Source organism: Streptomyces sp. NPDC040432, from assembly GCF_055595445.1.
In genome coordinates this window covers 55,586-108,796 of record NZ_JBVIVP010000026.1, presented here as the reverse complement: position 1 = coordinate 108,796, position 53,211 = coordinate 55,586, and the positions used below count along the sequence as shown (strand labels likewise).

The following is a 53,211-nucleotide window of genomic DNA, read 5'->3' as shown; positions in this document are numbered from 1 at the left end:
GAGCGCCCTTGAGGGACCGGCCCGACACGGGGAGACGATGAGACCGGCGGGAACCCCCCAAACCAGCCCTGACACGGACCGGCCGCACCCCGCCCCCCTCACCCCCGCCCCAGGATCACCGTTCCCGAGGAGCAGAACCAGCCTCCCGTGCCCGAGGCGAGGGCAACTTCCGGGAGGTGGCCGTCCCTTCTGCGGACCTGCCCGGGGCCGGATTCGCCCCGTAGTTGGCGTACGGCTTCGACCAGGAGGAACAGGCCGCGCATGCCCGGGTGGCAGGCCGACAGGCCGCCGCCGTCCGTGTTGACCGGGAGGTCCCCCTCCCGCAGCAGGCGGCCCTTCTCGACGAACGAGCCGCCTTCGCCCTTGGCGCAGAAGCCGAGGTCCTCCAGGGTCACCAGGGTCATGTACGTGAAGGCGTCGTAGATCTCGGCGAGGTCCACGTCGGCCGGTGTGAGGCCGGCGCGTTCGAAGGCGAGGCGGCCCGAGACGGCGGCGGGGGAGACGGTGAAGTCCTCCCACTCCGACATGGTCGTGTGCGAGACGGAGGTGCCGGCGCCCAGCACCCAGACCGGGGTCTTCGCCGTGTCCGGTACGTAGTCCTCCGCGGCCAGGAGCACCGCGCAGCCGCCGTCCGAGCGGATGCAGCAGTTCAGCTTCGTGAAGGGGTCGGCGATCATGTCGGACGACAGGACCTCGTCCACCGTCAGCGGCGTGCGGAACATCGCGTCGGGGTTGGTCGCGGCGTTCGCGCGGGCCTGGACCGCGACGGAGGCGAGCTGCTCCAGGGTGGTCCCGTACTCGTGCATGTGCCGGCGGGCGGCCATCGCGTACTTGGAGATGAGGGTGTGCCCGTACGGCACCTCGAACTGGAGGGGGCCGCGGGCCCCGAAGGACAGGTTCGAGGTGCGGCGGCGGGCCTTGATGTCGGCGCGGGCGGTGGATCCGTACACGAGGAGCACGGCGTTGGCGTGCCCGGCGGCGATGGCGTCGGCCGCGTGCGCGGCCATGACCTCCCAGGTCGAGCCGCCGACCGAGGTGGAGTCGACCCAGGTGGGGCGCAGGCCGAGGTATTCGGCGACCTCGACCGGCGCGAGGGTGCCCAGGCCGGCGGAGGCGAAGCCGTCGATGACGGAGCGGTCCAGGCCCGAGTCGGCCAGGGCCCTGCGGGCGGCCTGTGCGTGGAGGGCGTAGGGCGTGGGGCCGTCGACCCGGCCGCAGTCGGAGAGGGCGACGCCGACGACCGCGACCCGGCGTCGGGGCGTGGAGGAGGAGGGGGGTCGGGGTTGTCCAGTCGGTCCAGGCATGGGGCGACGGTATATCTGACGGTACGTCAGACGCTAGGGGGGGGTGCGCGTGCGCGCCCGCACCCCCATCGGGGGCGTTCCGTGCGGCGCGCCCCTGCTTCTCTTTCGTGCGCCCCTGTTCTCCGTCGTCCCTGTTCTCTTTCGTCGCGGGGGGCCGCGACGTACGGCTGACGCGGCGGCCGTCCCGGGCCGGCTACGGTCGGCGCATGACTTCCTCACCTTCCTCGCGCTCCTCGTCCTCGGCGGGCGGCTGGTCCGGGGTGCTGGGCGTTCCCGGCGGCGTCCTCGTCGTGGCGGGCGTCTCGGGGCTGCTGCACGAGTGGTTCGGCTTCATCCGCTTCCTGGGCTTCACGCGGCACCTCATTCCCGCCGGGCACGAGGTCCTCGGGTACGCGCTGATGACCTTCGCCGGATGCCTGCTCCTCGCCGGGGCGGAGGCGGTGCGGCGGCGCGAGCGCGGCTGAGCCGCCCGGCCGGCCGGGCGCTCCCCGGTGAACACCCGTCGCCCGCCCCTGTGCATCTCGACGCCGCCGCCCTAACATGACGGCCCGTCAGATACGGGGAGGAGCCCGACGATGGACGCCGCCTTCACCGCGGAGCAGGACGAGATGCGCCGCACCCTGCGCGAGATCCTGGGCAAACGCTGCGGCCCGGACGAGGTCAAGGCCGCCGCCCGCACCGCCACCGGGCACGACCGCGAGTTGTGGCAGCGGCTCGCCCGGCAGCTCGGCCTGCCGGGCATCGCCGTCGCCGAGGAGTACGGGGGCGTCGGCTGCACCCCCGCCGACCTGGCGCTCGCCTGCGAGGAGACCGGCCGGGCCCTGCTGCCCTCGCCGTTGCTGGCGACCGCCGTCCTGGTCGCGCCCCTGATCACCACCCTCGGCACCGCCGCCCAGCGCGCCGCCCTGCTGCCCGCTCTCGCCTCCGGTGAGCTGAGCGCCGCACTCGCCGTCCCGGGCCCCGCACTGGCCACCGCCCTGGAGCTGACCGGCGACAACACCCCCGGAGAGTGGGCCGGCGGGGGCCGGGCGGGCGGCGTCCAGGCCCGCGCGGTCACCCCCACCACCGGGACCCCCGGCACCCCCACGCAGGGGTGGCGGCTCTACGGGGAGGTCACCCAGGTCCTGGACGGCCACAGCGCGGGCCTGCTCCTGGTCGCGGCGCACACCGGCGGGTTCGCCCGCAGCCGGACCCTGCTGTTCCTCGTACGGGAGGACGCGCCCGGCCTCGTACGCTCCCGGCAGACCACCCTCGACGAGACCCGGCCGCAGGGTCGCGTCCAGTTGCGCGACGTACCGGCCGAACTGCTCGGGGACGGAGACGGATCCGGGGTCGGGGCCCGGCGCGGAGCCGCCGATGCCGACACCGATGCCGGCGGCGACGTGCTGTTCGCACTCGCCGCGACCGGGCGCACCGCCGCCACCGTCCTGGCCGCCGAGGCGGTCGGGGCCGCGGACCAGGCTTTGGCCCGCACCGTGGACTACGTCCGCCGGCGCGAGCAGTTCGGCCGGGCCGTGGGATCCTTCCAGGCCGTCAGGCACCGGCTCGCCGACCTGTACGTACGGGTCCAGGCGGCCCGGTCCGCCGCCTACTACGCGGCCTGGGACCCGGAGCAGGGACCCCTGGCCCTCGCGCAGGCCCTGGAGGCGCTGCGGGTGACGGCGGGCGAGGGCATCCAGTTGCACGGCGGGATCGGCTTCACCTGGGAGCACGACGCCCACCTGTACTTCAAGCGGGCCGCCGCCGACGAACTGCTCTTCGGCCCGGTCCACCGCCTGCGGGCGCACGCCGCACACACCTCGGGACTGTTCGCACCGCCCGACCGGGCCACCGGGAGCACCGTGGGCGACCGGAACACCCCGAGCGGCCGAACCACCCCCACCACCCCCACCGAACCGGAGAAGGCGGCCGTCTGATGGCAGTGGCCCAGAGCAGGGGCGTCGGCGTGAAGCTGATGCAGAAGGTCTCCTCGACCATGTTGTTCGCCAGGATCGCACCGCACTTCATTCCCGCGATGGACAAGGCGGTGCACCGGCTGACCCGGGGCAAGGTGCTGCTCAGCGCGCGGATGCTGCCGGGGGTGATCCTGACCGCGAAGGGCGCGAAGAGCGGCGAACCGCGCACCACGCCGCTCGCGTGCATGCCGGAGGACGGTGGGACGAGCTGGTTGTTGATCGGTTCCAACTTCGGTCGCCCCGGCCACCCGGCCTGGACCGGGAACCTGCTCAAGCATCCGGACGCGGACGTGAACTGGCAGGGGCGGGACGTCGCCGTACGGGCCCGGCTGCTGGAAGGGGCGGAGCGCGCGGCGGCGTGGCAGGCGGTCCTGAAGTTCTGGCCGCCGTACGCGACGTACCAGGCGCGCATCGACCGCGAGATCAGGTTGTTCCGTCTGGAGCGGCGCTGAACCTGCGCGCCGCGGGGGTGGGCCCGGGAAGGCGGCCCCGGTGAAGACCTGTTGAAGAGGGTTTCGGGACGGTGGATCGGTCGGATTCGGCAGGTCGTGCAGGGCGGACCCCCGGGCGGACCCCGGGAGGGTCCGCCGCTACTTGGTGGGCTTCTTGCCGGTGATGCCGAGGTGGACGAGCAGGGCCAGGTTCGGCTTGAGCTCGGCCTGCTTGACGCCCCAGGTCTGGAAGCCCTTCTGGTGCGAGGCGACCGCGGCGAGCATCGCGACCAGCGAGCCGGCCATCGCCGCCGGGCTGAGGTCCTTGTCGACCTTGCCCTTGGCCTGGAGCTCCTTCATCGACTCCGTGAGGGAGTTGGTGACGGAGTTCAGGATCTTCATGCGGATCTTGTAGAACCGCTTGTCGCCCTCGGCCGCACCGAGGTCGACGACCCGAAGGATCGCGTCGTTGCGCCGCCAGAAGTCCAGGAACCCTTCGACGAGTTCCTCGGCGGCGGCCCAGCCGGCCTTGCCGACCCAGTTGCGGCCCTCGACGAGCGCCGTCAACTGGGCGCCCTCCGTGGCCATTTCCTCGGCGATCTCCAGGACGGCGCCCTCGACGTCCGGGAAGTACTGGTAGAAGGTCGCGGGGGAGGTGCCGGCCTTGCGCGCGACGTCGATCACCTTGACGTCGCGGTACGGCGAGGAGCTGAGCATCTCGCTGAGGCAGTCGAGCAGCTTCTGCCGCGTCGCCTGGCCGCGCCGGCCGGCGACACGCCCGTCGACGGTGCGTACTTGTCCTGTCATGCCGTCAGCTTACCGAGGGGGGATCGGCGCGCTATTCGGCCGCCTGCAAATGGGGTGAGGGGGCTCCCGGCCTGCGCGGGAGCGGTCCCGCGAGGTCCCCGGGGGCGGAATCCGGCCGGGGCCGGGCGGCCCTTGCCCGGGCGGTCGTCCGACCCGGTGCGGGGACGACCCGGCCCGTACCGTGGGATATCCCCCGAATAGTCTTATGAACAGGCTGTGGACAACCTTTCGGGCGGATCATTGCGGGGAGGCGCGAATCACCCCGATCTCCACGGAGGCCGGAAACCGTAGCAAATCCCCGCATGACCCCGCACGACGGAAGGACCCGGCTCATGGCCGCATTCGCGGAAGGCTCGCCCTGCTGGGTCGACGCCTCGCTCCCCGACGTGGAAGCGGGCAAGCGCTTCTACGGCGAGCTCTTCGGGTGGGCCTTCGGGGACAGCGCGGGCGCCGCCTACGGCCACTACACGCAGGCCTACAGCCGCGGCCGCAACGTCGCCGCCCTCGCCCCCAAGCCCGACGGCCGCATGCCCACCGTGTGGGGCGTGTACCTGTACACCTCCGACGCCTACGCCTGCGCCGCCCGCATCCGCGCCGCCGGCGGCCAGATGGTCATGGACCCGCAGCCCGTCGGCCCGTACGGGACCGCCGCCATGGCCGCCGACCCCGGCGGCGCCGTCTTCGGCCTCTGGCAGCCCGGCACCCACCACGGCTTCGACGCCCAGCAGGAGCCCTACACGTACTGCTGGTCGGAGGTCTACACCCGGGCCCGGGACGCCGTGGACGACTTCTACACCCGCGTCTTCGGCTACGTCGCGCAGGACCAGGACGATCCCGACACCGGCGACGAATACCGCGTCTGGTCGCCGCCCGGGAGCGCCCCCGGCACCGACACGGCCGTCCTGGGGCGCAGCCCGATCACCGACGCCTTCCCGGAGATCATGCCCGCGCACTTCCTCGTCTACTTCGCCGTCCCGGACTGCGACCAGAGCGTCGCCACCGTGCAGCGGCTCGGCGGCCGGGTCACCGCCGATCCCTTCGACACGCCGTACGGCCGGATCGCCGTCGTCGCCGACAATCAGGGGGCCGTCTTCGCCCTCCTTTCGGAGCCACGTGTGAAAGCCCACCCGGAGCCGGGGCCGGACCAGGCGCGGGCCTGACAGAATCGAGGTTGCGCGACGTCCGGCACAGCCCGGGATGAGACGCTGCACGGAGTGGGACGCCGCCCCGGCGGGCCGGTTGCCCGCGGGCGGGGCGCGGTCCCGTGAGGGACGCCGCACGGGCAGACCACCGTGCCGGTGCGCGTGCCGATGCGTGTTCCTGCGCGGCGGCGTGCGCGGGTAGGGAAGAACGGGTCCGGCGGGGACCCGTACGGGGAGGTGTGGAGGCGAGTGGTGGAGCAGCTGACGCAGCACGACCCGAGACGGATCGGCCCCTTCGAGGTGCTGGGACGGCTCGGCGCCGGCGGCATGGGGCTGGTCTATCTCGCGCGGTCGGCGTCCGGGCGGCGTGTCGCGATCAAGACGGTGCGCACCGAGCTCGCCGAGGACCAGTTGTTCCGGGTGCGCTTCACGCGTGAGGTGGAGGCCGCCCGCGCGGTGTCCGGCTTCTACACCGCGGCCGTCGTCGACGCCGATCCGCGGGCGGCGGTGCCGTGGCTGGCGACCGCGTACGTGCCGGCGCCCTCCCTGGAGGAGATCGTCAACGAGTGCGGGCCGATGCCCGCGCAGGGCGTGCGCTGGCTCGCGGCGGGCATCGCCGAGGCGCTCCAGTCGATCCACGGTGCCGGCCTGGTCCACCGCGACTTGAAGCCGTCCAACGTCCTCGTCGTCGAGGACGGACCGCGGGTGATCGACTTCGGTATCGCGAGCGGGGTCTCCAACACCCGCCTGACCATGACGAACGTCGCCGTCGGCACGCCCGCCTACATGTCTCCCGAGCAGGCGAAGGACTCGCGGAGCGTCAAGGGCGCCAGCGACGTCTTCTCGCTCGGTTCGACCCTCGTCTTCGCCGCGACCGGCCACCCGCCCTACCACGGCGCGAACCCGGTCGAGACGGTGTTCATGCTGCTGCGCGAGGGCCCCAACCTGGAGGGGCTGCCCGAGGAACTGCGGCCACTGATCGAGTCGTGCATGCAGATGGACGCCACCCGGCGCCCGACCCCCGCCGACCTCCAGGCGCAGCTCGCCCCGCACCTCTTCGAGGGCGGCGACGAGAGCGGTACGGCCTCGGCGTGGCTGCCCGAGCGGGCCGTCGCCATGATCGAGGCCCGACGCGCGGGGCACCGTACGCCTCCGGCGCCCGTCGTCCCGGCGCGCGGCCCGGTCCGCGGCCCGGCCGCCGGTCCCGCCTCCGGGGCCGTCACGCACCGCCGTCCGCGCGGCGCCGCCGACCCGTGGGTGGATCCGCGGACCGGTCAGGCCGCGCCGCCGCGCCCGGACCGGCCGCCGGTGCCCGCGGTGCCCGGCGACCCCGTCCACCTCGGTGCCTCCCCGGTGCCGATCGGGCCCGGCCCGCGGGCGACCGCGGCGGCTCCGGCCGGTCACGCGGGCGCGCAGTCGGCGACCGGCTGGGTCCGCCCGCCGCACGGCTCCCCGGCCCCCTCGGGGGTCATCCCGGGGCCGTCGGGATCCTCCTCCGTCGGGACCGTCCCGGCTCCCGGCCCGTCCCCGGACAGCGGCCGTTGGCGGCCGTGGCGCTTCCGCATGTCCAACGAGGTCTGGGGCACCCCCACCGTCGCCGGTGACCTGCTGTACGTCACGTCCTTCGAGGTGCACGCCCTGGACGTCGGCAGTGGCCGCCGCCAGTTCAAGACGCGGGACGTCGCCTGGTCCATGGCGGTCTCCGAGGGACGCATCCACGCCTCCGACGGGCCGTCCCTGTACGCGCTCGACGCCTCCGACGGCTCCGAGCGGTGGCGGCTGTCCACCGAGGCCTGGGTGTACGCGCTGCGCGCCGACCGGGGCACCGTGATCACCGCCACGCGCGGCGGCGGCGTCCAGGGGTGGGAGGCGTCCAACGGGCAGAAGCTGTGGGAACTCACCGGCGCGCAGAGCGACTTCGAGACCCCGGAGGCCGCGCCCGTCCTGCACGACGGCACCGTCTACGTGTGGCAGGACGCCCGGCTGCGGGCGCTCGACGCCCGCTCCGGCCAGGAGGCCTGGTCGTACCCGGTCGGCGACGCGGCGTCCTGCGGAAACGTACCGGTCCGCGTCACCCCGGCGCCCGACGGCAACGTGTACGTCGCCGCGGGCACCCGCGTCCTGTCCGTGGACCGGGCCTCGGGCCGGGTCCGCTGGCACTTCGAGGCCCCGGCCGTCTTCCTGGCACCTCCGGCGTTCGCGCCGGGCGCGGCGGTCACCGGGGGCGGCGTCTATCTCGCCGACTACCTGGGCACCGTGTACGCCCTGGACGCGGCCACCGGCAAGGACCGCTGGCGCATCGCCACCGAGCCGCGCCCCTCGGGGGACGCGGTCATCGTGGCCAACGGCAACGTGCACCTGGGCGCCGGCAGTGCCCTGTACACGCTCGACGCGGTCACCGGCACCCCGAAGTGGCGGTTCGCGGCGGGCGGCGAGATCACCGGTGCCCCGGCGGTCGCGGACGGGCGGGTCCACTTCGGTTCGGCCGACCACTGCCTGTACACGCTGGACGCGGCGGGCGGCCAGCTCCGCTGGAAGCTCGCCACCGGCGGGGAGATCACGGGCGCCCCGGTCGCGGAGGCGGGCGTGGTGTACGCGTGCAGCAAGGACCGGTGCGTCTACGCGCTGGACGCGGCCAAGGGCACGGGCACCCGTACGGGCGGATGACCTGCACGGAAGGCGGGGCTCCGGCCCCTCCAGCTGCTTCACGGCACCGGGAGTGACAGGATGGACCCCATGAGCAACGTTTACTTCGACATCAACATCAACGACAAGCCCGCGGGCCGCATCGTCTTCGAGCTCTTCGACAAGGTCGTCCCGCAGACCGCGAGGAACTTCCGCGAGCTGGCCACCGGCGAGAACGGCTACGGCTACGCGGGCTCCGGCTTCCACCGCATCATCCCGCAGTTCATGCTGCAGGGCGGTGACTTCACCAACCACAACGGCACCGGCGGCAAGAGCATCTTCGGCGAGAAGTTCGCGGACGAGAACTTCGACCTGAAGCACGACCGCCCGTACCTGCTGTCGATGGCGAACGCCGGCCGCAACACCAACGGCTCGCAGTTCTTCGTCACCACCGTCGTCACCTCGTGGCTCGACGGCAAGCACGTCGTCTTCGGCGAGGTCGTCGAGGGCAAGGAGCTCGTCGACCAGATCGAGGCCCTGGGCTCCCAGTCCGGCGCCCCCAAGGCCAAGGTCGAGATCGCGGCCTCCGGCGTCGTCGCCTCCGCCTGATCCCACACCGTGCCGGTCGGCCCCGCCCCCTTCGTGGGGGTTCGGGGCCGCCGCCGTTTCCGGGGCCGGTGGGGCGGGGAGCCGTCCTACGCGCGGGGGTCGCGCGGGTCCGGGTCCTGCGGGCCGGCACCGTACGGGCCGGACGCCTGCCCGGGGTACTGCGGGCCGGGGTCGTGCGGGCCGGGCGCCTGCCCCGGGTACTGGGGGCGCGGGTCCTGCGGGCCGGTGTCCCGCGGGCGGTCGTCCGGGTGCCAGGGTTCGGTCCGGGGAGTGACGGGCCGGTCCTCCCAGCCCGTGACGGCGCCGGGCGTACCGGCGTCGCGGGGCAGCGGGCGCCGATCGCGGCGGGGTCGGCCGCGCATGACGAACGCCCCGAGCAGGATGAGCGCCCCGCCGGCGAAGGCGGTGGCGACGCCGGGCCCGAGGCCCTGACCGTCGCCGCCGACCGACAGGCTGCCGGCCGCCTGGCCCTGGCGGACCATCCACAGCACCGCGAAGCCGAGGACGACGATCCCGGCGAGCGCCATCAGGAGCCGCGAACGCAGCACGGCCGCGCCGAGCGCGAGGAGGGCGGCGCACAGGAACGGCAGCATGAGGGAGCCCAGCAGCGCGGCCCCGTCGGGGGTGACGCCCGAGCCGGCGAACAGCTCCTCGACGCGGTAGTCGCGGCCGCGTCGGCCTTCGTACCAGGCGCGGTACGGGCTCCACAGGGCGGCCGCCGCGCCGACCAGACCCATCAGCGAACCGAGGACGTTGCGGATCATGCCCGGCCTTCCGGGTAGGGGTCGTGATCGGCAACGCTACTGCTGGGTCCCGGCCCCCGCACGCCGGACGGGGCAGGCGGGGGCCGGAGGTCTCGGGGGCCCGCGTGCGCGGGCCCGGCGGGCGTCAGGACCTCGTACGGGCCGATTCGACGCGGATGCGCAGGGCTTCGTTCATCGCGGTGAAGTTGCGGGCGGTGCCGGCCAGCAGCTTGCCGAGGAAGGGGACGAGCAGGCCGCCGAAGCGCTCGCCGTGCTCCAGGCGCGTGGTGCGGCCCGGGCCCTCGGAGAGCCGGAAGTAGTGCTCGCCGTCGAACAGACCGCGGACGAGGAACCGGCCCTTCCAACGGAACTCGACGGACGGGTTGACCACGAGGACGGTCGGGTGGAAGACCGTCGGCTTCCCCGACTGCGAGTACATCGTCAGGTCCAGCCGCGCGCCCGGGACGGTTTCGCCCAACGCCTGGCGGATGAACGGGTTCCAGGTGCAGTAGCGGGGCAGGTCGGTCAGGGTCGCCCAGACTTCTTCGGGCGTCGCGTCGATGACGATCTCGGTGGCGATGGTGCGCACTGGTGCCGTGCTCCTTGTGGTGGGTCGGTGCTCACCGAAGGGACGCGGGGGTAATGCGGCCGGCCGCCGGGTTCGGTCCCGGGATGCAACCACGGTTTCGTCGACCGTGGACCGGCTCCCGGGGAGTCTTCGCTGGTGGCGGAGAGAACGGAGGGGGGCGTTCCGGCCGCGGGGTGGCGAATGCCGATACGTCGGGCGGCCCGTCGGCAGGCGGCTGGTAGCGTCACGCCGTCCTACGGGGAGGGGTTCGCACGATGGTGAACGGAAGGCGCGGCCGCATCAGGCTCGCCGCGGTGCTCGCGGCGGTGGTCCTGGCGCTCACGGGATTCTCGTCGAGCGGTGGCAGCGGCAGCGGGAGCAGCGGAAAGAGCAAGAGCAGCGGCGGCGGGGGCGGCTGCTCCAGTTCCAAGAGCACGACCAAGAGCAGGACCGGGAGCAAGAAGAGCCACAGCGGTGTCGGCGGTGGCGGCGGGAGCAGCCCGACGGCGTCGTCGTCCCCGGTGGGGGCTCCGGCGACGGCCGTGGTGAAGACCTGCGTCGGCGCGGGCGAGCCGGCCACGACCGTCGAGGTCACCTCCCGGCTGGACCGTACGGCCACGTTCGAGGTGACCCTGAACCGTGAGGGCGCCGCGGGCGCGCTCGTCGAGACGGCCCGCGCCACCGTGACCCTGGAGGCCCGCCGCACCGGCACCCTGGTGATCGCCCTGACCGCCGCGCGGCGGGCCGCCGAGGTGAAGGACTGCCGGATCACCTCGGTGGTCGAGGCCGCCCGGTCCGCATCCCCGTCGCCCACGGCCACGCCCACGGACGACACGGACGGCAGCAAGCAGCGCACCAAGCCGCCCACCAAGCCCACCAAGCCCACCAAGCCGCGCAGCCGCAGCTGATCAGCGCAGGCGGAACTCCGCTCCCGGCCGCCGGGCTCCGAAGAGTTCCGCCTGCCGCTCCGGTGGCAGGTTGCCCAGGCCGATCAGGGCCGGGGCCTGGTCCAGGGCCTGCTGGAGCGCGGCCCGCTTCGCCGACCACAGGGCCCGTACGGTGCCCTGGACGGCCTCCGTCGGGAATCCGGCCAGGGTCCGTGCCGACCGCAGGGCCGCCCCGAGCAGTTCGTCCGGCTCCGCCAGTTCCGAGACCAGGCCGATCTCGTAGGCCCGTCGCGCGGAGAGCCGTTCCGCCGTCCCCATCAGGGACATCCGGGCGACCTCCCCGAAGGGCATCCGCTGGGCCATGTAGACGGCCTCGTAGGCGCTGACCATCCCGTACGAGGTGTGCGGGTCGAAGTAGGTGGCGGTGGTGGCGGAGACGACGAACTCGCATTCGCCGAGCAGGTAGAAGGCGCCGCCGCAGGCCATGCCGTTGACGGCGGCCACGACCGGTTTCCACAGGTCGCAGGTCTTGGGGCCGATCGCGAGCAGCGGATCGTCGACCGAGTACGGGGACGCGGGCTGCGGCACCGCGGCGGAGCGGTCGATGCCCGTGCAGAACGCGGCGCTGCCCGCGCCGGTCAGCACCACCGCCCGGACCTTCTCGTCGTGGCGGAACTCCCGCCACAGCGCCGTCAGCGCCGCGGCGGTCTCCAGGTCGACCGCGTTGTGCCGGTGCTCCCGGTCGAGGGTGACGACGGCGACCCCGGTGTCCCCGTCCCGCTCCACCCGGGGCGTCACGGCTTCTCCAGGATCCAGCGCGGCACGCTCATCCCGCCCGTCTCCGTGAACACCACCTGGACGCGGGCCCCGATGCGCAGCCGCGCGGGGTCCACGGAGTCGAGGGGGGCGTCGGCGGCGGTGACCAGGTTCCCGGCCAGCCGGATCCGGGGGTCCTCGACGAGCTCGACGAGGATGACGTTGTACGGGGCCTGGGCGGCGTACGCGGGCAGCAGTGGCGGGTGGGGCCGTACCCAGGACCAGATCCGGCCCCGCCCGCTCAGCCGGCGCCACTCGCTGTCGAAGGACTGGCAGTGCGGGCAGCAGGGGCGCGGCGGGAACCGCAGCCGGCCGCAGGCGGCGCAGGCCTGGACGCGGAGTTCGCCGCGGGCGGCGTACTCCCAGAAGGGGGCGCCGTCCTCGTCGGGGACGGGCAGGAGGAGGTCTTCGGCAGGGCTGGCGGAGGTCATCGTCGGCTCCTCAGGCTCGCAGCAGGACCGCGGACGTGGGGACGCCCTCGCCGGCGGTCACCAGGCAGGTCGCGGCGTCCGGCACCTGTGCGGTCGAGATCCCGCGCAGTTGCTTGACGCCCTCGTTGATCAGGTTGAAGCCGTGCACGTAGGCCTCCGAGAGGCCACCGCCGCCGGTGTTGATCGGTAGCCGGCCGCCCATCTCCAGGGCGCCGCCCTCGGTGAAGGCGGCGCCCTCGCCGCGCCCGCAGAAGCCGTAGCCCTCCAGGGAGAGCGGGATCAGGGGGGTGAAGGCGTCGTAGATCTGCGCGACGTCCACGTCCTGCGGGCCGAAGTCGGCCTGCTTCCACAGGTGTCGGGCGGCGGTCCAGGCGGGGCCGGTCAGCGGGTCGTCGTTCCAGTAGTTGACCATTCCGTGGTGCTGGGCGGGCAGGCCCTGGGCGACGGAGTGCACGTAGACGGGCTTCTGGCGGCAGTCGCGGGCACGTTCGGCGGAGACGATCACGCAGGCCAGGGCCCCGTCGGTCTCCAGGCAGTTGTCGAAGAGGCAGAGCGGGTCGCTGATCATGCGGGACGTCATGTACATCTCGCGGGTCAGGGGGCGCTCGTACATCATGGCGGCCGGGTTCTCGTTGGCCCGGTTGCGGCAGGCCATCGCGACGTTGAAGAGGTGTTCGCGGGTGGCGCCGTACTCGTGCATGTAGCGGCGGGCCAGCATGCCGATCTCGTCGGCCGGCCGGAGCAGTCCGAAGGGGCGGGTCCACTGGCCGGGGGTGGGCAGTTGGACGGCGGTGTTCTTCCAGGGGCGGGGGCCGGAGCCGCGTTTGCGGGAGCGCCAGGCGACTCCGACGGAGGCCTGGCCGGTGGCGACCGCGGCGGCGAGGTGCCCGACGGTGGCGCAGGAGCCGCCGCCGCCGTAGCCGACCTTGGAGAAGAAGGTGACGTCGCCCGCGCCGATGGCCTTGGCGACCTCGACCTCGTCGGTCTCCTCCATCGTGTAGGAGGCGAACGCGTCGACCTCGCCGGGGGCTATGCCGGCGTCGGCGAGTGCCGCCAGGATGGCCCGGCAGGCCAGTTCCTTTTCGGTGCTCGGCAGTCGTTTGGCAAAGGCGGTCTGGCCGATGCCGACGATTGCCGTAGCGTCCTTGAGCGTTGCCGCCATCGCCACCTCCGGGGGGTGCACCAGTACTGACAGCCGCGAAGGCTACAGCTAATCTGACGGATAGTCAGCTATGGGGTCGCGAGGAGGGGCGGGCGATGGTCGAGGGCGGACACGAGGTCATGGGCGCGAACGGTTCCGGGAGCGGGGTCGGGGCCGGTGCGGAGGGCTCGGCCACGAGCCCGACGAGGTCCTCCGCGAGCACCCCCGGGAGCGGTCCCACCGGCGGTTCCGGCACCGGTCCCACCGGCGGTCCCCACGCACCCGAGGACGCCCTCCACGGCCGCGGCGACCTGCGCTGGGGCAGCGTCGCCGGGCTCGTGCGCGACGCCGCCACCCGGTACGCCGACCACGAGGCCGTCGTCGACGGCCGCGTCCGCATCACCTACGCCCAGCTCGGCGAACGCGTCGAACGCGCCGCCGCCGCCTGCCTGGCCGCCGGGATCGAGCCCGGCGACCGGGTCGCCGTCTGGGCACCCAACACCCTGGAGTGGATCGTCTCCGCCCTCGGGGCGGTCTCCGCCGGCGCGGTCCTCGTCCCGCTCAACACCCGCTTCAAGGGCGCCGAGGCCGCCTACGTCCTGCGGCGCAGCCGCGCCCGCCTGCTGTTCGTCACCGGCACCTTCCTCGGCACCTCCTACGTGGCCTCCCTGCGCCGCGCCGCCGCCGAAGGCCCGGGCAGCGGACCGCTGCCCGGGCTGCCCCACCTGGAACAGGTCGTCGTCCTCGCCGAGGACGCCCCCGAGTCCTTCCGCACCTGGAAGGACTTCCTGACCGCCGGCGACGCCGTACCCGGCGACCGGGTGCGCGAGCGCGCCGCCTCCCTGCGCCCCGACACCCCCTCCGACATCATCTTCACCTCCGGCACCACCGGCAGCCCCAAGGGCGCCGTCATCACCCACGCCCAGACCCTGCGCTGCTACGACGTGTGGAGCGAACTCGCCGGACTGCGCGAGGGCGACCGCTACCTCATCGTGAACCCCTTCTTCCACACCTTCGGCTACAAGGCCGGGATCATCGCCTGCCTGATGCGCGGCGCCACGATGGTCCCGCAGCCCGTCTTCAGCGTGGACACCGTCCTCGCCAACGTCGCCGCCGAACGGATCTCCGTCCTCCCCGGCCCGCCCACCCTCCACCAGTCGCTGCTCGACCACCCGCAGCGCGAGAAGCACGACCTGTCCGCCCTGCGACTGGTCGTCACCGGCGCGGCCGTCGTCCCGCTGCAACTCGTCGAGCGGCTCCGCGCCGAACTGCGCATCGCCACCGTCCTGACCGCCTACGGACTCTCCGAGGCGAGCGGCATCGTCACCATGTGCCGCCGCGGCGACCGCCCCGACATCGTCTCCGCGACCTCGGGCCGGGCCATCCCCGGCACCGAACTGCGGGTCGTCGGACCGACGGGGGACCCCGAACCGGCGGGCACGGCCGGCGAGGTGTGGGTGCGCGGCCACCACGTCATGCGCGGCTACTTCGAGGACCCCGAGGGCACCGCCCGCGCCATCACCCCCGAAGGCTGGCTGCGCACCGGTGACGTGGGGGTACTGGACGCCGAGGGCAACCTGCGCATCACCGACCGGATCAAGGACATGTTCATCGTCGGCGGGTTCAACGCCTACCCCGCCGAGATCGAACAACTCCTCGGCCTGCACCCCGACATCGCCGACATCGCCGTGATCGGCGTACCCGACGCCCGGCTCGGCGAGGTCGGCAAGGCGTACGCCGTCAGGCGCCCCGGCTCCACCCTCACCGCCGAGGACCTCATCGCCTGGTCCCGCCGGGAGATGGCGAACTACAAGGTCCCCCGGGCGGTGGAGTTCGTCACCGAACTCCCGCGCAACGCCGGTGGCAAGGTACTGAAGGCCCAGCTCCGAGCCCGCGCGCAGCACGTCTGACCGACCCCGCCCGCCACCCGCGTTAGCCTGCACGGGTGAGCTCGCACCAAACAGCCGTACGGTTCCTCCTCGCGTCCCGCGTCCGGATCGCGATCGGTGCCGCGGCGGCCACGGCGCTGGCCGTCGCGGCCGCCGCCCTGCTGCCCGCATCGCCCCCCGACGGCGCGGCGGACGACGGGCCCGGCGGACGGCGGGGCGCCGGCCTGACCGCCGCCCTCTCCGCGCCCTTCAGCGCCTTCACCGAGGGCTACGACTGCTACCGCATCCCCACCCTCACCACCACCCGGGCCGGCGCGCTGCTCGCCATCGCCGAGGCCCGCACCGCCGGCTGCGACGACGTCGGCGACATCGACCTCGTCATGAAGCGCTCCACGGACCACGGCCGCACCTGGGGCCCCATGGAGGTCATCCGAGGCGCGGGGGACCCCGGCGCCCACGGGAACCCCGTCCCCGTCGTGGACTCCGCCTCCGGCCGGATCTCCCTGCTGCACGCCTACAGCACCTGGGCGTACGACGACACGGGCAACCGCGTCCGGGGCCCGCGCGAACTGCGGCTGACCCACAGCGAGGACGACGGCGCGCACTGGAGCGCCGACCCGAACCCGCAGCCCCACCTCAAGGCCCCCGACTGGGCGTGGATCTCCGTCGGCCCGGGCCACGGCATCCAACTCACCCCCACCGCCCCCGACCGGCCCGGCCGCATGGTCGTCACCGCCGACTACCGCACCGAGTCCCACGAATCCGGCGCCCAGCTCCTCTACAGCGACGACGGCGGCCTCAGCTGGCTGCCCGGCGCCCGCTGGGGCGCCCCCGAGGGCACCCCCGCACCCAACGAACCCGCCCTCACCCAGCTCCCCGACGGCCGGATCTACGTCAACGCCCGCTCCACCGCCACCTGCGGCACCCCGGACCACCGCGTGTCCGCGCTCGTCGACGACGCCTCCGCGGCCGAGTTCCCCGCCCCCGGCTTCACCCCCGTCGCCGGCCTCACCGCCCCGCCCGCCTCCGGCTCCCTCCTCCAACTCCCCGGTGGTCCCCTGCTGCTGTCGGCGCCCAGCCGCCCCGGCGCCGAGTTCTCCGACCGCTGGACCCTCGCCGTCCGCACCTCGACCGACCAGGGCCGCACCTGGTCCACCGGCGGCGCCGTCGTCCTGCGCGAACGGGCCGGCTACTCCGACATGGCCGTGCTGCCCACCGGCGAGATCGGCATGCTCTACGAGACCGCGAACGGCACCCCCCACGGCTACGTCAAGTTCACCGCCTTCACCCCGCACGCGCTGGCCGCCGCCACCGAGGACCTGACCCCGCGCCTCACCCCCGACGCCACCCCGTACCGCAACCACGCCGTCGTGCACGGCGGCCCGCGCCCCGGCAACCGGCCCGACGGCGGGAGGACCATGCGTTTCGACGGCAAGGACGACTTCCTCCGCCTGATCGACTGCCCCGACGAACTACGCCTGGGAGAAGGGGACTTCGCCGTCGCCACCTGGGTGAAGTACAAGACCCGGGGTCAGGACCGGGAGAGCGGCGCCCGCCTGCCCCTCATGTGGGGATACGGCCAGGGCCCCGCCGCCAAACAGTTCCGCATCGAGGCCGACCCCGGGACCGGCCGCCTCGAAGGCACCGTCAACGGCGGGCTCGGACCCGTCACCGTGACCTCCCGCGAAGCCGTCGACGACGACACCTGGCACCACGTCGTCTTCCAGCGGGAAGGCGGCCGGCTCCGGCTGTCCGTCGACGACGAGACCCCCGCCGTCACCGAACAACCCGCCGGCCGGCTCGACTTCCGGCCCGCCGGCGCCTTCACCATCCACCTCGGCACGCAGCCCGACCAGAAGGCCTTCTACGCGGGCGCCCTGGACGACGTACGGATCTACGGGCGGGCCCTGTCCGACAACGACCGGGCCCGGCTGCGCACCGGCAGCGACGTCAGCGACCAGGAGCGGGTGCGGCTCACCTTCGACCCGATCGGCTGATCAGGCGGCCGGGCCGACGGCCCGCCGGGCCAGCACCAGGCGCCAGCGCGGGCTGCCGTCGGGCCGCCGCCCGAAGTGCTCCAGCGGGACCGTGTCCACGGTGAAGCCGGCCGCCGTCAGGTCCGCGCGGACCGGCCCGAACGGGAACGTGCGGTAGTACATGACGAACGCCGGCCGCCACACGGCGTTGCGCACCCGCATCACCGCGTCGAAGCCGGTGACCGCCCACCACGCCGGGGAGCCCGGCGGGATCGGCGCGCCGATCGGGAAGGCGAAGAGGCCGCCGGGACGCAGGGCGCGGTGCACGCCGGCGAACAGGGCGGGCCGCTCGGCCGGCAGGAAGTGGCCGAAGGCGCCGAAGCTCACCGCGAGGTCGTAGGAGTCGTCGAGCGTGTGGGGCAGCGCCAGCGCGTCCGCCCTTACGAGGTCCACCCCCTCGGGGTGGGCCCGCGCGGCCGCGGCCAGCATGCCCGCGCTGAGGTCGACACCCGTGACCCGGTCCCGGCACAGCCGGCGCAGCATCGGCAGGCCGGCGCCGGTGCCGCAGCACACGTCCAGCCCGGAGCCGAAGGCGGCCTCGTGCTGTGTGAGGGCCTCCTCGACGGCGTCGAGCATCCGGTCGGGGGTGCGGAAGGGGGTCCCGTCGAACTTGGGCGCGAGGAGGTCGTAGCCGCGCTCGACGGAGGAGAGGGCCTGCACGGCCAGTTCGCCCAGGCTCGGGCCCTGTGAGGTGAACACGCCCCCACCCTAGTCACCGTGTCCGTGTCCGGGCGTGGACGTGCGACGGCCGCGGTGGTCCCCCTCCTGGCCACCGCGGCCGCCGTTCCCCCGTATCGCGCCCCCGTACGTTTTCCCCCGTACGCCCCCCACGTCCCCCGTGGGATCGGGCCCGCACGCCCCCCGTACGTTTCCCCCGTACGTCGTGCGGTCGTGCCCCGTAGCGGTACCGCTACGGGCGTGTGCCGGACGCGTGGTTGTCCAGCGTCACGATCTCCTCGCCGGCCGCCTCGCCCCGGGCTTCGAGCGGCGGTTCCGCCGGCGGTTCCACCGGCGGGGCCGGCGGCTTGCTGCCGATGCCCGAGGCGTGGTTGTCGAGCGGTCTGATGTCATCGTCGAGCGGCGAAGCGTTCTCGTTCGTCGTCATCGGGTCTCCTGATGGTGGGTCGGGCCCGTTCGGCGATTCCCCCGTGGCCGCCGAACGGGTGGTCCTCCAACGTCGACCCGGGTGCCCCCCCCGGCGCTCCGGGTCGATGAACCCCATCGTGCCGGACGGCGATAAACGAACGATGAACGCCGCGTCCATCCGGCGAAGACCCCTGGTCGGCGCCGTTCAGGCGGCGAACTCGGTCGCCAACAACGCGCGGACTTCGGCCAGTTCGGCGGAGCCGAGCTGGGCGAAGACGGTCTCCGCGTCCCGCCAGCACGCGCGTGCCCGGTCGGCCTGACCGAGGGACCGCAGCGCCTTCCCCAGGACGGTCAGCACCGTCGCCCGGCGCCATTCGCCACCGATCCCGCGCAGGGCGATGGCCTGCTCCGCGTGCTTGGCCGCCAGGGTGGGCCGCTGCGCGGCCAGGTGGGCCTCGGCGAGCCGGAAGTGGGTCACGCCCTCCCACAACGGCTGCCGGTTCTCGTGGAACAACGACAGGGCCTCACCGAGCTGCGACAGGGCCTCGGTCAGCCGGCCCGCCTGGGTGAGCGCGATGCCCAGCGCGTAGCGGCCGTTGGCCAGGCGCAGGGTCAGGCCCATCCGGTCGTAGACGGCGATGCCCTGCTGGGCCAGGTCGATGGCGCTGGACAGCCGTCCCAGCCCGACGTGGATGCGGGAGAGGTTGCACAGGGCGCTGGCCTCGCCCACGCGGTTCCCGTCGGCCCGGAAGTTCTGGATGGCCTCCAACAGGTAGCGCTCGCCGTCGGCGTACCGCCCCTGGTAGAGCGCGATGATCCCGCGGTCGTTGGGCGCCCAGCAGTTCGGCAGCGGGTCCTCGGCCTCGCGGGCCAGGTCCATGGCCTGCCGGGCCTCGTCGTCGGCCTCCGCGAACCGGCCCGCGAACAGGTGGACCATGGTGAGGGTGGTGCGCGCGCGCCCCTCGGCCCGCGGGTCCTTCGTCGTCCGGGCGGCCTCGCGCAGGGTCAGTGCCGCCGACTCGTACTGCTTGGTGTTCGCACCCGCCTCGGCGAGGTCCTTGGCCGCCCACAGCAGGTCCACGGCGCGGCGCAGGGCGTCGGCCCGCCCGTCGTCGAGGCTCCCCTCGCCGTCGGCGCCGTCCGCCCGCGCGCCGTCGTTCCCCGCGCCGGCCCGTACGGCGGCTTGGCGCACGCAGGCCAGCAGCGGGCCCGCCTCGGCGAACAGCCAGTCCAGGGCGGCGGCCGGTTCCGTCAGGACGAGGCCGGGATGGCGGGTCGCGGACAGGTGGGCCGGCAGCCGGTCGCCGGGGCGTTCCAGCGCGTACACCCGGGAGGCGGTGGCCAGGTAGAAGTCGAGGAGCCGGTCGAGGGCGGCGTCGCGGCCGCCCGGCGGCTGCTCGTCGCGGTCGGCGCAGGCGCGTGCGTAGAGGCGTACGAGGTCGTGGAAGCGGTAGCGGCCCGGCGCGGCGGACTCCAGCAGGGAGCAGTCGACCAGGGCCTCCAGGAGGTCCTCGGTGTCGTGCTCGGGCAGGTCGAGCACGGCGGCAGCGGCGCGCAGGGAGATGTCGGGGCCGTCGGCGAGGCCGAGCAGGCGGAAGGCGCGCTGCTGGGCGGGTTCGAGTTGGCCGTAGCCGAGCTCGAAGGTGGCTTTGACGGCGAGGTCCCCGGCCTGGAGTTCGTCGAGGCGGCGGCGTTCGTCGGCGAGTTTGGCGGCGAGGACGGAAACGGTCCAGGTGCGGCGGGCCGCGAGCCGCGAGGCGGCGATGCGGATGGCGAGCGGCAGGAACCCGCAGGCGCAGACGACGTCGAGGGCGGCCTGGCGTTCGGCTCCGACCCGTTCGCCGCCCACGATCCGGGTGAACAGTTGTAACGCCTCCTCGGGGTTCATCACGTCGAGGTCGACGAGGTGCGCCCCGGCGAGGCCCGACATCCGGACCCGGCTGGTGACGAGGGCGGCGCAACCGGCGGTGCCCGGCAGCAGCGGGCGGACCTGGGCGGCGTCGCGGGCGTTGTCGAGCAGCACCAGGACGCGGCGCCCGTCGAGGAGGGAGCGGTAGAGCGCGGCCCGTTCGGCGGGGGAGTCGGGGATGGAACTGTCGGGGGCGCCGAGCGAGCGCAGGAAGCAGCCGAGGACGGCTTCCGGTTCGACGGGCCGGGGATCGGTGCCCTGGAGGTCGATGTAGAGCTGGCCGTCGGGGAAGTACGGCCGGGCGGCGTGTGCGACGTGCACGGCGAGCGTGGTCTTGCCGACGCCTCCTATCCCGGCCAGCGCGGACACGGCCATGACCTGGCCCCCGGCGCCGGCGAGGATGTGTCCGAGCTCGCTGACGAAGGATGCCCGACCCGTGAAGTCGGGCACGGTGGCGGGCAGTTGTGCCGGACGTACGGCGACGGGGGCGGCGGCCGGGGCCGGGTCCTCGGCGCGTGCCAGCTCGGTGTCCGCGCGCAGGATCCGCTGCTGGAGGGCGGCGAGCTCGGGGCGGGGATCGACGCCGAGTTCGTCGGACAGGAGCCGGCGCGTGTCGGCGTAGACGGCCAGGGCCTCGGCCTGTCGCCCGCTGCGGTAGAGGGCGAGCATCAGCAGCTCGCGCAGCCGCTCCCGCAGGGGGTGCGCCGCGGTGAGGGCGGTGAGCTCGGAGACGGCCTCGGCGTGGTGGCCGACCTCCAGGTCGAGGTCGAGGCGGGCCTCCAGCAGTTGGAGGCGCCACTCGGCGAGCCGGGTCCGTTCGGTCTCGGCGTGCGGGCCGGGGACCCCGGCGAGGGGTTCTCCGTCCCACAGGTCCAGGGCGCGGCCGAGCAGGGTCAGGGCGAGGGCGCGGTTCCCGGCGCAGCGGGCCCGGTCGGCCTCGGCGGCGAGGTCGCGGGCGATGCCGAGGTCGAGGGCCTCGGGGTGGCGGAGCCGGATCGCGTAGCCGCCGGCGTCGGTGACGAGCAGCCCGGGGTCGAGGACCTTGCGCAGGCGGGAGGCGTAGGTGCGGATGGTGGCGAGGGCCTGCTGCGGCGGGTCCTCGCCCCAGATGGCGTCGATCAGCTCGGGCGCGGTGGCGGTGCGGCCGTCGCGGAGCAGCAGCGCGGCGAGCAGGGCCCGCTGCTGCGGGCTGCCGGAGGGCAGCGCCTCGCCGCCGCGCCAGGCCCGGACGGGGCCGAGGACGGCGAAGCGGTCGTCCCCGGGAGCGGGGGCGTCGTCGTGGGTGCGGTCTGTGGAAGGGGCCGGGGCGGCGGATCGGGCGGAGCCTGCGGACCGGGCGGCGCTCGCGGCCCGAGGGATGCCGGTGGCCCGGGTGGCGCCGGCCGGGGCGGAGTCGGATCCGGTGGCGGACGGGCCGGTGTCGGACGGTGTGGTGCCGGCCGGGCCGGAGGCCGTCCGGGCTGCCTCGGGGTGGTTCCGCTGGTTCGGGATGGCCGGTATGCCCTCCATCGGTCGTCCCCCCTGCCTTCCGTCGTTTGAGGGCCAGTCTGCCCTGTCTTGCGCGTACACGTCAGTCCGCCGAGGACCGATCCGCCACCAACTAGCTGACGGTTCGTCAGATCGGCGCTACGGTGTGGGGTATGGAGACCTTCCCGAAGATCATCTCGGTGGACGACCACACGGTGGAGCCCCCGCACGTCTGGCGGGACAGGCTCCCGTCCAAGTACCGGGACATCGGCCCCCGGATCGTCCGCGCCCCCCTCAAGGAAATGACCTTCCTCGGCGGCAAGTTCGCGCCCGTCATGGGAGCCCCCGGCGACGACGGCCCCGTCGGCGACTGGTGGGTGTACGAGGATCTGCACCGGCCGCTCACCCGCCTCGACACCGCCGTCGGGTACGACCGTGACGAGATCAAACTGGAAGTCATCACCTACGACCAGATGCGCCCGGGCTCCTTCTCGGTTCCCGAACGCCTCGCGGACATGGACGTCAACCACGTCCAGTCCGCCCTCTGCTTCCCCACCTTCCCCCGCTTCTGCGGCCAGACCTTCACCGAGGCCAAGGACCGTGAGCTGGGCCTCCTCGGCGTACGGGCCTACAACGACTGGATGGTGGAGGAGTGGTGCGGCCCCGAGGCCCGGGGCCGGCTGATCCCCCTGACCCTCGTCCCGCTGTGGGACGCCCGCCTCGCCGCCGCCGAGGTCCGCCGCAACGCGGCCCGCGGCGTGCGCGCCGTCGCCTTCTCCGAGATACCCCCGCACCTGGGCCTCCCGTCCGTCCACACCGACGACTGGGACCCGTTCCTCGAAGCGTGCAACGAGACCGGCACGGTCATCGCCATGCACATCGGCTCCTCCTCGCGGATGCCGTCCACCTCGGCGGACGCGCCACCCGCCGTCGGCTCCACCATCACCTTCGCCAACTGCTGCTTCTCGATGGTCGACTGGCTGATGAGCGGCAAGTTCGAACGCTTCCCCAACCTCAGGATCATGTACGCCGAGGGTCAGATCGGCTGGATCCCCTACATCCTGGAACGCGCGAACGTCGTGTGGGAGGAGAACCGCGGCTGGGGCGGAGTCGCCGACAAGGTGCTGCGCCCGCCGTCCGAACTCTTCGCCGAGCACGTCCACGGCTGCTTCTTCGACGACGCGTTCGGCCTGAAGAACCTCGACTCCATCGGCGTCGGCAACGTCCTCTACGAGACCGACTACCCGCACTCGGACTCCACCTGGCCCAAGTCCCGCGAGGTCGGCGAAGCACAGATGGGTCACCTCGCGCCGGACGTCGTGGACCGCATCGTCCGGGGCAACGCCATCGACCTCCTGGGCCTGACCCCGGAAGGGCTGTGGGCGGGCCCGGGGGCGTAGGGGGCGAACCGGCCGGAAGGGGCGTTCGTCGGAGCCGGGCACGTGCGGAGCGGCCGGCCCCGGCGGGGAGCGGCAAGGTCGTGGCGCTCCCCGCCCGGCCGGTGCGCGGATGGTCCCCGCCGACGCGGCGGGCCGGCCGTCCCGAGGTGCCGTTCCGGCCCCGACGTCGGGAACGCGCCGCCCGCGGACCTCCGATCTTGCACCCCGGGCCGCCCGCGGGGCATGCTTCGCCGGGGCGGAGCGGGAGGGGCTGGGATCGTGGCGGTGGACAAGCGGACCTTGGTGACGGCGGTGCTGTGCGCCTTGGCGGCGCTGGGCGCCTCCGCGGCGGTGGCCGAGCTGGCACCCCCGCCCGAGGCGACCGCGACCGCGCGGGCCGGGACGACGGCCGCACCTTCGGGTGCGCCCTCCGGCACACCGACCGCCCCGGCGCGATCGCAGGCGTCGAAGCCGTTGCTGTCGGAGCAGCTTCCGCCGGCGGTGACCCCGCAGCCCGGCGGACCCGCCGCCTACACCGGCGCCCTGTTCACCGGCGGCCTGGACGGCCAACACTTCTGCACCGCGACGGTGGTCCGGAGCCCCGGCAGGAACCTGATCGTCACCGCCGGACACTGCCTCCTCGCGGGCAAGCAACGCGACAGCGCGGGAGGCGCCGTCTTCGCACCCGCGTACGCGAACGGCGTCGCCCCGTACGGCACCTGGAAGATCGAGGAGGTCTTCGAGGACGACCGCTGGGCGGAGGAGACGGACGACGACTACGACCTCGCCTTCGCCCGCCTCGCCCCCGACGACAAGGGACGTGCCATCGAGGACGTCACCGGCGCCGCGGCCCTGGACACCTCGGGCCGTGCCGGCGAGGAGGTCACGGTGACGGGCTACCCGTCCGACCGCAAGGTGCCCCGCACCTGCACGTCGACCTCCGTCCGACTGAGCCCGACCGAACAGCGCTTCGACTGCGCCGACTTCCCGGGCGGCACGAGCGGCAGCGCCTGGATCAGCCGCGACAGCAAGATCATCGGCATCCTGACGGGCGGCGACACCGACGACGTCTCGACCAGCACGGTCCTCGGCGACTACGCCGCCCGGCTGTACGAGAAGGCCACCGCGAGCCGCTGACCCGCCCCGGCGCGCCGACCCGCCCCGAGCCGCAGGCCCTCCCGTCCCGCCGTACCGATCGGCCCCCGGAACCGGTCCGGCCACCCCGGCCGACCCCCGACGCGACCCCGTACCGGTACGGCCGGGCGTCTGTGGGCGCCGCCGCTCAGGCCAGCAGCCCCAGGTGGACGGGCTCCACGACCCGGCCCGACAACAGGTCCGGCAGGCGCGGCGGCCAGAGCGGCTCGCCGAGGACGGCGAGCCGCTCCCGGGGGACCCACTGCCAGTGGATGTCGGGGGCTTCGAGGACGGGTTCGCGGGCCGGGCCGGTGGTGACGTAGATGTACTCGTGCTGGCGGACCGGAATGCCCTGGTGGGTGAAGTCGTGCTCCCACGTGCACAGCAGCCGCTCCGGCTCCAGATCCGTCCACCCGGTCTCCTCGCGCAACTCGCGCCGCACGCAGTCCTCGGGCGTCTCGCCGGGATCGATCCCCCCGCCCGGCGGCAACCAGTGGATGCCGACCTCGACGTTGTTCTCCCGGAACAGGAACACCGACCCGCTGGGGGAGAGGACGACAATGCGGGCTGCCCGACGTGGAGTTCTCATCGCTTCAGCGTACGTCCGGGGGGTCGGGAGGAGGGAGGGGCGTGCGAGGTGGGGTGGGCGGGGTCCGGGGTGGGCGGGCAGCCCCCGATCCGGCCCCGACCCGGATCGAGGGCGTCCCCCACCCCCTACCCGGCCTGCAACGCCAGGGTCGGTGAGAGGCGGGCCGCGCGGACCGCCGGGTACAGGCCGGCCAGGGTGCCGATGGCCAGGGTGGCGGCGAAGCCGCCCGTCACGGCCCAGAGGGGCACCACCCAGGGGAGGTCGCCCACGCGGGCGTAGACCGCCGTGGCGGCTCCGCCCAGGGCGATGCCGGCCAGGCCCCCGAGGCCGGACAGGAGCAGCGACTCGGTGACGAACTGGATCCGGATCTGCCCCTTCGTGGCGCCGAGCGAGCGGCGCAGGCCGATCTCGTGGCGGCGCTCCAACACCGAGATGATCATGGTGTTGGCCACGCCGACCCCGCCCACCAGGAGGGCGATCCCGCCCAGGCCGAGGAGGAGGGTGCTGAAGGCGCCCTCGGTGGCGGCCTTCGCCTGGAGCGCGGCCGACGGGTCGGTCACCGACACCGCGCTCGGGGTCTTCGGGTTCGCCGTCCGGGCGATGAGCTCGCGGACCTGCGCCACCCGGTCGTCCGCCGAGCGTTCGTAGACCGCCGTCGGGTTGCCGTCGAAGCCGAGGAACTCCTCGGCCGCCGTCCAGCCGACCAGGGCCGAGCGTTCGATCTCCGGGGCGAGCGGCACCGGTGCCAGGATGCCGGTCACCGTGAAGTGGCGCCCGCCGATGAAGACCTGCTGCCCCGGCTCGGTGATGCCCAGCCGCCGGGCCGCGATGTGCCCGAGGACCACCGCCGGGTAGCGCCCGGTCGCGCCGTTCAGCCAGGCACCGCGCGCCGTGCGGGCCCGCAGGGTGCCGAGCAGGTCGTCCTTGGCGGCCTTGACCGCGATGCCGCCCGTCTCCGTGGCCGGGATGTTCTCCGACCGGCGGACGGACTGCGCCACGTCACCGGTCGTCCCGACCGACAGGACTCCCTCGATGCGGCCGATCATGGCGGGGGCGTCCTGGGGGAGCGTGGTGTCCTGCCCCGTGAACATGCCCTGTCCCGGGGTCGCGACGAGCATGTTCGTGCCCAGCTTGTCGAGTTCGCGGAGCAGCTTGGCCTGGCTGGACGAGGAGATCCCGACCACGGCGATCATCGTCGCGATGCCGATCGCGATGCCGAGCGCCGACAGGAACACCCGCACGGGCCGGGAGCGCAGCCCCGCGGAGCCCGCGTGCAGGACGTCGCGCGGGGTGAGTCGGGGCGGGGTGAGCCGTGCGCGCCGGGATGCGCGGGTCCTCGTACGGGAACCCATCAGGCGGCCCCCGTCCCGGACGGGTTCCGCAGGTCGGCGACGACCTCGCCGTCCCGGATGCGGACCTGGCGGGGCAGGCTCGCCGCGATCTCGTTGTCGTGGGTGATCACGGCGATGGTGGCCCCGTCCTCGTTCAGTTCGCGCAGCAGCTCCATCACCGACCGGCCGGACGCCGTGTCCAGGGCGCCGGTCGGTTCGTCGGCGAGCAGCAGGTCCGGTCGGCCCGCCACCGCCCGGGCGATGGCGACGCGCTGTTTCTGTCCGCCCGACAGTTCGTGCGGGCGGTGGTCCGTACGGTCACCGAGGCCGACCCGCTCCAGGGCGGCCGCGGCGCGCCGGCCGCGTTCGGCGCGGGAGAGCCCGGAGTAGAGCAGCCCCTCGGCGACGTTCGCGAGGGCGCTGAGGCCCGGTACGAGGTGGAAGGACTGGAAGACGAACCCGACGTGGCGCGAGCGCAGCGCCGACAGGGCCCGGTCGGACAGGGCCGCGACGTCGTGGCCGGCGATGGCGACGCGGCCGGCGGTGGGCCGGTCCAGGGTGCCGACGATGTGCAGCAGGGTGGACTTGCCGGAGCCGGACGGGCCGACGAGGGCCAGGAGTTCACCGTTCAGGACCGTCAGGTCGATGCCGCGCAGGGCGGTGACCCCGCCGGGGTACTCCTTGGTCACCCCGGCCAGTTCGACGACGGGGTGGGAGCGGAGTTCCGCGGTCCGCGCGGTCGGGTGTTCCCCCGGCTGCTCCGCCATGTGCTCCGTCAGGGGCTCGGGTACGTGCCGGCTCACAGCTTCGGCACCCCCACCTGCATGCCCTCCTTGAGGGCGTCGCCGGTCACCTCGACGCGGCCGTTGCCGAACATGCCGAGCTCGACCTTGACGTCGCGGGTCCGGCCGTCCTCGACGACCTGGACGCCGAAACCACCGCCCGGCAGGGCCAGCAGGGCGTTGACCGGTACGGACAGCACGCCCTTGCGGGTCTCGCCGGTGAGCCGCACCGAGACGGGGGACTGGTCGGGGCCCTTGACGTCGCCGGGGTTGTCGAAGACGACGGTCACCTCGACCTTGGGCTTCTTGTCGCCGCCGCCGCCACCGCCGCCGGAGCCCGCGCCGCCGGTCGGGTCGTCCGCGCCGGCGGTACCGCCGACGGAGTCGATCTTCCCGGTGGCGGTGGCCCCTCCGGGCAGCCGCACGGTCACCTTGTCGCCGGTCCGCGCCGCTTCCGCCTTCGCCGCCTCCAGCTGGAGGCGGGCGATCCGCTCGGTCCCGGTCACGGTGAGCACCGGCTTGCCCGGTCCGGGTTCGTCGCCGACCGCCGAGTCGTTCCGCTTGATGCGCTGGGGGCCGGTCGCGAAAGCGATGTCCTCCTTCGCGACCTCCCCGGTCTCCGACACCTTGTGGGCCTTCTGCCAGCGTTTCACCGCGGCCGTCGTCCCCGTGGTGAAGGTGGCGTCCGAGGCGTCGAGACCCGTTCCCCAGCCGAGGGCGATCAGGTTCCGCTTGAGTTGTTTGACGTCATCGCCCCGGTCACCCGCCTTCAAGGGCCGGTACATGGGCGTGGACCCGTACATCAGCCGCACCGGTTTCCCGTTGATCTCGAACAGCTTCGCGTCGCGCTCGACCGCCGAGCCCTCGGGGGCGGTCCAGGTGAGGACGCCGGGGGCGGGCGCGCCCAGCTTGCGTTCCTGCGCGTAGCCGAGGGTGCCCTCCACCTGGAGGCCCGCGCCGAGGTCGCCGCGCTGCACCGGTGCGGTGGCCGGGGGGAGACCGTCGGCGTGTTCCTGCCGTTGGCCGTCCCGCGGGGGCTGGGCCAGAACGACGTACCCGCCGCCCGAGACGGCGAGGACCACCGCCAGGGTCCCCATCAGCCATGTGCCGCGCCGGGCCATCAGGCCGCTTCGCACTTCTTCTGGGCCTCCTCGAAGGCCTTCTCCTGTCCCTTGGGGATCTCGATGCCCGACTTCATGCCGCCGGGGAGGTATTCGGGATCCTTGAGGTCCACGCCGTTCTTGCGCATGCACTGGACCCAGCGCAGTTCCTTGTCCTTCTCCTCCTGCGTCGGCTCCTTGCCGGCGCCTGGGGCGCTCATCCCGCAGGCCTTCATGGCCTCTTCCATCTTCTGCGGGTCGGCGCCGCCGCCGACGGTCATGCCGTTCGGATTCTGGCCGGGCTCGGGGTCGGGTGCGTCCATCCCGTGCTCGCGCAGGCACTGGCGCATCTTCACGGCCGCGTCCGCGTCGGCTCCGCCGTTGCCGCCGCCGCTCGCGGAGCTGCCCTTGCCGTCGCCGTCCTTGCCGTCGCTCCCGCCGGACGCCGCACCGTTCGTGCAGGCGGTGACGAGGAGGGTCAGGCCGGTCAGCGCGGCGGCCGTGGTCATGGTCAGGGATCGCTTCATGGGCCCGAGCGTGCGGGAAAGAGAGGTTTCGCTTCCCTCTCGCAGTCCGCTTACAACGGCGAAATGTTCTCCTCCTGTAGAGAGGACGGCATGCGAGTTCTGGTGGTGGAGGACGAGGCGTTCCTGCGGGAGATGATCGCCGAGGGGTTGCGCCGTGACGCGCTGGCCGTCGACGAGGCGGCCGACGGACTGGAGGCGTTGAGCCGCCTGCGGCTGGGGGACTACGACGTCCTCGTCCTGGACCGTGACCTGCCCGGTCTGCACGGCGACGAGGTCTGCCGTCAGGTGGTGCGCGAGCGGCTGCTGACGCGGGTCCTGATGCTGACGGCCTCGGGTACCGTCCGCGACCGCGTGGATGGCCTGGGCCTCGGCGCCGACGACTACCTCACCAAGCCGTTCGCCTACGACGAGCTCCTCGCCCGGGTCCTGGCCCTCGGCCGGCGCGCACGGCCGGCGCTGCCGCCGGTCCTGGAACGGGCCGGACTCGCCCTGGACACGGCCCGCCGCTCCGCCGGCCGCGACGGGCACCGGCTGCCGCTCTCGCGCAAGGAGTTCGCGGTGCTGGAGGCGCTGCTGCGCGCCGAGGGCGCGGTGCTGAGCAGCGACGACCTGATCGAGCGGGTGTGGGAGGAGGGCACGGGCTACAGCACGAACGCGGTTCGGGTCACGCTCAGCAAGTTGCGCGCCAAACTGGGCGAGCCGCCGCTGATCGAGACGGTCCCGGGCGCGGGCTACCGGATCACCGGTCCGCGATGAGAGCGGTGCTCCATTCCGAGCGCGCCCGTCTCACCGCGCTGTACGGCACGCTGCTGGTCCTCGCGGGCGGCGGCCTGGTCGCGCTCGTCAACGTCCTGCTGCGCAAGGGGCTCGGGTCGCGGGTCAGCGGGGCCGTCACCACGGTGATGCCCGGCCTCCCCGTCGACGGCCGCGACCCCGTCCCGGGCGAGAAGGTCTTCGTACCGGCGCAGAAGCTGCCGCCCGGTGTCGCCCCGTCCGAGGCGCAGCTCGCGCAGTGGGCGGCGACGAAGAACGTGTCCCGCGCCGCCGAACAGGCCGCGCTGCACGAGCTGACGGTGGTGTCCCTCGTCGCGTTGGCCCTGTTCGCGGTGCTGTCGGTGTGGCTGGCCTGGTGGATGGCGGGCCGGGTGCTGCGCCCGGTCGGCGTGATCACGGAGAAGGCGCGCCGGTTGTCGGGGGCGAACCTGCACGAGCGGATCGCCCTGCAGGGTCCGCCGGGCGAGTTGAAGCGGCTGGCGGACACGTTCGACGGGATGCTCGACCGGATGGAGGGCCTGGTCACCGCCCAGCGCCGGTTCGCCGCGAACGCCGCGCACGAGCTGCGCACCCCCGTCGCGGTGCAACGGGCCGCCGCCGAGATCGGGCTGGCGGGGGACCCGGACCCGCAGAAGGTGGCCCGGATCCGGGAGCGGCTCATCGCGGTGGCCGACTCCAGCGAGCACCTGATCGAGTCGCTGCTGCTGTTGGCGGTCTCCGAGGAGGGCCTGGAGACGGTGGAGCCGGTGGACCTGGCGGCGCTGGCGGAAACGGAACTCGCCGCGGTGTTCCCGTCCGACGGGCCGACCACCGCGCCGGGGGAGGCCCCGACTGTCGTGCGGGACCTCGCGGCGCTCACCGTCAGTGGCGACGGGACGCTGCTCGGGCACCTGGTGCGGAACCTCCTCGCGAATGCAGTACGTCACAACCGGGCGGGCGGCCGGGTGCGCGTGGCGACCTCCTCCGACGGGGTGTTGACGGTGTCCAACACCGGTCCGCAGATCGCGCCGGCGGACGTCCCGCGGCTGCTGGAGCCGTTCCGTCGGAGGGCCGAACGGCGTCACACCGCTGGTGAGGGCGCCGGCCTGGGCCTGTCGATCGTCGCCTCGATCGCGCGGGCGCACGGTGCGCAACTGCTCGCGGAGGCCAATCCGGAGCCGGACGGCGGGCTGACGGTACGGGTCCGCTTTCCGGCGGCACCAGGGCCGGGGAGGGCGGGCGTTCGGCGGGACCGAAGATCACCTGATGTACGGTCGGTTGAATGAGCAAGCACGCCCGAGCCCGCTCCCGCACCCGTTCGCGTTCGTCCTCCGCCGGTCGACCGCAGCGGGCCGTCACCGTTGCCGCGTTCCTGGGACTGTTGGTCTTCGGGGCCGGCTGGCTGTACGCACTGCACGAGCCGCCCGGCGCGCCGGTGCCGCAGACCCGCTCGGACGCGCGCCCGCAGACCGCGGACCGGGCGGCGCGCACCGTGCAGCGCACGGACCCCTACCAGGGGCTGCCGGGCATCAGCGCGGAGACGCGAGCCCGTATCCCGGCGGACTCCCGGCAACTGGTGCTGGTGACGGGTAGGGCCAAGGACTCCTCGGAGTCCGACGTCGCCCTGTACACGCGGCCCGCGGCGGGCGAGGACTGGAAGCGGTCCGCGCAGTGGGCGGGCCGCAACGGCGCCAAGGGCTGGTCCACCGAGCGGACGTACGGGGACCTGACGTCCCCGCAGGGCGTGTTCTCCCTCACCGACGCGGGCGGCCTGCTGCCCGCCCCGCCCGGCACGCGGCTGCCGTACGACCGGGACCCCGCGTTCGTCGCCACGGGCCGGGGCGTGAACGGCGAGTCCCTGGCGGGTTCCTTCGACTACGTCGTGGCGATCGACTTCAACCGCAAGCAGGGCGTGTCCCCGCTGGACCCGGCGAAGCCGGACGGCGAGGGCAAGGGCGGCAACATCTGGCTGCACGTGGACCACGACGGCCCGTCGCAGGGCTGCGTCGGCATCCCGAAGGACGCGATGCAGACCCTCCTCACGACCCTCGACCCGTCGGCAAAACCGGTCATCGTGATGGGCCCCACCGGCTTCTGACCCGGGCCCCTACCCACCCCCCTCCGCATGAGCGCGCCCGGGCGAGATGTCGTCAGGCACCAAAACGTCATGCGTCGGCGCGCCCCCACCGACGCAGCCCCGGCCAGTGCCCCACTCAGGCCCCCGCACCCGCCCCGGGAACCCGCCCAAGGGGCCGGGGACGGGGCGAGGTGTCGTCAGGCACCACAACGTGATGTGTCGGCGCGCGCCAAGGCCCCCCACGAACGCAGCCCCGGCCAGTGCCCCACTCAGGCCCCCGCACCCGCCCCGGGAACGCGCCCAAGGGGCCGGGGACGGGGTGGGGTGTCGGCCGGGACCAAAACGTGATTTGTTGGCGCACGCCACCGCCCCGCCCACGCAGCCCCGGCCAGGGCGCCATAAATCATGCCCGTCCCGGACGACACCCCACCCCGGCACCGGCCCCGACCCCCCGCACCCCGGCGTCCCCGCCCCGGCGCCCCCGACGTTCCCGCACCCCCGCCCCCGGCACCCCCGCCCCCGGCACCCCCGCCCCCGGCACCCCCGCACCCCGTGCCCCCCCCCGTCGGCACCGCCCGACTCCACTCCCGACGCCCCTCTTGCCTGACGTACCGTCAGATACGACGATGGCCCCGCATCCCCCGCGCGCATCGACAGGACGCGCCGGGGCGGACGACCGGCAGACGAAGGCGAGGCGGGTCCGGCATGACACGCGTGTTTCCGGAAGGCCGACTGGTGTACGGGATGCAGCTCCCGATCCAGTCGCAGAGCACCATCTACGCCGAACCCTGGGAGGCCACCGCCACCGCGACCGACCTCGCCGAGGTGGCCCGCGCCGCGGACCGGTCCGGCTTCGGGTACGTGGCCACCTGCGACCACGTGGCCATCCCGCGGCGCCTCGCCGGCCCCATGAGCACGATCTGGTACGACCCGGTGGCCACCCTGGCCTTCCTCGCCGGGATCACCGAGCGGGTCCGCCTGCTGAGCCACGTCGCGATCGTCGGCCTGCGCCACCCGCTGGTCACCGCCAAGCAGTACGCGACGCTCGACCACCTCTCCGGGGGCCGCCTGATCCTCGGGGTCGGGGCCGGGCACGTCCAGGAGGAGTTCGAGGTGCTCGGCGTCGACTTCGAGCGCCGCGGTGCGCTCCTCGACGAGACCCTGGACGCCTTGCGGGCCGCCCTGGGCCCCGAGGAGTACCCGGAGTTCGAGGGCGAGCGGTTCTCCTTCCGCGACCTCGGCCAGCTGCCCCGGCCCGCCCAGGCGCGGATCCCCGTGTGGATCGGCGGCTCCTCGCCGGCCGCGGTGCGCCGGGCCGCCGTGCGCGGCGACGGCTGGCTCCCGCAGGGCGACCCGCGGGACAGGATCCCGGCGCAGGTCGCCCGGATCCGCGAGCTGAGGGAGGCGGCCGGGGTCACCGGCCCACTGGAGGTCGGCGCGATCACCGAGGCGCTGTACGTCGGGGAGCCCGGCTGGGACACCGGCCGGCGGGCCCTGACCGGCAAGGCGGAGGTACTCGCGGAGTCCCTCCGCGAGTACGCGGCGCTCGGCGTGGACCAGATCCAGGTCCGCTTCCGCAGCCGTGACCGGGACGAACTCGTGGACCAGATAACCGCTTTCGGGGCCGAGGTGGCCCCGCTCCTCAACGACTAGGGGCACGGGCATGGGAAAGCTGGACGGGCGCGTCGTCATCATCACGGGTGCGGCGCGCGGGCAGGGCGAGCAGGAGGCGCGGCTCTTCGCCGCCGAGGGCGCCAAGGTGCTGCTGGGTGACGTGCTCGACGAGCAGGGGGCCGCCGTCGCCAAGGAGATCGGGGAGGACCGGGCGCGTTACGTCCGGTTGGACGTGAGTCGCGAGGAGGACTGGGCGGCCGCGGTGGCCGCCGCGAAGGAGGCCTTCGGTTCGGTGAGCGGCCTCGTCAACAACGCGGGCATCCTGCGGTTCAACGAGCTGACGGCGACCCCGCTGGAGGAGTTCCAACAGGTCGTCCAGGTCAATCAGGTGGGGGCCTTCCTCGGCATCAAGTCGGTCGCCCCGGAGATCGGGGCGGCGGGTGGCGGCACCATCGTCAACACCTCCTCGTACACGGGGCTGACGGGCATGGCGTACGTCGGAACGTACGCGGCGACGAAGGCGGCGATCCTCGGGCTGACCCGGGTGGCGGCGCTGGAGCTGGCGGCCAAGGGGATCCGGGTGAACGCCATGTGCCCGGGCGCGGTGGACACCCCGATGGCCAATCCGGGGCTGCTCGACCCGGCCGGGATCACGGACGAGGCCCGGGACGCCATGGCCGACCTGTACAAGCGGGTCGTGCCGCTGGGGCGGGTGGGGCGCCCGGAGGAGGTCGCCCGGCTGGCGCTGTTCCTGACCGGCGAGGACTCCTCGTACATCACCGGCCAGCCCTTCGTCATCGACGGCGGCTGGATGGCGGGCGTGAGCATCCTCTAGCGGGTCGCCGCGCCGGGAGGGGGCCGCCGGTCGGCTCCCGGCGCACCCGACCTCCCTCCCCACACATCTGATGGAGCGTCAGGTATTGACGCTCGCGCCCCGGCGGTGGAACAGTCGGGGCATCGAATCTGACGCAGCGTCAGAAATCAAAGGACGGTGAACCCCCTTGGAATTCGGGCTCTTCGTGCAGGGATACGTGGCCGAGTCACGGTCCAGGGTCGACCCCGAGGCAGAGCACAAGGCGCTGATCGAGGAGACCGAGTACGTCATCCAGGCGGACAAGTCGGGCTTCAAGTACGCCTGGGCCTCCGAACACCACTTCCTGGAGGAGTACTCCCACCTCTCCGCGAACGAGGTGTTCCTCGGCTACCTCGCGCACGCCACCGAGCGCATCCACCTGGGCTCCGGCATCTTCAACCCCCTCGCGCCGGTGAACCACCCGGTGAAGGTCGCCGAGAAGGTCGCCATGCTCGACCACCTCTCCAAGGGCCGCTTCGAGTTCGGCACCGGCCGCGGCGCGGGCAGCCACGAGATCCTCGGCTTCCTGCCCGGCATCGAGGACATGAACGGCACCAAGGAGATCTGGGAGGAGACCATCGCGGAGTTCCCCAAGATGTTCCTCCAGGAGGAGTACGAGGGGTTCCAGGGCAAGCACTGGTCGCTGCCCCCGCGCAAGATCTTCCCCAAGCCGTACGGCAAGGCCCACCCGGCGATGTGGTACGCCGCCGGCTCCCCCTCCTCGTACGCCATGGCGGCGAAGAAGGGCCTCGGCGTCCTCGGCTTCAGCGTCCAGAAGGTCTCCGACATGGAGTGGGTGCTGGAGCAGTACAAGACGGCCATCCAGGAGGCGAAGGCCATCGGCGCCTTCGTCAACGACAACGTCATGGTCACCTCCACCGCGATCTGCGCGGAGACCCACGACAAGGCCGTCGAGATCGCCGTCAACGCGAACATGAACCGCTTCCAGTCGCTGGTGTTCCGCTACCACGACACCTTCCCGCGGCCCGAGGCGATACCGCAGTGGCCCGAGCTGCTGCCCGAGTACAACGCCGAGATCATCGAGCTGCTCATCGCCGAGGAACTCATGATCTGCGGGGACCCCTCCGAGGTCCTCCAGCAGTGCAAGCGCTGGGAACAGGCCGGCGCCGACCAACTGTCCTTCGGCCTGCCGACCGGGGTGTCGTACGAGGACACGATGAACACCATCAAGCTCCTCGGCGAACACGTCATCCCCGAGATCGACACCGACCCGGTCCACCGCACCACCCGCTTCCGCGAGGCCGCCGGTTCCTGACGGCACCCACCGCACGGGGGCGGCGTCTTCCCGGACCGCCGCCCCGCACCGGCCCCGGCCGGAGCTCGCCACGGGCCGCGGCCGGCCCGGCGAGCTCCGGCCGGGGCAGCGGCGCGCACGCCGCACGCACACCCGCCGCCCCCTCCGGCGGCGGAGCGCGCCGCGACCACACCGCAACCCGCTGAAGGGACGCCATGCTCGACCACCTGATCAAGGGCGCCACCGTCGTGGACGGCACCGGCGCCCCCGCGCGCACAGCCGACGTCGGCATCCGGGACGGCCGGATCGCCGCCATCGGAGCCCCGGGCACCCTCACCGAGGAGGCCCGCACCACCGAGGACGCCACCGGCCTCGTCCTGACCCCCGGGTTCATCGACCCCCACACCCACTACGACGCCCAGCTGTTCTGGGACCCGTACGCCACACCCTCCATGAACCACGGCGTCACCACCGTCGCCGGCGGCAACTGCGGCTTCACCCTGGCCCCCCTCAACCCGGACCGACCCGAGGACGCCGACTACACCCGCCGCATGATGAGCAAGGTCGAGGGCATGGCCCTCAAGGCCCTCGAAGAAGGCGTCGACTGGACCTGGTCCACCTTCGGCGAGTACCTCGACGCCCTCGAAGGCCGCATCGCCGTCAACGCCGGCTTCATGGTCGGCCACTGCGCCCTGCGCCGCCACGTCATGGGCGCCGACGCCGTCGGCGGACAGCCCACCCCCGAGCAACTCCAGGAGATGCTCGACCTGTTCCACGACGCCATGAACGCCGGCGCCTGGGGCCTGTCCACCACCCAGTCCTCCACGCACTCCGACGGCGCCGGCGCCCCCGTCGCCTCCCGGCACGCCGGACCCGCCGAACTCCTCGCGCTCTCCCGCGCCGTCGCCGAACACGAGGGCACCCAGCTCGAAGCCATCGTCGCGGGCTGCCTCGACCAGTTCTCCGACGAGGAGATCGACCTCTTCGTCGACATGAGCGCGGCGGCCGGCAGGCCCCTCAACTGGAACGTCCTCACCATCGACGCCTCCGTCCCCGAACGCGTCCCCCGCCAGCTCATCCCCAGCGCCCGCGCACGCGAGGCGGGCGGTCGCATCGTCGCGCTCACCATGCCGATCCTCACCCCGATGAACATGTCGCTCGGCACCTTCTGCGCCCTCAACCTCATCCCCGGCTGGGGCGACGTCCTCGGCCTGCCCGTACCCGAACGGATCGCGAAGCTCCGCGACGCCGACGTACGCGCCGAGATGCTGCGCCGCGCCGACAGCAAGGAGGCCGGTGTCTTCCGCCGCCTCGCCCACTTCGGCCGCTACGTCATCGGCGACACGTACAGCAAGGAGAACGAGGGTCTCTCCGGCCGCGTCGTCGACGACATCGCCGCCGAACGCGGCCAGGACGCCTTCCACTGCCTGGTCGAGATCTGCGCCAACGACGACCTGCGCACCGTCCTGTGGCCGATGCCCACCGACAACGACCCGGCGAGCTGGACCCTGCGCGCCGAGACCTGGCAGCACGAGGACGTCATGCTCGGCGGGTCGGACGCCGGCGCCCACCTCGACCGGATGTGCGGAGCCCCGTACACGACCCGATTCCTCGGCGACTGCCTGCGCGGCCGCAAGCTCGTCCCCCTGGAACAGGCCGTGAAGATGCTCACCGACGACCCCGCCCAGCTCTTCGGGCTGCGCGAACGCGGTCGCGTCGTCGAGGGCTGGCACGCCGACCTCGTGCTGTTCGACCCCGAACGCATCGAGGCCGGCCCGGCGACGCTCGTGCACGACCTCCCCGGGGACAGCCCGCGCCTGGACGCCCGGGCCATCGGCATCGTCTCCGTGCGCGTCAACGGCGTGGAGACCATCCGCGACGACCGGGTGACGGGCGCCGTCCCCGGCACCGTGCTCCGTTCCGGCCGCGACACGAGGACGGTGAGCACCCGATGAACGACCCCGCACCGCAGCGGCTCTACATCGGCGGCGACTGGGTCGAGCCCGTCGGCGGGTACTACGAGGTCATCAACCCGGCGGACGAATCCGTCGTCGGACTCGCCCCCGAAGCCGGCCGTTCCCAGGTGGCGGACGCCACCCGCGCCGCAGCGGAGGCGTTCGACGCGTGGTCCCGCACGACGCCCGGGGAACGGGCGGCGATCCTCGACCGCGCCGCCGACATCATGCAACGGGAGTACGAACCCTGGGCGGCCCTCGCGCAGGCCGAGACCGGGGCGCCCACGGGCATCGCCCGCGGCATGCAGGTCGGCGTCGGCGTGTCCCGGTTCCGCCGCTACGCCCGGGGTGCCCTCGAACCCGTCGAGAAGGGCCTGCCGCCGCAGGTCACCGAGGCCGGACCGATGGGGAGTGCGGCCATCCTGGGCGCCCTGGAGGTCCGCCGGCCCGTCGGGGTCGTCACCTGCATCACCTCCTACAACAACCCGTGGGCGAACCCGGCGGGCAAGGTCGCCCCGGCCCTGGCCATGGGCAACACGGTCGTCGTGAAGCCGGCGCCGCAGGACCCGCTGTCCGTGTTCAGGATGGCCGAGGCCCTCCACGAGGCCGGGGTACCCGCCGGCGTCGTCAACGTGGTCTCCGGTACGTCGGTGGAGGTCGGCGAGGCCGCGGTGGACTCCCCGCACGTGGACATGGTGTCCTTCACCGGCTCCACGGCCGTCGGACAGCGCATCGCCGAGGTGTGCGGCCGGACCATGAAACGGCAGCTGATGGAGCTCGGCGGCAAGGGCGCGGCGATCGTCCTCGACGACGCCGACCTGGACTCCGCCGTCATGGGCATCGGCACCACCTTCTCCTTCTACAGCGGACAGATCTGCACCGCGCCGACCCGCGTGATCGTGCACCGGTCGGTGTACGCGCAGCTCGTGGAGAAGCTGACCGGCTACCTGGCCTTCATGAAGGTCGGGGATCCGGCCGAGCGCGGCACGGTCGTCGGCCCCGTGATCTCGGCGGCGCACCGCGACCGCGTCGAGTCGTACGTGGAGCTCGGCCGCAAGGAAGGCGCCCGGATCGTCCACGGCGGGGAACGTCCCGTGGTGGGGGCGGGCCGCGGCTTCTGGGTGGCGCCGACCCTGCTGGTGGACTGCACGAACGACATGCGCGTGGTGCGGGAGGAGATCTTCGGCCCGGTCGTCGTGGTCGTCCCCTTCGACGGCGGCGAGGACGAGGCCGTCGCACTGGCCAACGACAGCGACTTCGGGCTGCTCTCGTACGTCTGGTCCGGGGACTCGGCCCGCGCCTTCCGGGTGGCGGGGCGGCTCCGGGCGGGCGGCGTCGGCATCAACACGATCGGCCGGAACATGGAGGCGCCGTTCGGCGGCTTCAAGCAGTCCGGTGTGGGCCGGGACGTGGGCTCCTACGCCCTGCACGCCTACAGCGAGGTCCAGTCGATCGTCTGGCCCGGCTGACGGGGGGCGGGGAACGGGGGGATGCCCGGCCGGTGCTCCCGGCCGGGCATCCGCACGCCGGGTCCCCGTGCGCCGGGCCCCCGCCCGTGTCGCCCCGTCGCTCCCGGTCGACACTCCGGGGAGGGAGGGGGAGCATGGAAGACACAGGGCGTCATCCGGCCTCCAGGTTGCCGCCGGAACGCAACGACGGCCGGGATGCAGGGGAAACGCGTACCCGTCCCGTCCCCGGCCGCAGCCCTGTGCACCTTCGGCGACGAGCATCGGCGGCTTCCGGCGGCCCGCCTCTCCGCCAGTCCCTGATGGGAGCACCATCATGCATCTGTCCAGCAGACGCGTCGCGGTTTCCTTGCTCGCGTCGTCCTTCGCACTGTCGGGCGCGTTCGCCTTCGCGGGCACCGCGCAGGCGGTGCCCGCAGCGAGCTGCACGGTAACGCCGTCGGCCAACGGAACGTCCGTCACCATCACCGGCGAGGGCTTCACGGCTCCCCGGGACCTCCAGGACGGGCAGGCGAAGGAACGCCTGAACATCTCGGGCGGCGCCTTCAAGGTGACGCGGTTCCAGAAGAACGTCGACTACACCGTGGTCGCCGTGAACGAGGGCCAGAGCCCGACCTTCGTGAACTGCAAGCGGGTTGCCGCCCCGGGCAAGGAACCCGGCAAGACGCAGGGCGGCGGAACGCAGGGCAACGTCCAGGGGAACACCCAGGGCAACACGCAGGGCAACACGCAGGGGAACACGCAGGGGAACACCCAGGGCAACGTCCAGGGGAACACGCAGGGCAACGTCCAGGGCAATGCGCAGGGCAACGTCCAGGGCAATGTCCAGGGGAACGCCCAGGGCAACGCGCAGGGCAACGTCCAGGGCAACGTGCAGGGCAAGGAGCAGGCCGGCGGAGCCCAGGGCAACGTCCAGGGCAATGTCCAGGGCAAGGAGCAGGCCGGCGGAGCCCAGGGGAACGTCCAGGGCAACGTGCAGGGCAATGCCGCCGGTGGCGGAGCCCAGGGCAACGTCCAGGGCAACGTGCAGGGCAAGGAGCAGGCCGGCGGGGCCCAGGGGAACGTCCAGGGCAACGTGCAGGGCAATGCCGCCGGTGGCGGAGCCCAGGGGAACGTCCAGGGCAACGTGCAGGGCAAGGGCGCGGGCGGCGGAGCCCAGGGCAACGTCCAGGGCAATGTCCAGGGCAACGGCGCGGGTGGCGGGGCCCAGGGCAACGTCCAGGGCAACGTGGGGTAGCGCATGCGGACGGGGAGCGGCGGGCCCTCGCCGACCGGAGACCCACCGGAAGGCGCGGGCCTGCCCACCGGATCGTCGGAGCGCGATGAAGTCGGCAGGCCGGACGGACCGTTCGGCCTGTCGAGGACGTCGCTGGGGATCGTCGTCCTCGCCGTGGTGGCCGTCGTGGTCGCGGCGGGACTGCACCTGGCGATGCTCTTCCTCAACAACGCCCCGGCGAACGCCGTCTCCCGGCAGCACGCCGCCCTCATCAACCGTTGGGTGGCACCCGAGTTCACGCAGGAGTGGCAGCTCTTCGCCCCCAACCCGCAATCGTCGAACGTGCACGTCCAGGCCCGCGCGCAGGTCCTCGTACCCGGTGCCGACGGCCGTCCCGGCCGCTTCACCGAGACCGACTGGGTGGACCTGACCGCCATCGACGAACGCGGGATCCTGCACAACCCGTTCCCCAGCGAGGCGCACCAGAACGAACTCCGCCTCGCCTGGACCAACTACATCTACTCCCTCGACGACAAGGGCCTGCCGGCCGGCACGCTCGGGAACCTGACGCAGCGGCTCCTGGTGCGCCTCGCCGTCGACCGGCTCGAACCCCGGGTCGAGGGGAACCTCCGGGCCGTCCAACTGCGCTCCGCCGTCACACCGGTGGGCGCGCCCGCGTGGAGCGACCAGCGGATCGACACCGCGACCCAGTACCTGGTCCAGCCGTGGTGGGCCGTCACGGGGGAGGACCTCAAGTGACCACGTACTCGCCCGTCACGGCCGGTCCGACCGCCGAACCGCCGCCCCCACCTCCGACCCCGCCCGCGTCGGCACCGCGCGCCGCCGGGGCGACCGTCCGACGGGGCCTGGTGCGGATCACCTCCGAGGCCGTCGCCCCGTACCAGGCGGCCGTCGTCCGGATCGGCTTCTCCCTCACCTGGATCGTCCTGCTGCTGCGCGAGTGGGTGTACCGCAACCGGCTGTTCGGCACGGACAGCGCCTGGAGCTGGGGGATGGCCCAGGAGTGGAACGCCACGACGCGCGCCTTCTCCGTCCTCATGTGGAACGACGGCCGGCTGTGGTTCGAGATCGTCTACGTGGCGGCCATCGCCTCGGCCGTGATGCTGCTCCTGGGCTGGCGGACCCGCACGGCCTCGCTGCTGTTCATGATCGGTGTGCTGGCACTCCAGAACCGCAGCCCCTTCGTGGGCAACGGCGGCGACAACGTCGTCCACGTCATGGCGATCTACCTGGTGCTGACGCGCTGCGGCCGGGTCTGGTCGCTGGACGCGCGGCGCGCCGCGCGCCACCGCGACGCCGGCCCCGGCGCGGGTCGGGGCACGACCGACACGACCGGGATCGTGCTGTGGACGCTCGGCACCGCCGTGCTCGCGACGATCACCGCACTGGGCCCGCTGAGCACGGGGTGGGCGCTGCTGCTGTGGGGTTTCGTCCTCGCCCAGCTCGCCTGGTGGCTGGTGCGCCGGTACGCGCCCGGCGAGCCCCGCGCCGTGATGGGCATGGTCGGGAACGTGGTGCACGCCGGTGCGATGTTCGTGATCGCCGCCCAGGTGTGCCTGATCTACGCGGCCTCCGGCTGGTACAAGATCCAGGGCTCGCTCTGGCAGGACGGCACGGCGCTCCACTACGTACTGCACCTCGGCAACGTCACCCCGTGGCCCGCCCTGTCCCATGCCGTCGCGAGCAGCGGGGTGATCGTCCTGCTGCTGACGTACGGCACGGTGATCGTCGAGGTCGCCTTTCCCTTCACCCTCTTCAGCACCAGGCTGAGGACGATCATGGTCCTGATCATGATGTCCATGCACGCCGGCATCGGGATCCTGCTGGGCCTTCCCTACTTCGCCCTGGCGATGATCGCGGCGGACATGCTCTTCCTGCCGACGGCCCTGCTGAGACGGATCGGCGACCGCGTGGCGCGCACTGCCCGGTGGGGGCGGAGCGCGGCGCCCGTCCCGTAGACCTCAGGACGCGTCGAGGGAGAACCCGGCCTCGCCCCGGACCCGACCGTTGACCTGGAGCTGCACCAGGTGCTCCCCGGAGTGGTAGCGGCGGGTGGTGATCGGCTTGAAGGAATGACGCCGTGAGCCGGTGAGCGTTTCCCCGGGCGCCAGGGCGCGGGTGGTGAGCTTGAAGACCTTCGGGGTGCGGGTCCCGTTGGCCTTGACGTGGTGGATCACGTAGTCGATGACCAGCTCGGCGGGGCGCGGGCCGGTGTGCGTGACCTCGTACGTGAAGACGAGGTGCCCGCCGACGGCGACGCTCGGGGTGGCCACGACCGGTCCGCGCACCGTGACGGGGACATCGGGTGAGTGCCCCAGCAGCGTCAGCGCGCCGGGATGGCCGGCCTTGATCAGGGTGCGCAGCCCGTGCCGGACGACGCGGTCCGTGGCACCGGCGGTGCCGTCCCGCCACGCGGCGGCGGTCTCGACCGCGAGGTCGGGGTGGTCGCGGCTGATGTCGTTGAGGTGGTTGGAGACGGACCGGCGCACGTACTCGGACGCGTCTGCGTGGAGGGCGTCCAGTACGGGGACGGCCGGCCGCGGGTCGGCGATGAACGCCGGTAGCTGCGGGGCCCAGGGGAGCCGGGGCCGCGTCCCCTCACTGGCGAGCCGGCGAACGTGCGGGTCGGGGTCGTCCGTCCACGTCCGTACGACGGCCAGCGCGCGCCCGGGGTCGGCGCGCAGGAACGGACGGACGGCGGATTCGGCGGTGAGGCGGGGGGTGAGGTCGCGGAGCAGGGCGAGTCCGGGTTCGAAGGCGGCCAGTCCGCGCACGGCGACGGCCTCGTTGACCGGGAAGGTCATCCAGCCGGCGAAGTCGGGGTCCTCCAGGGCCGTGCGGACGACGGCCTCGAAGGCGGGCCAGTCGTCGGGCAGGTCGGTCAGGACGGCATCGCGGACGGCAGTGACGCGAGCCCCGTAGCCGAGGCCGTCGAGGGCTCCGGCGCAGGTGAGCAGGGCGGGGGAGCGGGGCGCGCGGGCCGCGCGGGCGAGCACCCGGGCCAGGTTACTGACGGTATCCGCGCTGAGGAGCTCGTCGGCTGTGGGCATGTGGCCATTGTGGCGGTAGGGGCCTTGGTGGCGGCGGCCCGAAAATTTGCACGGGAAAGTTTTGAAAGGTGCAAAACGGGCACCGCTGCGGTTTCCGCATTCCGGAAGGTTTGGCCTCGGGCCTTCCGAAGCGCGATTGGATGCCTGAGTGAACCTTGTATTGCAGGAGTGTGAACAGTCCAGACCTCGGGATTCCAAGGGATTTAGGCCTGTGGAGTACTGGACTTAAGTCTTCCGAATGAGGAAACCGCAGCATCTAACGTCCTTACCCATGACACAGCTGGACGTTCGGCCTCGGGTCGGAGACACGGTAAGCGGCGTCGCCGAGGGCGACGTTCGCGGCAAGGGCCTCGGCAAGGGGTCCGTCGGACTGGTGGGAAGCGCCGTCATCGGCATCTCCACCGTCGCCCCCGTCTACTGCCTGACCTCGACCCTCGGCTCCACCGCCGGTGAGGTCGGCATGCAGATGCCGGCGATCTTCCTCGCCGGTTTCCTGCCGATGCTGCTGGTCGCCTTCGCCTACCGCGAGCTCAACAAGGCCATGCCGGACTGCGGCACCTCCTTCACCTGGACGGTGAAGGCCTTCGGCCCCCGCATCGGCTGGATGTGCGGCTGGGGCCTGGTGATCGCCACGATCATCGTGCTCTCCAACCTCGCCGGCGTCGCGACCTCCTACTTCTGGCTCCTGGCCGGCGAGATCACGGGCAACGCGTCGATCGCGGCCCTCGACGACAACAAGCTCGTCCACATCGTCACCTGCCTCACCCTGATCGCCGCCGCGACCGCCATCAGCTACCGCGGGATGACCGCCACCAAGGGTGTCCAGTACACCCTGGTCGGCCTCCAGCTCGTCGTCCTGGCCCTCTTCGTCGCGATGGCCTTCCAGAAGGCCTCGGCCGGCTCCTTCGACACCGGGATCGACTTCTCCTGGTCCTGGATGAACCCCTTCGCGGTCGAGTCCATGGCGGCCTTCACCGCCGGACTCTCGCTCTCGATCTTCATGTACTGGGGTTGGGACGCCTGCCTGGCGACCAACGAGGAGACCACCGGCTCCGCCAAGACCCCGGGCCGCGCCTCGCTCATCGCGATGATCGTCCTCGTCGGCTCCTACCTGGCCACCGGCGTCGCCGCCCAGATGGCCGTCGGATCCGGCGCCACGGGCCTCGGCCTCGGCAACCCGGAGACCTCCGACAACGTCTTCGCCGCCCTCGCCGGGCCCGTCATGGGCCCCGTGCTCGGCATCCTGCTCTTCGTCGCGGTCCTCGCCTCGGCGACCGCCTCGCTCCAGACCACCTTCATCCCCGTGGCCCGCACGGTCCTCGCCATGTCCACGTACGAGGCCCTGCCGCCCTCCTACGCCAAGGTCCACGAGCGCTTCAAGACCCCGGGCCGCGCCACCGTCATGGCGGGCGTCGCCACCGGCCTCTTCTACACCGTGATGACCCTGGTCAGCGAGAACGTCCTCACCGACACGATCTTCGCGCTCGGCCTGATGATCTGCTTCTACTACTCGCTGACGGCCTTCGCCTGCGCCTGGTACTTCCGCGGCGAGCTGCGCCGCTCCGCCCGCGACCTCTTCTTCAAGGGCGTCTTCCCGGTCCTCGGCGGCCTGCTCCTCGCCACGGTCTTCTTCAAGACCCTGATCGACATGTGGAACCCGTCCTACGGATCCGGCTCCACCGTCCTCGGCGTCGGCAGCGTCTTCGTCATCGGTGTCGGCCTGCTCGCCCTGGGCCTGGTCATCATGATCGTCACCGAGCGCCGCAGCCCCGCCTTCTTCCGCGGCGAGGTCCTCACCAAGTCCACGCCGGCGCTGGTGGTCGAGGACTGACGAAACCCCGCCCCACCCCGTCGTTCGTTCCGTGTCATCCCTGCGGCCCCCACCGGTACCGGTGGGGGCCGCAGGCGTTCGGCCGGGTGCCGGGTGCCGGGTGCCGGGTGCCGGGTGCCGGGTGCCGGGTGCCGGTCGGTGGGCGCACCGGTCCCGTTGCGGCCGGCGCGGTGCGAACGGCCGTGTCGACGCCGTGGCGGGTTCCCACCGACCCCGCAGTGACCCGGGGCGCGGCGGGGTCGTTGGGTGGGGCATGAATGCCATGAAGCGCACCCTTTCCGCCCTGGTCCTCTCCGGCGGCGCCGCCCTCGCACTCACCCCCGTCGCCGCCCACGCCGACGAGGCCCCGGTCCAGGCGCCCCCCATCACGCAGCGCGTCACCGACATCGTCGACCACCCGGGACAGGCCGTCCAGGACACCAGGACGGCCGTGGCCGTGACCTCCCAGGCCGCCGGCACCGCCTCCGAGGCCACCGGGGCCTCCCTCGCCGGCGCGGGCGGCGCCCTGTCCGCCGGCCTCCCCAAGGCCCCGGGCGTGAGCTGACCCCACCCGTCGGTCCGCCCGCCGTGCCGAGCACCGGCCGCCACCCCGCAGGGTGACGGCCGGGCCGGCGGCGGCTCAGCCCCAGGTGCGGGAGCAGAGCACCAGCCGGTAGCCGTCGGGGTCCACGACGGTGACCCCGTGCTCGTCCCAGTACGGGTTGTGGGAAGCCACCCGGGTCCCGCCGCAGTCGAGCAGGCGCTGCACGAGGGCCTCGTCGGGGGTCCGCCCGAGGTAGACGACGAACAGGTCGTCCACGGTGGGCGCGGGCACGATCGGGTTCTGGGGATCGAGGGTGAGCTCGAAGTGCCAGCCACCCCCGGAAGGCCCGACCATCAGCAGATCGTGCTCCCCCCGGACCTGCCCCGAGGTTCGCCAGAGGACGTCGAGCCCGAGTCCGTCCACGTAGAAGCGCTCGGCGGCCTCCAGGTCGAGGGACGGCCGCGCGACGCGGATGTGGGTCCGTGAATCGATCATGCCGGGAGGCTACGGGCCCGACGCCGGAGGCGGTGGAACGGGAGCCGGATGTGTCAGGTGGCGGAGCCGTCACCGGCGTGAACGCCCGCACCTACAGGCCCGGGCCCGTGGGTCAGCTGTCCTGACCCCGCTCGGCCGCGCTGCGCTCGACGCAGAACTCGTTGCCCTCGGGATCGGCCATGGTCACCCAGCCCGTCCCGTCCGCGTTCCGCCGGTCGCCGACGACCGTGGCACCCAGGGCGAGGATGCGCTCCACCTCCTCGTCACGGGTCCGGTCCTGCGGCTGGAGGTCGAGGTGCACGCGGTTCTTCACCGTCTTGGCGTCGGGCACCGTCACGAACAGGACCGCCGCCCCGGAAGCGGTGACCAACGCCTCGGGGTCGCCGGGAAAGTCGTCGTCGGAGACCGAACCGTCAAGGGCCGCGGCCCAGAACTGCGCCAGGCTGTAGGCGTCGGAACAGTCGATGGTGATGTGTCGCACGAGTGAGGCCATGGCCCGCACTATCGATCACCCGCCCGACCGGTGTCCATCGACTTCGGCGGTCGCCGGGAGGCGTGGGTGGGGTCGGTGGAGTACCGCCCCGCCCTGGTCCGGAGCGAGGGCACGCCCGGAAAAGCAGGTGCGGGGCGGCTTCGGGGACGCCTAGCTTGAGGCGGTGAGCAGCGACTATCCCTTCGCCGACGGCTACAACCTTGCCTGGGATCTGACCGGCTTCGGTGGCGCGGACGAGGAGCTGGTCGAGTCCGTCTGCCTCTCGCGGGAACAGTTCCTGGCGATCAGGCACCTCTTCGCCCTGGGTGACGATCACTGGATGGTGGCGGGCGAATACCGCGTGGCTCCCGCGATATGGGCGCATGTGCGGGCCGCCGTGCCGGGTGTCCGGTTCGAGCGTGACACCGACTACTTCCTGGGCGCCCGTCAGGCCTTGCCCGACGGGCGTTTTTGGCGTCCGGCCGCCGGTGCGACCTCGCCGGGCCCGGTGCCGCCGCCTTGAGCGGCCCGTCGCCACTGTCGCGGCCGTCGCAACAGCTGCCCCCCATCACGGAATTGACGGCCGCGGCACGTCGCCGGAAACCACCTGCGGCTACCCCTCGTGTTTAAGGTGTCCCGTTCTGGTAACACTTGGTAGTGATCTGCAATCAGTACCCGGCGAAAGAGAAGGAGATGACCATGGCTACCGCGCTCATCCTCCTCGCGGTCGTTGCTCTCATCGCGCTCCTGGCCGCGGCCCCTGCCGCGCCCGTGAAGCGCAACCAGTTCCCCCGGACCGCTGGTACGCGCCGGCTTCGTACCGTGCCCGCGCCGCGTCGCGGGTACCGCCGCAGCGGCGGCTGACGCCCGGCGGCACGCGCCTGGTTCGGACGCGGGGGCCCATCCCCTGGTGGGGGTGGGCCCCCGGCCTGTCCGCACGGTGGGGCGCACCGGGCGGCTACGTGTCCGTCGTCCGGATGCTGACCTCGTAGCGCGTGGTGTGCGTCAGGCGGTCGCACAGGACGTCCAGGCGGGTGTCCTCGGCGCGGATGGTGCCCGACCGGGTGAGTTCGTCGATGTAGGCGCGGAGTTCCCTCCGGTCCTCCGTCGAGAAGACGTGTTCCCACCGCGCCGACGCGTGCGCGGCGCTCTGCGCCTCGGCCTGCCGGCGCGCCCTCTCCCTACGTCTGTGCTGTCCCGGCACGCTCACCCCCGGTCGGTGTCGTCGTGGGTCCGGTGGGTCCTGCCCGCCCCCCGGTGCGGCTGTTCCTGTCGGGCGCGGCGGCTACTTCGGGAGGGCGGGGAGGGAGGGGAGCTTGCCCGGCTCGCTCTTCTGGAAGGTGTCGGTGCCGGCGGCGCCCTCCCAGGTGACCTTCAGGGTGGTGGCGTCGACGGAGTCGACCTTGCCCTTCGCGCGCTGGGCGCCGGCGGGGCACTTCAGGTCGATGGTCTTGCCGTTGGTGGTGCCCTCGCAGGTGAGACCGGTGGCCGCCTCGACGACGAACGCGATCTGGCCCTTGACGGTCAGGATGACGCCCTTGCCCGGGTTGGCCATGGCGATCCAGCCGCCCTCCAGGCTGCCGCCCTTGGCGTCGCCGGCCGGTGCCGGGTTGCCGGGCGCGGGAGTCGACGAGGCGCCCCCGGCGGGCTTTTCGGCGGTCGGGGTGCTCTCGCCGCCGCAGCCGGTCAGGGTCAGGACGGCCACGGCGGCGGTGGCGGCGGCGACGGAGAGGCGCAGGTGGTTGAGCACGGGAAGTCCCCCAGGTAAGGCGAGTTGATCGGCGGAACGCGCCAAACTACCAGCCATTCGGGTGAGGGTCGGAACCCCGCGCGGGGCGGCGCGTCACAGGTAGGGGGCGAAGCCGTCCAGGGTGCGGAGGATCTCCGCCTCGCGGGCGGAGGGGAGTTGGAGGACGACTTCCTCGATGCCCAGTTCGGCGTAGTGGGCCAGCTTGCCGGGGCTGGGTTGGACCGCGTACGGGACCACCTGGAGGGTCTTGGGGTCACGGCCCGCAGCCTCCCAGGCCTGCCGCAGGACCGGCAGGGATTCGGTCAGGCCGCGGCCGCCGATGGGGAGCCAGCCGTCGGAGTGGTCGACGATCGCCGAGAAGAGCTTCGGTCCGGCAGACCCGCCGATCAGGGTCCGCGGCCCGTACAGGGGCTGTCCGGCGGTGAGTTCGCGGGGGACCTGGACCGGCTTGGGGTGGGCGGAGCTCGCCCGGACCGAGCCGTACGGGCCTTCGTGGGCGGTGGGTCGCGGGGCCCACAGGGCGCGCATCAGGGCCATGTTGTCGCGGACGCGTTCGCGGCGGGAGGGCCAGTCGACCCCGTGGTCGGCGGCCTCCTCGACGTTCCAGCCGTAGCCGATGCCGAGGGTGACGCGCCCGCCGCTGAGGTGGTCGAGGGTGGCGACCTGCTTGGCGAGGCCGATCGGGTCGTGCTGGGCGACGAGGGTGATGCCGGTCCCGAGGTGCAGCCGCTCGGTGACGGCCGCGGCCTGGCCGAGGGCGACGAACGGGTCGAGGGTGCGCCCGTACTGCTCGGGGAGGTCGCCGCCCATGGGGGCGGGCGTGGCACGGCTGACGGGGATGTGGGTGTGCTCGGGGAGGTACAGGCCGGAGAAGCCGCGCTCTTCGAGGGAACGGGCCAGCCGGGTGGGGGAGATGGTCAGGTCGGTGAGGAAGATGGTCGTGGCGATCCGCATGGGCGCGTGCACCTCCGAGACGTGGGAGGGCCACGGTAAGGCCTCGCGGGCGAGGCCGGCAGGGGCACACGAAGGCGTGGAGAGGTGGATGGTGTGAAGGGCACGGAGACGATCACGGTGCCGGAGGCGTTGCACGGCTATCCGGGCGTGGCGTTCGGAGGTTACGTCGCCGGGTTGCTGGCCGCGCGGATGGCGCCGCCGGCCGCGGGGGAGGCGGTACGGGTGGACTTCCGGCGGCCGGTGGCGACGCGGACGCCGGTCCGGCCGGAGCGGGGTCCCGAGGGGGTGTCCCTGCTGGACGAGGACGGGACGCTGCTCGCCGCCGCCGTGGCGGTGGCGGCGCCGGCCGGGGCGCTGCCCGCGCCGCCCTCCTGGGCGGAGGCCGTGAAGGCCGCCGATGCCTACCGGGCGGATCCGCCGGACGGGCAGGTCGACTGTTTCGGCTGCGGTCTCGGCCGGACTCCGGCGACGGGGCTGCGGCTGCACTGCGGACGGGTGCCCGGCCGGGACCTGGTCGCCGCGGCCTGGACGCCCGGGGCCGAACTCGCCGGTCCGGACGGGATGTTGCCGGCCGAGCTGGTGTGGGGGGCGTTGGACTGTCCCGGCAACGCGGCCGGTCGGCTGCTCGCGGACGGTCCGGCGGGCGCGGTCACGGCCTCCCTGACGGCGCGACTGCTGCGGCCCGTGCCGGTGGCCGGGGAGGGGCTGGTCTCCTACTCCTGGCTGCTCGGGGTGGACGGGCGCAAGTGCGAGGTGGGTACCGCACTGGCCGCGCCGGACGGTGAACCGTACGCGTTCGCGCGCGCGTTGTGGATCCGGCCGAGGCCGGCATAACGGACGTGGACGGCGGGCCGCCCGGTGCGAGCGGGCGTCCCGCCCGCCGGTGCGCATCCCGCCCGGGGTCCGTGCCGTGCCGGAACCCCGTCGGGGCATCGGCCCGGGGCATCGGCTCCCGGGTGCCGGCCCCCGGCGGCGTGACCGCGCGGGTCGCAGCGGTGGAGCCGGACCCTCACGGGCGGGGGAGACGACCCCCGCCCGCGGGCCCTCAGGCGCGCGGGTAGCGGGCCAGCCAGCCGGGGGCGGAGGCGGAGGGGCCGTGGAGGGCCGGGCCCTGGGTCATTTCGAGGGCGAAGTCGTCGGCGAGTTCCAGGATCGTGGCGCGGCCTTCCAGATCGGCGAGCCAGGCGGGTGGCAGGGCCGTTTCGCCGTGGAGGGCGCCGAGCAGGGCTCCGCACAGGGCGCCGGTGACGGTGGAGTCGCCGCCGTGGTTGACGGCGAGGCGCAGCCCGTGCGGGATGTCCTCGGCGACGAGGGCGCAGTACACGGCGACGGCGAGGGCGTCCTCGGCGTCGCGGCCGTCGCCGGGGGAGAGGGATTCGACGGCCTTGGGGCTCGGCACCTGGAGGGTGACGGCCGCGACGGCCCGTTGCAGGGCGTCGGTGACCGGCTGGTGGCCGGGGCGGGTCCCGAGCAGGCCGAGGGCGCGCTGGACGGCGGCGTCGAGGCTTTCGCCGCGGGTCAGGCCGTGGACGATGACGGCGAGGGCGCCGGCGGACAGGTACGCGGTGGGGTGGCCGTGGCTCTGGGTGGCGCACTCGACGGCGAGTTGGAGGACGAGGGCGGGTTCCCACCCGACGAGCAGGCCGAAGGGCGCCGAGCGGACGGTCGCGGCGGCGTCGCGCGCGGTGGGGTTCTTCGGCTGTTCCAGGGTGCCGAGGATGTCGTCGGCGAAGCCGGTCAGGCAGGCGCGGTCGGGGCCGCGGCGGGCGTAGAGCCACTCCTCGCGGGCGAGCCAGCCGTTGTCCTTGCGGCGTTCGTCCGGACCCCAGTCGTGTTGGGTGGCGGCCCAGCGCAGGTAGGCGCGGTGGACGTCGGTCGGCGGGTGCCAGCCGCCGGTGTCACGGCGTACGTGGGCCCGGATGAGGCCGTCGACGGTGAACAGGGTGAGCTGCGTGGAGGCCGTGACGGTGCCGCGGCGGCCGTGGGCGGGGGCCGGTTCGGTCAGGCCGGCCAGGCCGTGGGTCTCGCGGATCCCGCTCAGGGAGAGGCCGGCGACGGGTGCGCCGAGGGCGTCGCCGATGGCGGTGCCGAGGAGGGTGCCGCGTACCCGGCTGCGGAAGTCCTGTTGTTCGGTCCGTCCCCACGGGGCGGTGGCCACCCCGGCGGACGTGGCCGGGCCGGGGCCGGCGGTGGCCGGTGGTGCCGTGCGGGCCGGAGCGGTGCTCGGCGCGGTTCCGGCCGGCGCGGCGGGTGCGGCCGGTGTGGTCGCCGAGCCGTCGGGCGTCGCGCCGTCGGGCGTCGCGCCGTCGGGCGCCGCGGATTCCGGCGCCGCCCCCGCAGGCGCCGCCGCCGCTCTTGACATGGTTGTGTCCATGGCTGATTCCCCCCAGGGTTCGGCGTGACTTTAGTGGACAGGTCCGGTCGATTCCGGAAGGAGTCCGTCAGCTCGCCCGTAAGTGACCGGAGAACGGCCGGAACAAGAACATTTTCGGCCGTCGTCCCATCATGTGGCACGTTTTGCCAGTCGCCTTCGTGCTGGCTGTTTCCGGCCACGCCTCGTTCACTGCGTGTTCGTCGGCGGCCCACAGCCTCGGGGCATGAAGAAGGCACTCCTCGCCGCGACCGTCGTCGCCTCCGCGCTCACCACCTCCCTGGTCGTGATCCCCTCCGCCTCGGCCTCGGGCCGGGACCTCCCCCGGCACGAAGGCCACCACGGAGGCCGTTCCGACATCCCCTTCACCGAGGCCGGCGTCACCGCCTCCGGCGACGGCTCCTTCACGCTGACCTGGAACGCCGAGGGCACCAAGCGCGTCGAGATCAGGGCGAACGGCAAGGTCGTCGCCAAGGGCGGCGCCCAGGGCCGGGCCGTGGTCAAGGGTCTGCCCGCCGCCGACCGCCAGTGGTTCGACTTCGAGCCGGAGCGCGGCGAGGGCCTGCGCCTCGCCGACCGCCTGATCCCGCTGGAGGGCACCGCCAACTTCCGTGACGCGGGCGGCTACCGCACCACCGACGGCCGGTGGGTGCGGATGGGCGAGGTCTACCGGTCCGACGCCCTCGACAAGCTCACCGCCGACGACCTCGCCAAGCTCCGGCGGCTGCGCGTGAGGACCGTCTTCGACCTGCGCATGGAGGACGAGCGCGCCAAGGCCCCCGACAAGGTCCCGGCGGGCGCCACGCACGTCGTCGCCGACGTCTTCGCCGGCTCCGGTTCCTTCGAGAGCCTGCCCCGGACCCCCGACGAGGCCGTCAAGGCCATGGTCGACGCCGAGCGGAACATGGTCGCCGGCCCGGGCGGCAGGAAGGCCTACACCCAGGTCTTCGAGGGCATCGGCAACGACCGCTCCCGCTCCGTCCTCTTCCACTGCACCGCCGGCAAGGACCGTACGGGGTGGGGGAACGCCGCGCTGCTGACCGCCCTCGGCGTCCCCCGCGCCACCGTCGAGGCCGACTACCTGGCCAGCAACGACTACCGCAAGGCCGCCAACGACGCGATCCTCGCCCACCTGCCGCCCCAGCAGGCCGCCGTCTACAAGCCCCTCCTCGACGTCCGTCCCGAGTACCTGAACGCGGGCTACGACGAGGTCAAGGCCAAGTACGGCACCTTCGACCGCTACTTGAAGGACGGCCTCGGCATCGACTCCCGCGAGCTGCGCGAACTCCGCCGGGACCTGCTCGTCGGCTGACCCGCTCCCGACGGGAAGCACGCGGGAGCCCGGCCGGAGCGGCCGGGCTCCGCACGCGTACGACCGGTCAGTCCAGGACCGGCAGCAGATCCGGCAGGTGGCCGTCCGACGCGAGGGCCGCGTCCCGGCGCTCCTGCGGCACCTCGCCGTAGAGGGTCGTACGGGCCTTCGCCGGCCGGCCCGCCGCCTCCGCGACCGCGATCAGGTCCCGGACCGACTTGTACGAGCCCCAACCGGATCCGGCCATCCGGGAGATGGTCTCCTCCATCAGGGTGCCGCCCAGGTCGTTGGCGCCGGAGCGCAGCATCTCGGCCGCGCCCTCCGCACCCAGCTTCACCCAACTGGTCTGGATGTTGGTGATGTGCGGGTGCAGCAGCAGCCGGGCCATCGCCGTGACCGCCCGGTTGTCGCGGACCGTGGGACCGGGCCGGGCGATGCCCGCCAGGTAGACGGGCGCGTTGGTGTGGATGAAGGGCAGCGTCACGAACTCGGTGAAGCCCTCCACGCCCTTCGACAGGGCGGCCTCCTGGATCCGCACCAGCGTCCGGAAGTGGC

51 protein-coding genes (1 of these 51 running past the window's edge) are annotated in these 53,211 nt (G+C 73.3%); 28 read left to right on the top strand and 23 right to left on the bottom strand.

Annotation, left to right across the window (positions count from 1 at the left end):
* Nucleotides 1-98: 98 nt before the first annotated feature.
* On the bottom strand, nt 99-1,304 hold the full coding sequence (locus ACZ58N_RS33695; RefSeq protein WP_471167802.1) for a thiolase C-terminal domain-containing protein: 1,206 nt from the start codon (nt 1,302-1,304) through the stop codon (nt 99-101).
* 206 nt (nt 1,305-1,510) lie between these two features.
* On the opposite strand from ACZ58N_RS33695, the gene ACZ58N_RS33690 reads away from it, so the two are divergent.
* The 3 genes from ACZ58N_RS33690 (at nt 1,511) to ACZ58N_RS33680 (ending at nt 3,711) form a co-directional block, all read left to right on the top strand.
* Entirely contained in the window at nt 1,511-1,768 is a 258-nt protein-coding gene (locus ACZ58N_RS33690) for a hypothetical protein (RefSeq protein WP_471167799.1), read from the top strand.
* 111 nt (nt 1,769-1,879) lie between these two features.
* Nucleotides 1,880-3,220, top strand: coding sequence for an acyl-CoA dehydrogenase family protein (locus ACZ58N_RS33685; protein ID WP_471167796.1), 1,341 nt, complete (start codon nt 1,880-1,882; stop codon nt 3,218-3,220).
* Nucleotides 3,220-3,711: a nitroreductase family deazaflavin-dependent oxidoreductase gene (locus ACZ58N_RS33680; protein ID WP_471167793.1), complete on the top strand. Its 492-nt coding sequence runs from the start codon at nt 3,220-3,222 to the stop codon at nt 3,709-3,711. The genes ACZ58N_RS33685 and ACZ58N_RS33680 overlap by 1 nt, the downstream gene beginning before the upstream one ends.
* A 138-nt stretch (nt 3,712-3,849) precedes the next feature.
* Here the strand turns inward: ACZ58N_RS33680 and ACZ58N_RS33675 are convergent, their stop codons facing one another.
* Nucleotides 3,850-4,497 (bottom strand): TetR family transcriptional regulator, encoded by a 648-nt coding sequence (locus ACZ58N_RS33675; protein WP_385586130.1) that lies wholly within the window; start codon nt 4,495-4,497, stop codon nt 3,850-3,852.
* Between the two features lie 332 nt (nt 4,498-4,829).
* Between ACZ58N_RS33675 and ACZ58N_RS33670 the strand changes: the two genes are divergently transcribed.
* The 3 genes from ACZ58N_RS33670 (at nt 4,830) to ACZ58N_RS33660 (ending at nt 8,873) form a co-directional block, all read left to right on the top strand.
* Nucleotides 4,830-5,657, top strand: coding sequence for a VOC family protein (locus tag ACZ58N_RS33670; protein ID WP_471167790.1), 828 nt, complete (start codon nt 4,830-4,832; stop codon nt 5,655-5,657).
* 231 nt (nt 5,658-5,888) lie between these two features.
* Nucleotides 5,889-8,306, top strand: coding sequence for a protein serine/threonine kinase AfsK (gene afsK / locus ACZ58N_RS33665; protein ID WP_471167787.1), 2,418 nt, complete (start codon nt 5,889-5,891; stop codon nt 8,304-8,306).
* 69 nt (nt 8,307-8,375) lie between these two features.
* Complete coding sequence (locus ACZ58N_RS33660) at nt 8,376-8,873, top strand: peptidylprolyl isomerase (RefSeq protein WP_471167785.1); 498 nt, start codon at nt 8,376-8,378, stop codon at nt 8,871-8,873.
* Between the two features lie 86 nt (nt 8,874-8,959).
* On the opposite strand, the gene ACZ58N_RS33655 is transcribed toward ACZ58N_RS33660, so the two are convergent.
* Together ACZ58N_RS33655 and ACZ58N_RS33650 are read right to left on the bottom strand one after the other, a co-directional pair.
* Nucleotides 8,960-9,637 carry a hypothetical protein gene (locus ACZ58N_RS33655; protein WP_471167783.1) on the bottom strand — a complete coding sequence of 226 codons (678 nt, stop codon included), beginning with the start codon at nt 9,635-9,637 and terminating at the stop codon, nt 8,960-8,962.
* A gap of 124 nt (nt 9,638-9,761) precedes the next feature.
* Nucleotides 9,762-10,205 carry an SRPBCC family protein gene (locus ACZ58N_RS33650; RefSeq protein ID WP_471167780.1) on the bottom strand — a complete coding sequence of 148 codons (444 nt, stop codon included), beginning with the start codon at nt 10,203-10,205 and terminating at the stop codon, nt 9,762-9,764.
* Nucleotides 10,206-10,459: 254 nt separating this feature from the next.
* On the opposite strand from ACZ58N_RS33650, the gene ACZ58N_RS33645 reads away from it, so the two are divergent.
* Complete coding sequence (locus ACZ58N_RS33645; protein ID WP_471167778.1) at nt 10,460-11,092, top strand: hypothetical protein; 633 nt, start codon at nt 10,460-10,462, stop codon at nt 11,090-11,092.
* Here ACZ58N_RS33645 and ACZ58N_RS33640 read toward each other — a convergent pair whose 3' ends face one another.
* Genes ACZ58N_RS33640 through ACZ58N_RS33630 form a run of 3 tightly spaced genes read right to left on the bottom strand, consistent with a single transcriptional unit; the run spans nt 11,093 to nt 13,480 of the window.
* Nucleotides 11,093-11,869 (bottom strand): enoyl-CoA hydratase/isomerase family protein, encoded by a 777-nt coding sequence (locus ACZ58N_RS33640; RefSeq protein WP_471167775.1) that lies wholly within the window; start codon nt 11,867-11,869, stop codon nt 11,093-11,095.
* Nucleotides 11,866-12,318, bottom strand: coding sequence for a Zn-ribbon domain-containing OB-fold protein (locus tag ACZ58N_RS33635; RefSeq protein WP_471167772.1), 453 nt, complete (start codon nt 12,316-12,318; stop codon nt 11,866-11,868). Before ACZ58N_RS33635 ends, ACZ58N_RS33640 begins: the two co-directional genes overlap by 4 nt.
* A 10-nt stretch (nt 12,319-12,328) precedes the next feature.
* Nucleotides 12,329-13,480: a lipid-transfer protein gene (locus ACZ58N_RS33630; protein WP_389711350.1), complete on the bottom strand. Its 1,152-nt coding sequence runs from the start codon at nt 13,478-13,480 to the stop codon at nt 12,329-12,331.
* A gap of 95 nt (nt 13,481-13,575) precedes the next feature.
* On the opposite strand from ACZ58N_RS33630, the gene ACZ58N_RS33625 reads away from it, so the two are divergent.
* Nucleotides 13,576-15,369, top strand: coding sequence for a FadD3 family acyl-CoA ligase (locus tag ACZ58N_RS33625; protein WP_471167769.1), 1,794 nt, complete (start codon nt 13,576-13,578; stop codon nt 15,367-15,369).
* Nucleotides 15,370-15,404: 35 nt separating this feature from the next.
* The gene (locus ACZ58N_RS33620; protein WP_471167766.1) at nt 15,405-17,345 is read left to right on the top strand and encodes an exo-alpha-sialidase; all 1,941 of its coding nucleotides are present in this window, start codon (nt 15,405-15,407) and stop codon (nt 17,343-17,345) included.
* Here ACZ58N_RS33620 and ACZ58N_RS33615 read toward each other — a convergent pair whose 3' ends face one another.
* The 3 genes from ACZ58N_RS33615 to ACZ58N_RS33605 form a co-directional block, all read right to left on the bottom strand.
* Nucleotides 17,346-18,083 carry a class I SAM-dependent methyltransferase gene (locus ACZ58N_RS33615; RefSeq protein ID WP_471167763.1) on the bottom strand — a complete coding sequence of 246 codons (738 nt, stop codon included), beginning with the start codon at nt 18,081-18,083 and terminating at the stop codon, nt 17,346-17,348.
* Between the two features lie 211 nt (nt 18,084-18,294).
* A complete protein-coding gene (locus tag ACZ58N_RS33610) occupies nt 18,295-18,489 on the bottom strand; it encodes a hypothetical protein (protein ID WP_471167761.1) in 195 nt (64 codons plus the stop codon).
* A 186-nt stretch (nt 18,490-18,675) separates the two neighbouring features.
* Nucleotides 18,676-21,888 carry an AfsR/SARP family transcriptional regulator gene (locus ACZ58N_RS33605; protein WP_471167758.1) on the bottom strand — a complete coding sequence of 1,071 codons (3,213 nt, stop codon included), beginning with the start codon at nt 21,886-21,888 and terminating at the stop codon, nt 18,676-18,678.
* A gap of 131 nt (nt 21,889-22,019) precedes the next feature.
* On the opposite strand from ACZ58N_RS33605, the gene ACZ58N_RS33600 reads away from it, so the two are divergent.
* Nucleotides 22,020-23,246 (top strand): amidohydrolase family protein, encoded by a 1,227-nt coding sequence (locus tag ACZ58N_RS33600; RefSeq protein ID WP_471167755.1) that lies wholly within the window; start codon nt 22,020-22,022, stop codon nt 23,244-23,246.
* A 264-nt stretch (nt 23,247-23,510) separates the two neighbouring features.
* Nucleotides 23,511-24,362 (top strand): trypsin-like serine peptidase, encoded by an 852-nt coding sequence (locus ACZ58N_RS33595; protein WP_471167752.1) that lies wholly within the window; start codon nt 23,511-23,513, stop codon nt 24,360-24,362.
* Nucleotides 24,363-24,507: 145 nt separating this feature from the next.
* On the opposite strand, the gene ACZ58N_RS33590 is transcribed toward ACZ58N_RS33595, so the two are convergent.
* From ACZ58N_RS33590 to ACZ58N_RS33570, 5 genes are all read right to left on the bottom strand, one after another.
* Nucleotides 24,508-24,948 (bottom strand): NUDIX hydrolase, encoded by a 441-nt coding sequence (locus tag ACZ58N_RS33590; RefSeq protein WP_471167750.1) that lies wholly within the window; start codon nt 24,946-24,948, stop codon nt 24,508-24,510.
* Between the two features lie 125 nt (nt 24,949-25,073).
* Entirely contained in the window at nt 25,074-26,300 is a 1,227-nt protein-coding gene (locus ACZ58N_RS33585; protein WP_471167747.1) for an ABC transporter permease, read from the bottom strand.
* On the bottom strand, nt 26,300-27,046 hold the full coding sequence (locus ACZ58N_RS33580) for an ABC transporter ATP-binding protein (protein ID WP_471167809.1): 747 nt from the start codon (nt 27,044-27,046) through the stop codon (nt 26,300-26,302). The genes ACZ58N_RS33585 and ACZ58N_RS33580 overlap by 1 nt, the downstream gene beginning before the upstream one ends.
* Nucleotides 27,047-27,078: 32 nt before the next feature.
* Nucleotides 27,079-28,197 (bottom strand): peptidoglycan-binding protein, encoded by a 1,119-nt coding sequence (locus ACZ58N_RS33575; protein ID WP_471167744.1) that lies wholly within the window; start codon nt 28,195-28,197, stop codon nt 27,079-27,081.
* Nucleotides 28,182-28,688 (bottom strand): hypothetical protein, encoded by a 507-nt coding sequence (locus ACZ58N_RS33570; protein WP_471167742.1) that lies wholly within the window; start codon nt 28,686-28,688, stop codon nt 28,182-28,184. Before ACZ58N_RS33570 ends, ACZ58N_RS33575 begins: the two co-directional genes overlap by 16 nt.
* Before the next feature lie 90 nt (nt 28,689-28,778).
* Between ACZ58N_RS33570 and ACZ58N_RS33565 the strand changes: the two genes are divergently transcribed.
* The 11 genes from ACZ58N_RS33565 (at nt 28,779) to ACZ58N_RS33515 (ending at nt 41,856) form a co-directional block, all read left to right on the top strand.
* Nucleotides 28,779-29,444, top strand: a complete 666-nt coding sequence (locus tag ACZ58N_RS33565) for a response regulator transcription factor (protein WP_471167740.1) — start codon at nt 28,779-28,781, stop codon at nt 29,442-29,444.
* The gene (locus tag ACZ58N_RS33560; RefSeq protein WP_471167738.1) at nt 29,441-30,727 is read left to right on the top strand and encodes a sensor histidine kinase; all 1,287 of its coding nucleotides are present in this window, start codon (nt 29,441-29,443) and stop codon (nt 30,725-30,727) included. The genes ACZ58N_RS33565 and ACZ58N_RS33560 overlap by 4 nt, the downstream gene beginning before the upstream one ends.
* Complete coding sequence (locus tag ACZ58N_RS33555) at nt 30,724-31,539, top strand: L,D-transpeptidase family protein (protein ID WP_471167735.1); 816 nt, start codon at nt 30,724-30,726, stop codon at nt 31,537-31,539. The genes ACZ58N_RS33560 and ACZ58N_RS33555 overlap by 4 nt, the downstream gene beginning before the upstream one ends.
* A 684-nt stretch (nt 31,540-32,223) precedes the next feature.
* On the top strand, nt 32,224-33,171 hold the full coding sequence (locus ACZ58N_RS33550) for an LLM class F420-dependent oxidoreductase (RefSeq protein WP_471167732.1): 948 nt from the start codon (nt 32,224-32,226) through the stop codon (nt 33,169-33,171).
* A 10-nt stretch (nt 33,172-33,181) separates the two neighbouring features.
* Nucleotides 33,182-33,967 (top strand): SDR family NAD(P)-dependent oxidoreductase, encoded by a 786-nt coding sequence (locus ACZ58N_RS33545; RefSeq protein ID WP_471167729.1) that lies wholly within the window; start codon nt 33,182-33,184, stop codon nt 33,965-33,967.
* Between the two features lie 166 nt (nt 33,968-34,133).
* Nucleotides 34,134-35,261, top strand: coding sequence for an LLM class flavin-dependent oxidoreductase (locus ACZ58N_RS33540; protein ID WP_356883612.1), 1,128 nt, complete (start codon nt 34,134-34,136; stop codon nt 35,259-35,261).
* Nucleotides 35,262-35,455: 194 nt separating this feature from the next.
* Nucleotides 35,456-37,195, top strand: coding sequence for an N-acyl-D-amino-acid deacylase family protein (locus tag ACZ58N_RS33535; RefSeq protein WP_471167726.1), 1,740 nt, complete (start codon nt 35,456-35,458; stop codon nt 37,193-37,195).
* On the top strand, nt 37,192-38,664 hold the full coding sequence (locus ACZ58N_RS33530) for an aldehyde dehydrogenase family protein (protein WP_471167723.1): 1,473 nt from the start codon (nt 37,192-37,194) through the stop codon (nt 38,662-38,664). Before ACZ58N_RS33535 ends, ACZ58N_RS33530 begins: the two co-directional genes overlap by 4 nt.
* 313 nt (nt 38,665-38,977) lie before the next feature.
* Nucleotides 38,978-39,898: a hypothetical protein gene (locus tag ACZ58N_RS33525; RefSeq protein WP_471167720.1), complete on the top strand. Its 921-nt coding sequence runs from the start codon at nt 38,978-38,980 to the stop codon at nt 39,896-39,898.
* Nucleotides 39,899-39,901: 3 nt separating this feature from the next.
* The gene (locus ACZ58N_RS33520; protein WP_471167718.1) at nt 39,902-40,636 is read left to right on the top strand and encodes a DUF5819 family protein; all 735 of its coding nucleotides are present in this window, start codon (nt 39,902-39,904) and stop codon (nt 40,634-40,636) included.
* The gene (locus tag ACZ58N_RS33515) at nt 40,633-41,856 is read left to right on the top strand and encodes an HTTM domain-containing protein (protein ID WP_471167715.1); all 1,224 of its coding nucleotides are present in this window, start codon (nt 40,633-40,635) and stop codon (nt 41,854-41,856) included. Before ACZ58N_RS33520 ends, ACZ58N_RS33515 begins: the two co-directional genes overlap by 4 nt.
* 3 nt (nt 41,857-41,859) lie before the next feature.
* Here the strand turns inward: ACZ58N_RS33515 and ACZ58N_RS33510 are convergent, their stop codons facing one another.
* Nucleotides 41,860-42,948, bottom strand: coding sequence for a DNA alkylation repair protein (locus ACZ58N_RS33510; protein WP_471167712.1), 1,089 nt, complete (start codon nt 42,946-42,948; stop codon nt 41,860-41,862).
* Nucleotides 42,949-43,219: 271 nt separating this feature from the next.
* Here ACZ58N_RS33510 and ACZ58N_RS33505 point away from each other — a divergent pair, with 271 nt between their 5' ends.
* Together ACZ58N_RS33505 and ACZ58N_RS33500 are read left to right on the top strand one after the other, a co-directional pair.
* Entirely contained in the window at nt 43,220-44,779 is a 1,560-nt protein-coding gene (locus ACZ58N_RS33505; protein WP_471167709.1) for an APC family permease, read from the top strand.
* 262 nt (nt 44,780-45,041) lie between these two features.
* Complete coding sequence (locus tag ACZ58N_RS33500; RefSeq protein WP_471167706.1) at nt 45,042-45,323, top strand: hypothetical protein; 282 nt, start codon at nt 45,042-45,044, stop codon at nt 45,321-45,323.
* 75 nt (nt 45,324-45,398) lie between these two features.
* Here the strand turns inward: ACZ58N_RS33500 and ACZ58N_RS33495 are convergent, their stop codons facing one another.
* Together ACZ58N_RS33495 and ACZ58N_RS33490 are read right to left on the bottom strand one after the other, a co-directional pair.
* Nucleotides 45,399-45,797, bottom strand: a complete 399-nt coding sequence (locus tag ACZ58N_RS33495) for a VOC family protein (RefSeq protein ID WP_471167703.1) — start codon at nt 45,795-45,797, stop codon at nt 45,399-45,401.
* Between the two features lie 112 nt (nt 45,798-45,909).
* Nucleotides 45,910-46,290, bottom strand: coding sequence for a VOC family protein (locus ACZ58N_RS33490; RefSeq protein WP_471167700.1), 381 nt, complete (start codon nt 46,288-46,290; stop codon nt 45,910-45,912).
* A 163-nt stretch (nt 46,291-46,453) separates the two neighbouring features.
* On the opposite strand from ACZ58N_RS33490, the gene ACZ58N_RS33485 reads away from it, so the two are divergent.
* Nucleotides 46,454-46,792 (top strand): hypothetical protein, encoded by a 339-nt coding sequence (locus ACZ58N_RS33485; RefSeq protein WP_471167698.1) that lies wholly within the window; start codon nt 46,454-46,456, stop codon nt 46,790-46,792.
* Nucleotides 46,793-46,968: 176 nt separating this feature from the next.
* The gene (locus ACZ58N_RS33480) at nt 46,969-47,133 is read left to right on the top strand and encodes a hypothetical protein (protein ID WP_471167695.1); all 165 of its coding nucleotides are present in this window, start codon (nt 46,969-46,971) and stop codon (nt 47,131-47,133) included.
* 94 nt (nt 47,134-47,227) lie between these two features.
* On the opposite strand, the gene ACZ58N_RS33475 is transcribed toward ACZ58N_RS33480, so the two are convergent.
* The 3 genes from ACZ58N_RS33475 to ACZ58N_RS33465 all read right to left on the bottom strand — a co-directional run bounded on the left by ACZ58N_RS33475 (nt 47,228) and on the right by ACZ58N_RS33465 (nt 48,973).
* On the bottom strand, nt 47,228-47,479 hold the full coding sequence (locus tag ACZ58N_RS33475; RefSeq protein WP_471167693.1) for a hypothetical protein: 252 nt from the start codon (nt 47,477-47,479) through the stop codon (nt 47,228-47,230).
* A gap of 75 nt (nt 47,480-47,554) precedes the next feature.
* Nucleotides 47,555-48,019 (bottom strand): hypothetical protein, encoded by a 465-nt coding sequence (locus ACZ58N_RS33470; protein ID WP_471167691.1) that lies wholly within the window; start codon nt 48,017-48,019, stop codon nt 47,555-47,557.
* 93 nt (nt 48,020-48,112) lie between these two features.
* Nucleotides 48,113-48,973, bottom strand: a complete 861-nt coding sequence (locus tag ACZ58N_RS33465; protein WP_471167688.1) for a TIGR03619 family F420-dependent LLM class oxidoreductase — start codon at nt 48,971-48,973, stop codon at nt 48,113-48,115.
* A gap of 93 nt (nt 48,974-49,066) precedes the next feature.
* On the opposite strand from ACZ58N_RS33465, the gene ACZ58N_RS33460 reads away from it, so the two are divergent.
* Nucleotides 49,067-49,807 carry a PaaI family thioesterase gene (locus ACZ58N_RS33460; RefSeq protein ID WP_471167685.1) on the top strand — a complete coding sequence of 247 codons (741 nt, stop codon included), beginning with the start codon at nt 49,067-49,069 and terminating at the stop codon, nt 49,805-49,807.
* Between the two features lie 211 nt (nt 49,808-50,018).
* On the opposite strand, the gene ACZ58N_RS33455 is transcribed toward ACZ58N_RS33460, so the two are convergent.
* On the bottom strand, nt 50,019-51,347 hold the full coding sequence (locus tag ACZ58N_RS33455; protein WP_471167683.1) for an ADP-ribosylglycohydrolase family protein: 1,329 nt from the start codon (nt 51,345-51,347) through the stop codon (nt 50,019-50,021).
* A 223-nt stretch (nt 51,348-51,570) separates the two neighbouring features.
* On the opposite strand from ACZ58N_RS33455, the gene ACZ58N_RS33450 reads away from it, so the two are divergent.
* Entirely contained in the window at nt 51,571-52,656 is a 1,086-nt protein-coding gene (locus ACZ58N_RS33450) for a tyrosine-protein phosphatase (protein ID WP_471167680.1), read from the top strand.
* A gap of 67 nt (nt 52,657-52,723) precedes the next feature.
* Here ACZ58N_RS33450 and ACZ58N_RS33445 read toward each other — a convergent pair whose 3' ends face one another.
* Nucleotides 52,724-53,211, bottom strand: the end of a protein-coding gene (locus tag ACZ58N_RS33445) for a bifunctional FO biosynthesis protein CofGH (protein ID WP_471167677.1). Its footprint extends 2,104 nt past the window's final position; only the last 488 of its 2,592 coding nucleotides appear in the window; its start codon lies off the right edge, out of view; it ends in the stop codon at nt 52,724-52,726.

Bases quoted from the DNA above. Each gene is read 5' to 3' on its own strand.
- ACZ58N_RS33675 (WP_385586130.1), bottom strand. From the start codon at position 4,497: ATGACAGGACAAGTACGCACCGTCGACGGGCGTGTCGCCGGCCGGCGC.
- ACZ58N_RS33605 (WP_471167758.1), bottom strand. From the start codon at position 21,888: ATGGAGGGCATACCGGCCATCCCGAACCAGCGGAACCACCCCGAGGCA.
- ACZ58N_RS33610 (WP_471167761.1), bottom strand. From the start codon at position 18,489: ATGACGACGAACGAGAACGCTTCGCCGCTCGACGATGACATCAGACCG.
- ACZ58N_RS33690 (WP_471167799.1), top strand. From the start codon at position 1,511: ATGACTTCCTCACCTTCCTCGCGCTCCTCGTCCTCGGCGGGCGGCTGG.
- ACZ58N_RS33465 (WP_471167688.1), bottom strand. From the start codon at position 48,973: ATGCGGATCGCCACGACCATCTTCCTCACCGACCTGACCATCTCCCCC.
- ACZ58N_RS33680 (WP_471167793.1), top strand. From the start codon at position 3,220: ATGGCAGTGGCCCAGAGCAGGGGCGTCGGCGTGAAGCTGATGCAGAAG.
- ACZ58N_RS33490 (WP_471167700.1), bottom strand. From the start codon at position 46,290: ATGGCCTCACTCGTGCGACACATCACCATCGACTGTTCCGACGCCTAC.
- ACZ58N_RS33645 (WP_471167778.1), top strand. From the start codon at position 10,460: ATGGTGAACGGAAGGCGCGGCCGCATCAGGCTCGCCGCGGTGCTCGCG.
- ACZ58N_RS33525 (WP_471167720.1), top strand. From the start codon at position 38,978: ATGCATCTGTCCAGCAGACGCGTCGCGGTTTCCTTGCTCGCGTCGTCC.
- ACZ58N_RS33590 (WP_471167750.1), bottom strand. From the start codon at position 24,948: ATGAGAACTCCACGTCGGGCAGCCCGCATTGTCGTCCTCTCCCCCAGC.
- ACZ58N_RS33500 (WP_471167706.1), top strand. From the start codon at position 45,042: ATGAAGCGCACCCTTTCCGCCCTGGTCCTCTCCGGCGGCGCCGCCCTC.
- ACZ58N_RS33660 (WP_471167785.1), top strand. From the start codon at position 8,376: ATGAGCAACGTTTACTTCGACATCAACATCAACGACAAGCCCGCGGGC.
- ACZ58N_RS33520 (WP_471167718.1), top strand. From the start codon at position 39,902: ATGCGGACGGGGAGCGGCGGGCCCTCGCCGACCGGAGACCCACCGGAA.
- ACZ58N_RS33530 (WP_471167723.1), top strand. From the start codon at position 37,192: ATGAACGACCCCGCACCGCAGCGGCTCTACATCGGCGGCGACTGGGTC.
- ACZ58N_RS33555 (WP_471167735.1), top strand. From the start codon at position 30,724: ATGAGCAAGCACGCCCGAGCCCGCTCCCGCACCCGTTCGCGTTCGTCC.
- ACZ58N_RS33695 (WP_471167802.1), bottom strand. From the start codon at position 1,304: ATGCCTGGACCGACTGGACAACCCCGACCCCCCTCCTCCTCCACGCCC.
- ACZ58N_RS33570 (WP_471167742.1), bottom strand. From the start codon at position 28,688: ATGAAGCGATCCCTGACCATGACCACGGCCGCCGCGCTGACCGGCCTG.
- ACZ58N_RS33685 (WP_471167796.1), top strand. From the start codon at position 1,880: ATGGACGCCGCCTTCACCGCGGAGCAGGACGAGATGCGCCGCACCCTG.
- ACZ58N_RS33550 (WP_471167732.1), top strand. From the start codon at position 32,224: ATGACACGCGTGTTTCCGGAAGGCCGACTGGTGTACGGGATGCAGCTC.
- ACZ58N_RS33655 (WP_471167783.1), bottom strand. From the start codon at position 9,637: ATGATCCGCAACGTCCTCGGTTCGCTGATGGGTCTGGTCGGCGCGGCG.
- ACZ58N_RS33630 (WP_389711350.1), bottom strand. From the start codon at position 13,480: ATGGCGGCAACGCTCAAGGACGCTACGGCAATCGTCGGCATCGGCCAG.
- ACZ58N_RS33495 (WP_471167703.1), bottom strand. From the start codon at position 45,797: ATGATCGATTCACGGACCCACATCCGCGTCGCGCGGCCGTCCCTCGAC.
- ACZ58N_RS33560 (WP_471167738.1), top strand. From the start codon at position 29,441: ATGAGAGCGGTGCTCCATTCCGAGCGCGCCCGTCTCACCGCGCTGTAC.
- ACZ58N_RS33455 (WP_471167683.1), bottom strand. From the start codon at position 51,347: ATGGACACAACCATGTCAAGAGCGGCGGCGGCGCCTGCGGGGGCGGCG.
- ACZ58N_RS33585 (WP_471167747.1), bottom strand. From the start codon at position 26,300: ATGGGTTCCCGTACGAGGACCCGCGCATCCCGGCGCGCACGGCTCACC.
- ACZ58N_RS33545 (WP_471167729.1), top strand. From the start codon at position 33,182: ATGGGAAAGCTGGACGGGCGCGTCGTCATCATCACGGGTGCGGCGCGC.
- ACZ58N_RS33635 (WP_471167772.1), bottom strand. From the start codon at position 12,318: ATGACCTCCGCCAGCCCTGCCGAAGACCTCCTCCTGCCCGTCCCCGAC.
- ACZ58N_RS33670 (WP_471167790.1), top strand. From the start codon at position 4,830: ATGGCCGCATTCGCGGAAGGCTCGCCCTGCTGGGTCGACGCCTCGCTC.
- ACZ58N_RS33510 (WP_471167712.1), bottom strand. From the start codon at position 42,948: ATGCCCACAGCCGACGAGCTCCTCAGCGCGGATACCGTCAGTAACCTG.
- ACZ58N_RS33625 (WP_471167769.1), top strand. From the start codon at position 13,576: ATGGTCGAGGGCGGACACGAGGTCATGGGCGCGAACGGTTCCGGGAGC.
- ACZ58N_RS33505 (WP_471167709.1), top strand. From the start codon at position 43,220: ATGACACAGCTGGACGTTCGGCCTCGGGTCGGAGACACGGTAAGCGGC.
- ACZ58N_RS33600 (WP_471167755.1), top strand. From the start codon at position 22,020: ATGGAGACCTTCCCGAAGATCATCTCGGTGGACGACCACACGGTGGAG.
- ACZ58N_RS33565 (WP_471167740.1), top strand. From the start codon at position 28,779: ATGCGAGTTCTGGTGGTGGAGGACGAGGCGTTCCTGCGGGAGATGATC.
- ACZ58N_RS33450 (WP_471167680.1), top strand. From the start codon at position 51,571: ATGAAGAAGGCACTCCTCGCCGCGACCGTCGTCGCCTCCGCGCTCACC.
- ACZ58N_RS33535 (WP_471167726.1), top strand. From the start codon at position 35,456: ATGCTCGACCACCTGATCAAGGGCGCCACCGTCGTGGACGGCACCGGC.
- ACZ58N_RS33480 (WP_471167695.1), top strand. From the start codon at position 46,969: ATGGCTACCGCGCTCATCCTCCTCGCGGTCGTTGCTCTCATCGCGCTC.
- ACZ58N_RS33580 (WP_471167809.1), bottom strand. From the start codon at position 27,046: ATGGCGGAGCAGCCGGGGGAACACCCGACCGCGCGGACCGCGGAACTC.